This is a genomic window from uncultured Jatrophihabitans sp., from assembly GCF_964251945.1.
In the GTDB taxonomy this organism is placed as follows: domain Bacteria; phylum Actinomycetota; class Actinomycetes; order Mycobacteriales; family Jatrophihabitantaceae; genus Jatrophihabitans.
This window is the reverse complement of record NZ_CAXULP010000005.1, coordinates 98,037-153,592: the sequence shown is the minus strand read 5'-3', so window position 1 is coordinate 153,592 and position 55,556 is coordinate 98,037. Positions and strand designations below refer to the sequence as shown.

Here is a 55,556-nt window from a genome sequence, read left to right as displayed (position 1 = left end):
GTGGCTCGGCCAGCCGAACAGGGCGGCGGCGGTTGCCGTCGCGAGCGCGACCGACGGACCGGCGGCCACGCCGTCGTCGGCTCGGTCCTGCTGCACCGGATCGCCGCCGCGGTCGACCACGGCGACCGACACCGCCTTGCCGGCCGAGGCGGCCGCCGCGAGCACGCGCTGGCTCAACGAGCGGGCCCACTCGAGTTCGGGCTGGTCGGCCGCCGGCGGCGCCTCGGCCATGCCCAGGCTGTCTTCCGGCGCGACCGTCAGCTCGCCAAACCGTTGGGCCCAGCGGGCCGCGTCGTCGCCGTGCTGGCCGACGTAGGGGATGCCAAGGGCGTAGGCGATCAGCAGGTCCTCCGGGTTGGCCGGCTTGCCGTCCGCGCTCACGATCTTCGGGTCGACGCCGACCGGGAAGAACGGGCTGACGGTCGAGCCGGACGCCGCGATCCCGGCGACGACCACGCCGTCGACCACGACCGGCATGCCGCCGGCGCCGGGGAAGACGGCCTGGGGCGACACCGTCGCGAAACCGGCCGCGACCGGCGGCGCGATCGTGGTCATCCGGTGCAGGTGTTCGGTGCTCGGGATCTGTTGGGTGCCCGAGATCCACGCCTTCGACCGCGCCCGCCCCATGCCGCCCTGGCCGCCCGCGTCCAGCCGGGACGCGGTGATCAAAGCGCCGCTGGCGCCGACGACCGCGATGCCGCCGCGCAGACCGAGCTGTGCCCCCTTGTCGATCGCGCGGCGCACCAGCGCCTGCGCGTCAGCCAGCGGGAGGTCGCGCGGGTGCCGATCAGCCACGACCGAGCTGCTCTCGGAGTACGAAAGTCACTTTCGCATCGTAGGAGTGACGTGGGTCGCTGTCCAGGCCGCGGCCGCACTGCCGTCTTCTCCGCCCTGCAAGTTGTCCTCGCTTCGTCGGGCCCACACCCGGCGAAGCGAGGACAACTTGCGAAGGAGACGTTGGCCGCTGCGGCGGGGGGGGGGCGGGGCGAGGACAACTTGCAAAGGGAGGCGGTCAGCCGCTGCCGGCGCCGGCCAGCGCGTCGGCGAGCCGCCGCAGCGGGCCGACCGCCGCGGCCAGCGCTGCCCGGTCGTCGGCGGACAACCCGGCCAGGACGGCGCCCAGCTCGCTGCCCCACGACCGCTCGCGGCGGTCCCGGGCGGCCAGCGCGCCCGCTGTCGGCTCGAGCCGGACGACCCGCCGGTCGTCGGCATCGGCCCGGCGGCGTAGCGTCCCGCGCGCCTCCAGGGCCCGGACCGCGGTGCTGGCGTTGCTCGGCTGCAGGCCCAATTCGTCGGCGACCTCGCGCACGCTGAGTCCCGGCCGGCGGGCGAGCAGCCGCATCACCTCCAGCTCCGAGCCCGGCAGCGGATCGTCGGCCGCAGCGGCCGCGCCGACCGTGCGCGGCAGCAGCCAGGCGAGGTCGTGCAGCACCACGGCGAGCGAGCGGGTGGCGGAGCGTCCGGCCACGGCGGCCTCCAGCTGGTTGCGTTGGGGTCACTCCGCATGATAGTTATCCAAATATAGCTATGAAGTCATAACTAATTGGAGGTCGGTCGATGACTGTTGCCGCTGCTCGCATTCCCGGATTCACCGGGGACGTCCTGACGCCCGAGCACGAGCAGTACGACGCACGGCGTCGGGTGTGGAACGTGCTGCACGACCGGCGCCCGGCGCTGATCGCGCGCTGCGCCGGCCCGTCCGACGTCGCGGCCGCGCTCGAGCACGCCCGGCGTGCCGACCTGGTGGTCGCCGTCCGCGGCGGCGGGCACAGCCTGCCCGGCCACAGCGTCTGCGACGACGGCGTGGTGATCGACCTCGGACTGCTGAACGAGGTGCGCGTCGACCCGATCGCACGCCGCGCGACGGTGGGCGGCGGGGCGCTGCTCGGCGATGTCGACAGCGCCACCCAGCAGCACGGCCTGGTCGTCCCGGCCGGCGTCATCTCACACACCGGCGTCGGCGGCCTGACGCTCGGCGGCGGTGTCGGCCGGCTCATGCGGCGCTTCGGCCTGACCATCGACAGCCTGCTCGCCGCCCGGCTCGTGACGGTTGACGGCCGGCTCGTCCGCGCCGCGGCCGACGAGAACCCCGACCTGTTCTGGGCGTTGCGCGGCGGCGGCGGCAACTTCGGCATCGTGGTCGAGTTCGAGTTCGCGCTGCACGAGCTGTCCCGCCTGCCGCTGCTCGCCGCCTTCCACCCACTTGACCAGCTCGGCGAGGTGCTCGCGCTCGCGCAACGCACGATTGCCGACGCCCCCGACGAGCTGCTGTGGACGAGCTTCGTGCGGCGGGCGCCGGTGCGGCCGTGGATGCCCGCGGAGCTCGTCGGCCGCCCCGGCCTGATGTCGGTGATCGAGTGGTCGGGCGAGCAGACGGCCGGACTCGACCTGCTGGCCGGGCTGAGCCGGCAGCTGGCGCCACCGGCGGCGGCGCTGGACGTCGTCGACTTCCTGGACATCCAGCGCGCCGGCGACGTCGAGTTCGGGCCCGGTTTGCGCACGTACGTCAAGGCGACCTTCGCCGGCGAGCTGACCGACGGCCTCGCCGGCGTGCTGGCCGAGCGGGGCCGGCTGCTGCGTTCACCGCTGGCGCAGGTCGAGGTGCTGTCGATGGGCGGCGCCATCCGCCGGGTCGCGCCGGACGCGACGGCGTTCCCGCACCGAGACGCCGGCTGGCTGTTGAACGTCCCATCGAGCTGGCGCGACGCGGCCGACACCGACTACGAGATCGGCTGGGTGCGCGACACGTATGCCGCGATCGAGCCGCACGCCACGGGTGGGGCGTACTCGAACTTCATGGAGGGCGACGAGGCCGACAGCGGCCAGGTCGCTTACGGCGCGACCCTGCGACGGCTCCAGGCGGTCAAGGCCGTGTGGGATCCGGACAACGTCTTCCAGCTCAACCAGAACATCCGGCCGCTTGCCGGGCCGACCTGACGCTCAGCCGGTCACGGCGCCGCGTCGAACAGCGACTGCCAGAACCGGCGCACGCCCTCGGGCGGCTGGTGCACCTCGATCGGGTGCCCGAACAGCGGGCCGCCGCCGTACCAGTTCGCCACGGCGCCGCCCACCGAGGTCGTCAGCAGCGGGCAGCCCGCGGCGGCCATGTGCGCGTTCTCGGCCGTGAGGTCGTCGGTCGTCCAGGCGACGTGGCTGACTCGCCCCGGCGCGACGCCGAGCGCGGCGCGCAGCTCGGGCGGATCGATGCGGTGCACGACGTTCAGCTCCAGCAGCACCGGTCCCCATGCGGCGAAGGCGGCGGTGTGTTCGAGGGTCGCCGGCTCGCCAGGGACGTCGCCATTGAGGTCGCCGCTGACGTCGCCGCTGGACTCGCCGTGGAAGCGGAAGTCGCCGAGGTCGATGTGCTCGAGCACGGTGAACGGGCCGACGCCGAGCAGCTCGCTCGCCTGCGCCATCGCGGCGTCGAGGTTGTCGACCCAGTAGCCGATGTGGTGCAGCCCGCGGGTCACCGAGAGCCGGCCGAGGTGGTGTGCATTCGCCGAAGCTATGGGAGAGTGTTCTCGTTCTGCAAGAGTTACTTTTGTTGAGCGGAATCGGGGTTGGCGCATGCGGCTCGCCGGCAAGGTCGCGCTGGTGACCGGCACAGGCGGCGGCATCGGCCGCGCCACCGCGCAGGTCTTCGCCCGCGAAGGCGCCCGCGTCGTCGGCTGCGACCTGTATCCCGACGGCTCGGCCGAGACGGTCGAGCTGGTGCGCGCCGCCGGTGGCGAGATGACGGCGATGGCGCCCGTCGACCTCGCCTCGGCGGCCGGCGCGTCGGCATGGGTCGCGGACGCGGCAGCGGTCTACGGCGGCGTGGACGTGCTGGTGAACAACGCGTCGGCGATCCGGTTCGGGCCGATCACGCAGCTCTCGGTCGAGGATTGGTCGTTCACGATCCGCAACGAGCTCGACATCGTCTTCCTGGTGACCCGCGCCGTGTGGCCGCATCTGGTCGCCCGCGGCGGGGGTTCGATCGTCAACATCGCGTCCATCTCCGCCACCCGCGGCGCCGCCTTCATGCCGCAGAACGCGCACGGCGCGGCGAAGGGCGGCGTGCTCGCGCTGACCCTGCAGCTCGTCACCGAGGGCGGCCCGCATCGCATCCGGGTCAACGCCGTCAGCCCGGCGATGACCGCCACGCCGCACACGCGTCCGCTGCTCACCGATCCGGCGAGCCCGTTCGCCGGCCAGGTCGACCGCATCCCGCTCGGCCGCGTCGGCGAGCCGGAGGACGTCGCGCACGCGGTGCTGTACCTGGCATCCGACGAGGCCGCGCACGTCAGCGGCGCCAACATCCCGGTCGACGGCGGCGCCGCCGCCCTCGGCTGAGCCACCCCGAGCCACCCAGAGCATCAGGAGGACGCCGATGTCCGGTGCTTCCGCGCCTGTCTTCACCGGGCGCCTCGTGCGTCGCGGCGACCCCGACTACGACGACGCGCGAGTCGGCCGGGTCTTCAACGCCCGCCGGCCGGACCGTCACCCGATCGCCGTGCTGCTGGCCGAGACCGAGGCTGACGTCGTCGCCGGGGTGCGCCTGGCCCGCGCCGAAGGCTGGTCGGTGGCGGTGCGCGCCGGCGGCCACTCGTGGGCGGCGTGGAGCGTGCGCGACGGCAGCCTGCTGATCGACCTCGGCCATTTCGCCGCCGTCGATTACGACCCGGCGACCGGCGTCGCCGCGGCCGGGCCGGCGGCGCGCGGCGGACTCGACCTCGACCCGGTGCTCGCGGCGCACGGCCGCGCGTTCCCGGGCGGCCACTGCGCGTCGGTGGGCATCGGCGGCTTCCTGCTCCAGGGCGGCCAGGGCTGGAACAGCCGCTCGCAGGGGTGGGCCTGCGAGAGCGTCGTCGGCATCGACGTCGTCACCGCCGACGGCGACCTCGTGCACGCCGACGCCGAGCACCACGCCGACCTGCTGTGGGCGGCGCGCGGCGCCGGGCCCGGGTTCCCGGGCGTGATCACCCGCTTCCACCTGCGCACCTACCCGCGGCCGGCGGTGATGGCGCACGACACCTGGACGTTCCGGCTCGACGACGCCGGCGCGCTGCTCGGCTGGCTGCACGACATCCTCCCCGGGCTGGACACCCGGGTGGAGCCGGTGGTCGCGGCCACCCGGTTGCCCGACGTGCCGCTCGACACCGGCGTCGCCCGGCCAGACGGGACCGTGCTGCTGCTGCACACCACCGTGCTGGCCGAGTCGCGCGCGGAGATCGACGCGATGCTCGCGCCGTTCGACGACTGTCCCCTCGCCGATCGCCGGCTCGGACACGTGCGGGCCGAGACGGACATCGCGCAGGAGAACGAGGCGCAGACCGAGCAGAACCCCGAGGGCCATCGCTACGTCGTCGACTGCACCTGGACGAACGCCTCGGCAGCCGAACTCGCCGAGCCGCTCAGCGCGCTGTGGCGCGATCTGCCGACGATGCATTCGTTCTCGATCTGGTACGGCTGGGCGCCCAGCCGGCCGCTGCCGGACATGGCCTTCTCGGTCGAGGCGAACGTCTATCTCGCCACCTACGTCATCTACACCGACCCGGCCGACGACGAGCGGCACAGCGCGTTCGTGCACGGCCGGACAGATCAGCTCGCCGCGCTCGGCGGCGCGGGCGTGTACCTCGGCGACACCGACTTCGTGCGCCGCACCGACCGCTTCCTCAGCGACGAGAACTACGCCCGGCTGCAGGAGATAAACCGACGACGGGATCCGGGCGGCCTGTTCTGCTCCTACCTGGTCGGGGACGTGACGCGCCTGAACAGCCGGTGACGCCGGCAGGCTGATGCCTACCGGGTGATGCCTACCGGGTGATCAGGCCGCCGTCGACGCACAGCGTCTGTCCGGTGAGCGCGCCGCCGGCGGCCGAGACGCAGAAGGCGACGGTGTCGGCGACGTCGGCCGGCCCGAGCGCCATCGCCAGCATCCGGGTCAGCCCGATCAGCGCCGCCTTGCTCGTGACGTAGGGCAGCAGCTCGACGGCCGGCGGCTGCCACACCGTGTCCGAGCCGATCAGCACGATCCGGCCGCGGCCGGATTCGGCGAGCGCCGGCGCCAGCGCCTGGGCGAGCAGCAGCGGCGCCTCGACGTTCACCGCCTGCACGCGCCGCCAGAGCCGCAGGTCGACGTCGCCGAGCGCGGCCTGGCTCAGGTCCGCGGCCGCGTGCACCAGGACGTCGCAGCGCCCGCGATCGGCGAGCAGCCGGCGCGCCGCCGAACGCACGGCGTCGGCGTCGGCCAGGTCGAGCACGATGTCGTCGGCATGTCCCTCGCGCGCCCGCAGGTCGAAGGAGACGACGTCGTGCCCGGCCGCCTCGAGCGCCGCGCAGATCGCCGAGCCGATCGCGCCGGCGCCGCCGGTGACGATCGCGACCGGCCGCCCGCTCACGAGCGCGTCGCGCGCTTCGCGGCCTCGGCGCCGGCGAGCCGGCCGAAGACGAGCGCGTCGGTCAGGCCGCCGCCGTGGTCGATGAGGTGTCCCCACACCATGCTGACCCCGCCCGCGGCGTACAGCCCCGGCACCGCCGCCCCGTGGTCGCGCAGCACGCGGCCAGCCGAGTCGTGCCGCGGTCCGCCGGTCGTGCCGGCCACGCCCGGCTGAGTTTGGATGGCGTAGCGCGGTCCCGGCGCCAACGGGACGAGCGTGTCCGCGGAGCGGCCGAACCGCGGGTCGACCCCGGCCTGCGCGGCGGCGTCGTACTCGGCCAACGTCTGCGCGAACACGGCCGGGTCGACGCCGATGCGAGCGGCCAGCTGCTCGTCGTCGTCGGCCCGGACGATCCACCCGCGCTCGATCTCAGCGGCGTTGTCGGCGCTCCACACATAGTCGTTGGGCGTGCCGAGCAGCCCGTTCAGCGGGCCGGCCAACCGGGTCGGCTCGTCGAACACCGCCCAGCAGGGCAGGCGGGGACGGTTGGGGTTGCGCGGCAGATAGGTCGACAACGCGCGCAGCCGGTCGTGCACCTCGAACCCGGTCTCGTCGGCGAAGCGGTGGCCGTCGGCGTTGACGAACAGGTGCCCCGGAGCGAAGAAGTCGATGGCGAACGCGCTCGGGTGCTCCGGCGCCGTGTAGGCGAACCAGCCGAAGAAGCCGTACATGTGCCACAGCGCGGCGCCCGCGCGCTGCGCGAGCCGGATGCCCGCGCCGTCGTTGCGGCCGTGGCCGACCTGCCGGCCGGTCGGGAGCGGCAGGTAGGCGTCGGCCAGCGCGGGGTCGGCCTCGAAGCCGCCGCACGCCAGCACGACGCCGCCGCGCGCGTGGACCGTCTCGCCGGTGGCGGTCACCACCCCGGCGACGCGACCGTCGTCGAGCAGCAGGTCTACGACCGGCGTCTCGAACCGGATCGGGATGTTCCGCTCGGCGACCGCGCCTGCCAGCCCGTTCCACAATTCGGACCCGCGCCGGCCGGTGCCGCCGCTGACGACCCGGTATTCGATCTCCTTGCCCGCCGGGAAATTAGGCCAGGACGGGAACGGCGCCGGCAACCGGATCGGCGGCGGGTCGAACCGCTCGGTCGGCGCGCCCAGGGCGGCGAGCCAGTCGGCGTTCTCGTGCAGCCCTTCGGCGTAAGCGCTCAGCACCTCGCGGTCCGTCCGGCCGAAGCTGAGCGAGTCCAGATGCTCGAGGCAGGCCGGTCCGGGGACGTCGAACAGGAAGCCGCCGCTGTAGAGCGCGTTGCCGCCGCCGTGCGAACCGGCCTCGACGACGAGCACGTCGGCGCCGCCAGCCCGCGCCGCGAGCGCCGCCGCTGCGCCCGCCGGCCCGTAGCCGACCACCACCACGTCCACCGTCAGCTCTGGCACGTCCGCCGTCCTTTCGATGCTTGACTGCGGGGATGCGTCTGGACCACGTGGGTGTCAACGTCGCCGATCTCGACGCCGCCGAGCGGTGGTACTGCGCCGCGTTCGGCCTGCGCCCGGAGCTGCGGTTGCGGATCGAGCCGATCGAGCTGGACATCGCGATGCTGCGCCACGCCGAGCTCGGCCACCGCGTCGAGCTGCTGCATCGTGCCGGGCTCGCCGGCGGCCCGCGCGGCGCGAACCCGGCCGAGGCCGCGCTGCTGCCCGGGTACAGCCACATGGCGTTCGACGTGCGGCGCCTCGACGCCGAGCACGCCCGCCTCGTGGCGCAGGGGGCGCGCGAGGTCATGGCCCCGCAGCCGTCGCCCGAGCCCGGCGTGCGGATGTCCTACCTGGCCGATCCGGACGGCAACCTCGTCGAGCTGGTCGAGCGCGACCCGTTGCCGGCCTGACAACTCAGCCGACCGCGTCGAGCAGGAACTGGGTCGAGCGACGCACCAGCGACAGCGTCGCGTCGTCGTCCAGCTCGGGGAACATGTGCGTGCCGCCGGGCACGAGCTCGACGGTCGCGGCACCGCCGGCCGCGCGCAGCGCGTCGGCGAGGCGGGTGCTCTGCCGGGGCGGCACGCTGCGGTCGGCGTCGCCGTGCAGGAACAGGAACGGCGGCGGTTGCCGATCGGTCGGCACCTGTGCCACCGCGCTCGCTGCGCTGACCAGCTCGGGCTGGTCGGCCAGCGCGCCGCCCACCAGCATGCCCTCGCGCGAGGCGGCTGACCGATCTGGCTCGCCGCCGGCTTCCGCGACGTCGGCGGACAGCGCGTCGAGATCGCTCGGGGTGTACCAGCACACGGCGGCGAGCGCGGGCGGCACGTCGGTGCTCGGTTGCTCCAGCGCCGCGAGAGCGGCGAGCTGACCGCCGGCCGAGACCCCCCACACCGTCGACGCCGACGGCAGGCCGAATTCGTCGGCGTGGTCGGCGAGGAACCGCCTGGCGGCGCGGACGTCGTCGGCCTGCGCCGGGAACACCGCCTCGCCGCTGAGCCGGTAGTCGACGCTGGCCACCGCGAGGCCTTCTGCCGCGACGCGCTCGAAGAAGGACGGCGCGGTCCATTTCGCGGCTGCGCCCGGCCCGGCGCGGCGGCTGCCGACCCGCCAGCCGCCGCCGTGCAGGTAGACGCACAACGCCGTCGGCCGCGGCGGCAGGTAGAGGTCGAGCGCCAGCGGGCGGTAGCCGACCGGCGCGGCGTAAACGACGTCGCGCCGGACGTCGGTGTCGCGCCGGACGTCGACGTCGCGCCGGACGTCGATGTCGCTCACGCCGGCCGGATGATCACGCTGGGACGGCAGGTCACGCCGGCACGGCGGCCGGCTGCTTGTGCACGCGGCCGCCCTGGACGATCCACTCGATGTTCGCGGCGTCCTGCAGGATGCGCACGTCCTCGACCGGGTTGCCGCGCACCACAAGCAGGTCGGCGAGGTAACCCGGAGCGAGCAGCCCGAGCTCGTCGCTCATGCCCATGACCTGGCCGCCGAGCATCGTCGCGGCGCTCAACGTCTCCGCCGGCGAGTAACCGAGGATCTCGACGAACAGCTGCAGATCGCGCGCGTTGCGCCCGATCGGGTTGTTCGGGAAGCCGTAGTCGCCGCCGGGCAACGCGCGAATGCCGCGCTTGCGGATCTGCGGGTAGATCGCGGCCATGCCGGCCAGCGCGTCGACCGAGCCCATCGTCTTCGCGACCTCCGGCGTGATGCCGAACTCGGCGCCCTCGTGCACGTTGGCGTAGATGATGCCGGGCGCGGGGGACACGAAAACGTCGTCTTTCGCCGACTCGAGCAGGTCCAGCGCCTCTTCATCGGCATAGGTGCAGTGGTAGATCGACCGGAAACCGGCGCGCACGGCGATCTTCACCGACTCCGCCGACTGCGCGTGGCAATTCAGCCAGACGCCCGACTCGCGGGCCTGCTCGCCGGCGGCGTTCGCCTCCTCGGCCGTGTACTGCGTGATCTGCGAGCCGCCGGCGATGAAGACGTCGTCGTTGCTCAGCAGGAACTTGACGCTGTCGAAGCCCATCGCCGCCTGCTCGCGGACGAACGCCCGGCACGCGTCCGGCCCCTGCCAGTCCGATTCGAGGTGCCCGTCCGGGCGCACCGGATGGTTGTCGCGTTCCATGCTCGCCGCGCGCAGCCGCGGGCCGGGGATGGCACCGGCGCGGATCTTGTCGCGCAACACGACCTCGGTCGGCATCGGCAGCAGCGAGCCCGCGGAGTACGCGGAGGTGAAGCCGGCGTCGAGCAGGATCCGCGCGTTGCGCTCGGCGCGTGCCAGCTCGGCTGGCATGCCCTCGATGTGGTGGAAGAAGCTCACGTCCAGCGGCGGGTTGAACGACGGGTCGATATGGCCCACGGCCGACGGGAAGGTCAGGTGCGCGTGCGACTCGATCAGGCCCGGCATGACCGTGCAGCCGCTCGCATCGACGACTGTCACACCGTCGGGCGCCCCATCCCAAGAGCCCGCGCTGTGGTCCTGCCAGCCGGGCCGGACCGTGACGACGCGCTCGTCGTCGACGACGACCTCGCCGGGCGCCGGCGCGCTGCCGCTGCCGTCGAACACCAGGCCGTTCGTGTAGATCGTCCGAGCCATCTCCCGCACCTCCGCCGTCTCGGCCAGCTCGCGCTGGCCCGACCGTTCTCACTGTGCGAACAATGGTTTCGCAATTGCCGCGAAGTCTTCACGCCCCTGCCGCCGGTGTCAACGAAATCGGGGGCACTCGCCCCCCGGACCGAGCTGAGGGTGGCGACTCGGTTCGGTCTCGAACTGGACGGTGACGGTGGACACAAGGCGCGATGAGCCGTACGGTCGCGTCAACAGTTCGTAAAGTCGATTTCATAGAGCGAGAATGGATCGGACGGGGGCGCGCATGAGCCACTTGCTCGACGTCGCGGCGCTGCGCGTCGCCTACGGGGGCGTCGTCGCCGTCGACGACGTCTCGTTGCACGTCGACGCGGGCGAGGTCGTCGGGTTGATCGGCCCGAACGGCGCGGGCAAGTCCTCCTTCATCGACGGCCTCACCGGCTACCTGCCGGGACGCGGTGGCAACGTCTCCTTTGAGGGTTCGTCGCTGGACGGCAAGCGGACGCACACCGTCGCGCGCAGCGGTCTCGTGCGCACGTTTCAGTCGGTGGAGCTGTTCGACGACCTGACCGTGGAGGAGAACCTGCTCGTCGCCGCCGAGCGGCCGACGCTGCGAAGCGCCCTGCGCGACCTGATCGTGCCGTCGAAGGCGCAGGGGCGCGAAGACGTCGCCTGGGCGATGACGCTGTGCGAGCTCGACGACGTCGCGCATCGCTATCCGAAAGAGCTCTCCCACGGCCAGCGCAAGCTCGTCGGCGTCGCCCGCGCGCTCGCGCAGCGGCCGCGGCTCGTGCTGATGGACGAACCCGCGGCCGGTCTGGACACCGAGGAGAGCCTCGCCTTCGGCCGGCGGCTGCGCTCGCTGCCGGGCCACGGCGTCAGCGTCCTGCTGGTCGACCACGACATGGGCCTCGTGCTCGGCGTGTGCGACCGCATCGTCGTCATCGACTTCGGCAAGGTGATCGCGCAGGGCACCCCCGACGAGATCCGCGCCGACCCCTCGGTGATCGAGGCCTACCTCGGAAGCGGAGATGTCGCAGATGCCCACGGCTGACCCCCTGCTCGAGGTCGAGGGCCTCACCGCCGGCTACAACGGCACCGCGGTGGTGCGCGACGTCGCGCTGCACGTCGGCGCCGGCGAGGTGGTCGCGCTGCTCGGCTCCAACGGCGCCGGCAAGACCACGACGCTGTCGGCGATCGCCGGGCTGATCAAGCCCATGGGCGGCGCGATCCGCTTCCGCGGCGAGAAGCTCACCGGCGCGCCAGCGCATCGCGTCGCCCGTCGCGGGCTCGCGCTCGTGCCGGAGAACCGAGCGCTGTTCGCCGACCTCACCACCCGCGAGAACCTGCGTCTCGCGCGGGTGCGCGGCCGCTCGAACGAGGACGACGTGCTCGACCTGCTGCCTGAGCTGCGCAAGTGCCTCGGGCGCAAGGCCGGCATGCTGTCCGGTGGCGAGCAGCAGATGCTCGCCGTCGGGCGCGCCCTCGTCGCCCGCCCGGCCCTGCTGGTCGTCGATGAGATGAGCCTGGGCCTCGCGCCGGTCGTGGTCGCGCGGCTGGCGCCGGTGTTGCGGACGGTCGCCGCGTCGTTCGGCACCGGTGTGCTCGTCGTCGAGCAGCACGTCGCCGTCGCCCTCAATGTGGCCGAGCGTGCCTATGTGCTGGCGCAGGGGCGGCTCGTGCTCGAGGGACGCACCGCCGACCTGCGCAGCCGCCGCGACCTGCTGCTCGCCTGCTATCTCGGCGACCTCGACGCCGCGACCCAGCTCAACGCCGAAGTCGCCGCTGAGGTCGCCGAGGCGCAGGCAGCGCAACCAGCTTGACCGCAGCACAGCTTGACGTTTTGGTCGCACAGCTTGACGTATTGGCCGGGCCCCGTTCGGGGGCGCGGAGACCTGCAGAAATTCCACCCGTCGAAGGAGACGAGATGCCCGCACGATCCCGAGCCATCGCCACGTTGGGAGCGGTCGCAGCGTGCGGCCTGTTCCTCGCCGCCTGTTCCAGCAGCGGCAGCGGCACCAGCGGAAGCAGCGGCGGGTCCTCCGCCGGCGGAAGCTCCACCGCTGCCGGCGGATCATCGTCGGCTAGCACCGGCGACAACGTGCTCGGCACGCCCAAGGCGGCCGCCGGCAGCCCAATCGTGTTCGGCCTGCTCAACATCGAGTCCGGCCCGGTCACCTTCCCTGAGGTCCGCCAGGCCGAAGAGGCCGCGGTCAAATACGTGAACGCGTACAAGGGCGGCATCGGCGGCCACCCGATCAAGATCGTCTCTTGTGCCACCGACGGCCAACCGTCCACCTCGCAGCGATGCGCGAACCAGATCGCCGACCAGAACCCGGTCGCGATCCTCGGCGGCGCGGACACCGGCGCGCCGGGCGCGATCCCGGTCTGGGCCCGCAAGAACCTCGCCTACCTCGGTGGCGTGCCGTTCACCCCGGTCGAGCAGAACTACGCCAACGCGGCGATCTTCTCCAGCATCTCGACCGGCGACAACGCGGCGGCGTCGGTATACGCGGCGAAGACGCTCAAGGCCAAGAGCGCGGCGGTCATCTACACCTCCGACACGCAGGGCACGGCAAGCGGCAAGATCATCATCAACACGATGACGAACGCGGGCATCAGCAAGATCACCAAGATCGCGCTGCCGCCGACCTCGTCCGACGTCTCCTCCGCCGTCGCGACCGCGATGGGCGCGCACCCGGACGTCATCTACGTCGACGCGCCGGCCGCTTGCCCGGGCGTGCTCGCGTCGCTGAAGCAGCTCGGCAACACGGCGAAGATCTTCGGCGTCGACCCCTGCACGGCGCCGAAGGCGATCCAGGGCGCCAACGGCGGCGCTGACGGCCTGTACTTCGCCGGCCCGACGCTGGACGCCTTCGCCGGCACGCCCGAGACGGCCCTCTACCTCGCGGCGCTGAAGAAGTACGCCCCGTCCATCGCGCTCGACTCGCTGGCGGCCATCGGCTTCCAGACGGTGATCAATGTGCAGACTGCGCTCGGCTCGTTCACCACCGCCGACCTGACGACTGCCAAGATCTTGGCGGCCTTCAAGACGGGCAAGGCGACGCACAACTTCATGGGCCACGACTACACCTGCGACGGCAAGCAGCTCGCCGGCGCGACAGCGATCTGCAACGCCTACGAGCAGATCCGCCAGGTGAAGGGCAGCAAGATCGTCGCCGTCTCGCCCGACTTCGTCACCGCCGGTTCCTACTACAAGCCGTAAGACCGTTCGGGGGCCCGGCACACCCGGGCCCCCGAACGGCATGTCGGAGGTGGCTCGCTGATGAGCACGTACGTCCTGTTCCTGCTGCTCGGCCTCGGCGCGGGCTCCGTGTACGCGCTGCTCGGTCTCGGCATGGTGCTGAAGTACCGCAGCACCGGCGTCGTCGACTTCGCGCAGGGCGCGTCGGCGATGTGGGGGGCCTACACGTTCCTCAACCTCCGCAACCGGGGCGAGCTCGAGCTCCCGTTGATCTGGCTGCCGCACGAGATCAAGGTGTCGTCGTCCGGCCTGGGCGTGTGGCCCGCCTTGGTCATCACCCTGGTCTACGGCACCGTGCTCGGGCTGATCATCTTCATGCTCGTCTACCGCCCGCTGCTGCATGCCGCGCCGCTGACGAAGGTGTGCGCGTCGGTCGGCGTCGCGTTGTTCTTCGAGGCGGTCGCCGTGCTCAACTTCGGCACCACGCCGCTGTCGGCGCCGCCCATCCTGCCCAGCGAGCCGATCACGATCGGCAGCGTCATCGTGCCGTCCGACCGGCTCTACCTCGCCGGCATCGTCGTGCTGGTCGCGGTCGGGCTGACCGTCGTGTTCCGCTTCACCCGGTTCGGCCTCGCCACGCGGGCCGGCGCCGAGAACGAGACCGGCGCAGCCCTCATTGGCATTTCCGCCACCCGGATCGCCGCGCGGAACTGGATGATCGCGACGCTGCTCGCGACCTTGTCCGGCATTCTGATCACGCCCATCTCCTCGCTCGACCCGACGTCGTACACGCTGTTCGTGGTGCCGGCGCTTGGCGCCGTGCTGATCGGCCGATTCAACTCGTTCTGGATCACCGCGGCGGCCGGCCTGCTGCTCGGCATCGTGCAGTCCGAGCTCATCAAGCTGCAGACGGTCTTCACCTGGCTGCCGCAGCAGGGCCTGGCCGACGGCGTGCCGTTTGTGATCATCCTCGTCACAATGACGCTGAGCGCCCGGCGGCTCGGCGCCCGCGGCGCCACCGGCACCCTGCGCAACCCCTCGCTGGGCCGCCCCACCCGTCCGGTGGCCACGTCGCTGATCATGTTCGTGCTCGGCGTCGTCGTGCTGGTCGCGCTGCACGGCTCGCTGCGCGCGGCGTTCATGTCCTCGATCGTGACGATGTGCCTGGCGTTCTCCCTCGTCGTGCTCACCGGCTACGTGGGGCAGGTTTCGCTCGCCCAGATGTCGTTCGCCGGTATCGGCGCATTCGTGCTGAGCCACCTGACGCAGGACCTCGGCGTGCCGTTCCCGTTCTCGCTCATCCTCTCCGCCCTCGCCGTGGTGCCGATCGGCATCCTGATCGGGCTGCCGGCGTTGCGGGTGAGGGGGGTGAACCTCGCCGTGGTCACCCTTGCGGCGGCCGCCGCGATGGACGCGCTCGTCTTCAGCAACAGCTCGTTCAGCGGCGGACTCGGCGGCCGCAAGGCAGGATCGCCGTCGATCTTCGGCCTCGACCTCGGCATCGCGGAGGGCCGCGCCTACCCGCGGGTCGTCTTCGGCGTGCTGCTGCTCGTGATCGTCACCTTCGTCGGCTACTGCGTCGCGCGTCTGCGCACGTCGGCGACGGGCCGCATGCTGGTGGCGGTGCGCTCGAACGAGCGCGCCGCGGCGGCGGTGGGCATCCGCGTCGCGCCGGCCAAGCTGTACGTCTTCGCGCTGTCGTCGTTCATCGCGGGTATCGGGGGCGCCTTGCTCGCCTACGAGCAGGGCACGGTGTCCTCGGCGTCGTTCGGCGTGCAGACCTCGCTCACGCTGCTCGCCATCGCCTACGTCGCCGGCATCGGCCGGATCGCCGGGGCGGTCGTCGCCGGGCTGATGTTCGCCTCCGACGGGTTGTTCGTGTCCTTCCTCGACAAGACGCTGCATATCGGCAAGTACCAGATGATCGTGGCCGGCATCGCGCTCGCCATCACCGCCATCAAGAATCCGGACGGCGTGGCAAGCGAGGTCGCCGGCGAGAAGGGCCTGGCGCCGCGGATCGTGCGGCTGCGCGACCGCCTGCTGCCCGGTCGCAAGTCGGCACGGGCGACCTCGTCGGCGTCGGGCAGCGGCCCGGTGGAGCAGGCGCGCTTCGACAAGGCGGCCGGGCCCTCACCGGTTGGCTGACACCCGGCTCGAACCCGGCTCGGCAGAACCCTGCGCGCCGGTCAGAGCGAGTTCGTGTACGGCGTGCCCTCGTGCGCGTCGCTCCATGGCACGACGTGGTTGCGCAGCACGCCGACGCCCTCGATCTCCGCCTCGATCCGATCGCCGGACTGCAGGTAGAAGTCAAACGGGTTCGGCTGCACCGCTGCAACGCCGGAGATGGTGCCGGTCGTGACGATGTCGCCGGCGGCGTAGAGCTGCGGCGAGTGGTAGCTGATCAGGTGCTGCAGCGAGAGAACCATCTGGTTCATGTTGCCCACCTGGCGCTTCTCGCCGTTGACGCGCAGCTCCATCGCCAGCGAGTGCGGGTCGGCGATCTCGTCCTTGGTGACGATCCACGGGCCGATCGGGCAGAACGTGTCGATGCCCTTCGAGAAGGAAAAGACGCCGGACTCCATCTCGCGCCGCTGGATGTCGCGCGCGGTGATGTCGTTGAACACCATGTACCCGGCGATGTAGTCATCGGCCTCGTCTGGACCGAACCAGCCGCCCGACTTGCCGATGATCACCGCGAGCTCGAGCTCGTAGTCGAGCTCTTTGGTGAGCCCCTCGGGATACACGATCGGGTCGTCCGGGCCGATGATCGCGTCGACGTTCTGGAAGAACACGATGCCCTTGTGCACCGGGTGCGACCAATTCACCGCCGCGAGCTCCTCGTGATGCGCGGTGAAGTTGCCAGCGGTGTGGAAGAACTTGCGCGGCACGATCGGCGCGCGCAACCGGACGTCGGCCAGCGCCAGGCGCTCACCGGTCTCCGGCACGTCGCCGCCGCGCTCGAACCACTCGCGCGTCGACGTGCAGTCGAACTCTACGACGTCGTCGCCCTCGACCCGCCCGACGCGTCCCGCGTCGAAGGTCACCAGCTTCATCGCTGCCCGCTCTCGCTCTGCGAAAATAACTTTCGAAGTCGAGGCCGATGATTCTCGCTGTCCGCAGGCGGTGTCAAGCTGTCGGCGCCTGCTACTCGGGAACGCCCACCCGGAAGACCCGCAGCTGCAACGCCAGCGTCGCGTAGTACCCGACCAGGGTGGTCAGCTCGAACAGCGTCGCCTCGCCCAGCGCGGCAAGGGCCGCGGCGTACTCGGCGTCGTCGAGATCACCGCGGGAGGCGAGCGCGACCACGGCTTCGGCAACGGGCCGCTCGTCCGCCGCCAGCCCGTCGAGGCGGCCGGCGCGAAGGTCGGCCAGCTCGTCCGAGCCCAGGCCGACGGCGGCGCCGACCGCCTCGTGCGCGTAGACCTCGAACTCGCTGCCCCAGTGATGGGCGACGAGCAGGATCGCGATCTCGCGGGAGCGGTCGCTCAGCGCCGAGGCGTAGCGCACGGCGGCGCCGACCTCCTGCAGCGCGCCGCCGAGCCGCGGGCTGAGCAGCATGGCGTTGAACGGGCCTTCGAGCCTGCCGTCGGCGTCGGTGAGCGAGAACGCCTGGCGTCCCCGCGCACGAGGCCCGCGGGCGATGGAGTCGTAGAGCTCTCGCTGGTCGGGCGCCAGGCTCTCCGGCTCGAGCTTGTCGAGTCGGCTCATCCCGAGTGGCCGAGCAGGGCCGAGATCTCTCGACAGGCGTCGACGACTTTCGGCTTGAGCTCGCGCACGATCCGCCGGGTCGTCCAGTCGCGCGACTGGACGGCGACATTCGCGCCCGCGACGACTGCGCCGGTCGAGTCGTAGACCGGGGCGGCGACCGAGCGCAGGCCGGAGGCCAGCTCCTCGTCCTGCATCGCCCATCCCTCCTTGCGAATCGCCGCGAGGTCGGCACGCAGCTCGGCGAGCGACTCCTTGGCGTTCGGGCCGTGGTTGGGCGCGAACGACTTCGCCGTCACCCGGGTCTCCAGCTCCTTGCGGTCGAGATGAGCGAGCAGCAGCTTGCCGATCGAGGTGTGCACGGCCGCGAGCGTGGAACCGACCTGGATGTTGGCCGTCACGAGATCGGAGTTGCGCAGCCGCACCAGGTACAGCACCCGGTCGCCCGCCAAGACGCACAGATTCACCGTCTCGCCGGTGTCCGCCGCCAGGCGCTGCAGCACCGGCGAGGCGAGCTCGACGAGGTCCATGCTGCGCAGTGCGGCGGTGCCGAGCGTCAGCACCTTGCCACCGGGGCGGTAGTCGCCGTTGGGCAGGTGCTCGAGGTAGCCCTCGGCGGTGAGCGTCATGACGACGCGGTACACGGTCGGCAGCGGCAGGCCCGTGGCGGGCGCGATGTCGCTCACCCGCCAGGTCGGCCGCTGCTCGGTGAACAGCGACAGCACGCGCAGCCCCTTCGCCAGCGCCTCGACCCGATACTCAGGCCGCGCCGTCGCCGAGGGGTCGTCGTCGGCATTCAGCGCTCGTCGCTGTGCGGGCATGGACGGTGCCTCCTGAAGTGCTGCGTTCGACCGGATGAACTCTCGCGCAGCCTAGAGCCGAATCGACGCCGCCAGCGCTGGACACCGGCGACGCCCAACGTTAGCGTTGTGTGGAAGTTACTTTCATCTGTCGAGAAATAGTCGCCTGGAGGCGTTCTCATGCCGGTGCGAGACTGGCTGGAGCTCGAAGGCCGCGCCACCCTTGTCGTGGGGGCCGGCGGCCTTGGCGGCGCGAGCGCCGTCTCGATGGCGCTGCAGGGCGCGCGGGTGCTGCTGGTCGACGTCGACGAGAGCCACCTGGAGGCGGTGCGCCGACAGGCGAAGGACGCCGGCACGGACCTCGACACGCTCGTCGCCGACCTCGGCAATCCGCAGGCCTGCCGGGACGCCGTCGACGCCGCGCAGGTCCGCCTGGGCGGGCTTGCGGTGTTTTTGCATGCCATCGGCCGCAACGAACGCCGCCCGGTGCTCGAGCTCGACGACGCGGCCTGGGACGACACGCTGAGGTTGAATCTCTCGACCGCCTACTGGCTCGGCCAGGCCGTGGGCCGGTTGATGTGCGCGAACGGGTACGGGCGGATGGTGTTCCTGTCGTCGGTGTCTGGTCTGCTCGCCCACGCCGACCACGCGCCGTACGCCGCGACCAAGGGCGGCCTGAACCAGCTGATGCGCGTCATGGCACGCGAGTGGGCGTCTCGGAACGTCACGGTGAACGCGGTCGCGCCGGGTTACATCGAGACCGACCTGACCCGTGACTACCTGGCCAAGGACGGCGTGCGCGAGGGACTCACCGCGCTCGTGCCCGCCGAGCGGCTCGGCAAGCCGCACGAGGTGGCCGACGCCGTCACGTTCCTCGCCTCAGACCGCGCCGGCTTCGTGACCGGCCAAGTGCTCTACGTCGACGGCGGCCGCGTCCTCGTCTGACCGCCGTCGTCGGCAGCCCGCCCGTCCGCCCGATCGAAGGAGACCACATGTCCCCCGCGCCCGCTCCCGTCATCGCGCAGCGCTTCCCCGGCCGGTCGGTGCTCGTCACCGGCGCCGGCACCGGCTTCGGCGCCGAGATCGCCGTGCGCGCCGCGCAGGAGGGCGCTCGCGTCGGCGTCCACTACCGCAGCTCGAAGGACGGCGCCGAGAAGACCGCGGCGCGAATCCGCGAGCTGGGCGGCGAGGCCGAGCTGTTCCAGGCCGACATCACGAGCTGGGACGACGTCAAGGCGATGGCCGACGCCGCGTTCGCCGCGTTCGACGGCCTTGACGTGCTGATCAACAATGTCGGCGACGTGGCCCGCGAGCAGATGTCGTGGCGCGACATCACCGAGGACTCGATCGACCACGTCCTCGACGTCGACATCAAGGGCACGATGTTCTGCATCCACGAGTTCGGCGCGCGGATGCTCGACCAGGGCCACGGCAGCATCGTGAACATCGGCTCGACGGTGATCGTGCGTGGCAGCGCTCGCGCGCCGCAGTACGCCGCTGCTAAGTACGGCATCCTCGGCGCCACCAAGTCCTACGCCCAAGCGTTCGCGCCGACGGTCCGGGTGAACGTCTTCGCGCCCGGCTTCATCGAGACCGAGGCGACGCTCTCGCGCCAGGACTGGCAGACCGGCCGCGGGGACACGCTGCGCAAACTCACGCCGATGGGCCGGATCCCGGGCCCGGCCGAACTCGCCGGCACGGCGCTGTTCCTCGCCAGTGACGACGCCGCGCACATGACCGGCGGCTACCTGGTCGCCGACGGCGGCTACAACATGGTCGGCGCCTGAGGTGACGACGCCTCCGCAGACGGCGCAGACGGCGCAGACGGCGCAGACGGCGCAGACGGCGCAGACGGCGGGCGCGGCGATCGTCGCACGCATCCCGAACGTCGGGCTGCATGTCGTCGACGTCGACGAGTCGCTGGCCTTTTACCGCGACCTGCTCGGCATGCACGTCGTCGTCGACTCCGGCTGGCTCGACGACCCCGAGCTGCTGGCGCTCACCGCGACGCCCGGCGGCAGCATCCGCATCGTCAATCTCGCGGCCGAGGGCCCAGGCGGCGCGACGATCACCGTGGTCGGCGTGGCCGGCGTGCCGCGGCGTCCCGCGCCCGGCGGCGAGTTCCACGACCCCGGCACCGTGCACCTGGCGATCGAGACGGCTGACCTGGATGCCGCGCTCAGCACGCTCGCCGACGCCGGCGTCCCGCTTGTCGCCGCGCCCGGCGAGGTGTCCGGCGGCGGACCCGGCCATGCCCGCGTGGCATTCCTGCGCGACCCCAACGGCTACTTCGTCGAACTGGTGCAGAAGCTCGGCAGCTGACCGCTGAGCCTTGCCTTCCCACACCGAGTGGTCGATTTGGAGAGATCGACTTCGACCACTCGGTGTGGGAGGGCGCCGCACGCCTCGCCGCTGACCGCTCGCCGCTCGATCAGCCGGCTGGGGTCTTCGTGCCGGGCGCCAGCCAGGTCACGGTGAACCCGTTGCCAGACTTTGTCGGCGCGCTCGTCGAGGCCTCGCGAGTGCCGTGGCTGTCCACGATGTCCACCGCCTCGCTCGCGACCAGCTTGGGATTGCTGCCATTCAACTTCAGCGCGTGGAAGGTGACGCTGCCCCAGTCCGGCGCGGTCGAGATCGCGCCGTTGACGTCGGTGTCCTCTTGGATCCACTCGGCGCTGTGGCCGGGCCCGGCAAAGGACACCGTCTTCGAGGCGCTGTGCCCGGTCGTGGCGTCGCCCAGCCGCATGGTCCACCGGCCGGTCTTCGCCTTGCGCACAGACGCGGTGATCGCGTCGCCGGGCCGGATGGTCAGGCCGGCGAACACCGTCTCGGGCGCGACATCGCTCGGGGTGATGACTTCCCACCAGGCTCTATAGGTCCGCCGTCCGCCGCTGACATCGGCCTCGGTGCCGGTCTGGATGAGGTAGCGATCGCCGCTGGTCGCGCCGTCGATGCCCACCCAGGTCGAGGAGTAGCCGCCGTGCGTGGTGGTGAGCGTCGGCACTGTCCACGACCCCGACGCGCTCGTCAGACCGGTGCCGCCGCGGATATAGCCCGCCCAGTTGAGCGACTGCTGCTTGCCGCCGGCGTGCCGCCGGTGCCGGCCCATGATGTGCGAGCTGACCTCGCGTGGATGGCGCGCCGCGGTCGCGGCGGCGGGGCGCAGTGCGGTCGCGGCGCTCGTCGCGGCGGCGCTTGCGGTAGGGGCAGCGAGGGTGGGCGCGGCGGCGGCGAGGGCCGCGGATGTCGAGGCGGCCAAGGCGAGCGCGACAGCGCGTAGCCGAGTGCAGGTGTGCACGGGATTCTCCGTCCAGGAGGGAAAATGGGACGGACGGAGACTAGAAACGCGAGGGCCGATTCAAGCCGCCTGACGCGCGCCCTGTGGACGGACCCGAGCGGGCGGGACGACACACCGAGCGGAGTCGAGACGACACACCGAGCGGAGTCGAGATGACGTCGCGCGGACGTCTCACTCCGCGACGCGCCGCGGAGCGACAGGGCGCTCAGGCCGACGCGTGCGCCTCGCGTTGCTCGACCCGCGTCGTGTTGCGCCCGGCGTCCTTCGCCACGCGGAGAGCGGCGTCGGCGGCCTCGAGGGTGGCGGCCGCAGACCGGTCCGGCACATGCGTGGCGACGCCGGCCGAGAACGTCACCGCCGGCTGCAACGTCGCCCAGTGCTCGCGCAGGCGGCTGAGCAGCGTCTGCGCCTGCCCGTGGCTGGCGCCGGTCAGCAGCAGCGCGAACTGCGAGTCGCCGAACCGCGCGCAGTAGTCCTGGCCGCGCAGCGTCGCGCGCAGCACCGACCCGAATTCGCTCAACACCCGGTCGCCGAACGAGTGCCCGAGGGTGTCGTTGATGATCTTGAAATGGTCGAGGTCGCAGGCGACCAGCGTGTCGCCGACGCCCAGCCGGGTCAGCCGGACCTCGAGGTCGCGCCGGTCCGGCACGCCGGTCAGAGGATCGACGACGGCCGAGGACGCCGCCGGCTCCTGGCGCCGGGTTCGCGGGCGGGCCAACAGTTCCGCGACGAGCGTCCAGACCGCCATCGCCAGCACCAACCGAACGACCACCTGGCTGGTGAACCCGCCGTAACCCGCCACCAGCGTGCCCCCGGCGGCCGGTAGCAGCCACAGGCTGGTCCATGGCCGCTGGGTGCTCCCGATGTAGGCGAAGCAGAGCGTCACTATGCCGGTCAGCGGCGCGGTCAGCCCCGGTTGGGCCGCCGAGGCGGCCGACAGCGCGCCGCACACCAGGAAGGGGAAGACGAGCGTCGCGCGTCGCGGCAACCTCGGCCACTCAAGCCGCGCGCTGGTGAGCAACGCCGCCGCCACCAGCGCGCCGATCGTGACCAGCGCGATCCAGCCGCGGCGGTTCGCGTCGAGCAGCGGCGCCGAGGCGAGCAGGATCACGCCGGTCCCGGCCAGCAGCGCGTTTCCGGCGGCCGCCGCCGCGACCGCCTCCGGCGCGTTCGTCGAGCGCTGGCGCGGCAGCACGAGTCGACTGACCACCGCGCGGGCTCGTCCGGCGCCCGCGCGGGCTGCGTCGGTCACTGGCAGGTCACGAATGCTCACGACGCCGCCGCGCGATGTTGCCTCTTGTCCCCGTACATCGCCTCGTCGGCGCGGTGCAGCAACTCGGGCAAGGTCTCGGCCCAGCGGGCCGTCGCCCAGCCGAGGGACGCGCGGACGGACAGGGTGTGGCCGCCGACCTCGAACGGCATGGTGAACTGGCGCCGGATCCGTTGAGCGAGCACCTGCACGCCCGCGTCCCCGGCGCCGTCGGTCAGCACCACGAATTCGTCGCCGCTGAGCCGAGCCAGCATGTCGGTGTTGCGCAGCACGCCGGCGACGCGCTTCGCGACGCTCACGAGCAGCGCGTCGCCGACAGCATGCCCGTACTCGTCGTTGACCGCTTTGAAGCGGTCCAGGTCGAGGAAGAAGACGGTCGGCGCCGGCAGGCCGCGCTCGTGTCGCGCGAGCGCCTGCTGCGCCGCCGACTCGAACATCGCGTGATTCGCGGCGCCGGTCAGGAAGTCCCTCGTCGCCGCGGCGCCGAGCTGGTCGATCTCGCGCTGCAGCGTCAGCAGCAACACCGCCTGACCGGCGATGTCCCGCAGCCGGTCGAGCTGGTCGGCGCTCAGGACGCGCTCGACGGTGTCGAAGACGCAGACCGTCCCGATCACGTGCCCGCTCGGCAACGTCAGGGGCGCGGCGGCGTAGACGCGCACCCGGTCGAGCCGGCCGTCGACGCCCGGGCTGCCGCTCCAGCGCGGGTCCTCGGCGGCGTCCGGGGTGTAGGCGACGTCGGCAGAGCGGATCGCGACAGCGCACATCGAGTCGCTCCGGTGGACCGACACGGGCTCACATCCATGCGCGGCGGCCGACCACGCGCGGTCCTCGTCGATCAGGTTGATCAGCGAACGGGCGGTGCCGCAGATATGCGCCGCAAGTCGAGCGAGCGAGTCGAGCTCGGCACGGCGCGGCCGGTCCAGCACCGCGAGTGCGCGAAGCGCCGCCACTCGGGCCGCGTCGTCGGCCACGCCGTACTCGCGCAGGAAAGCCACAGGCGAAGACATCGGCTCGGAAGTTGGGAATCTGAGGGCGCGCCCGCACTCGGCGCCCCAAGTCGCGCTCAGGTTCGCCGCCGCCCGGCCGATGAGCCGGTGGGAGGTGGGCTGCGAGTGGCCAACATATGGAAAGTCGGCGTGCGGACGCCGAGGTTGCGTCCGATGCGCCCGATCGCCGAGCAGAACGTCTCGCTCGCCGACCTTGCCGACCTTGCCGACCTCGCCGTGCCGGAGACCGTCGGCTCGATCGAGCTGCTCGACCGCGAGTTCTTCGCCGACGACGAGCTTCGCCTGCTGCGGCAGGCCCAGCAGCTCGCCCGGGTCGGCTCGTGGCGCTACGACCTGACCCGCGAGTTGTTCAGCGTCTCGGCGACGACCGCGCGCTTCTTCGGCTTCGCCGTGCCCGAGGGCACGCTCGGTTACTCGACGGTCGAGCCGCTCGCGTTCGAGCGCCAGATCAGCGACGAGGACCTGCAAATGCTGCGCTCGGCCTTCGACGACCTCGTGGCCCGCGGCGGGTCGCGGAACGTCCGGTTCGCCGTCAACTCGGCAGACGGCGAGTCGCGCTGGTTCGACCTGCGCATGCTCGTCGAACAGGGCGCCGACGGCCGCGCGGTGCAGCTGATCGGCACCTGCGCCGACGTCAGCGAGATGCACGAGGCAGAGGTCGAGCTGCGCCGGGCGCACGCCGAGCTCGAGCAGGGGGCGGCTCACCAGCAGGCGGTCATCGCGGCGACTCCGGACGCCATCCACATCTACGACGTCCGCACCGGCGAGCTGAGCCGGGCCAACACGACCGGCCGGCCGCTTGTCGGCTTCACCGAGCCGTCCGTGCGCGTGCTCAGCGGCGTCGACGTCGACGTGCTCGTGCCCGCTGACGACCGCCGCGAGCTGGCGCAGCTGTTTCTCGACGCCTGCCGGCTCCCCGACCTCGCGTTCAGCCAGTCCCGGCACCGCGTGCTGCACGACGGGGAGCCGAGTCGGTGGTTGTCCCGGCGGGTGTCGCCGTTCCTTCGCGACGCCGACGGCCAGGTCGTCAAGCTGCTGGTCCTCAGCCGCGACCTCACCGAGAAGGTCGAGCTCGAGCAGCGGATCGCCCACGCGGCGTTGCACGACGATCTGACCGGGCTGCCGAACCGACGCGTCATGCACGACCGGATCGAGCACGCGCTCCACCGTGCCGCGCGCGGCGGGCACGTCGTGGTCCTGATGTGCGATCTCGACGGCTTCAAGCGGTTCAACGACCTGCACGGCCATCAGCTCGGCGATCAGTTGCTCGCCGCCGTCGCCGAGCGGCTGAACGCCAGCGTCCGGGCCGCCGACACCTTGGCCAGGATGGGCGGCGACGAGTTTGCCGTCGTGCTCGACATCCGCCAGGACGAGCAGCCGGCCGCGCTGGCCGACCAAGTCGCCGAGCGGCTGCTCGACGCGCTCGCCTACCCGATCGAGGTGGGCACGCTCCAGCACTCGGTGTCGCTGAGCATCGGCATCGCCGTGGCCGGCGTCGGCGCCACGCCGGAGGGCTTGCTGCGCGATGCCGACGCGGCGATGTACCACGTGAAGAAGGCGGGCGGCAACGCCCATGCGTTCTTCGAGCCGAGTTTGCGTCGAGACTCCGCCGCCGACGATCGGATCGAGCGCGCCATTCGCCAAGCGCTCGCCCACGACACCCTCGAGGTGCATTACCAGCCGATCGTCGATCCGCGCACCGAGATCGTGCACGGCGTCGAGGCGCTGCTGCGGATTCGGGACGAGGACGGCCGACTCATCAACACCGCCCACGTGATCGAGGTCGCGGAGCGCAGCGGGCTGATCGGGCCCATCGACGAACGAGTGCTGTATATCGCGTGCGCGCAGGTCGCCCAATGGCGCCGGGAGCCCGCCCTCGCCCACCTTGAGCTGAAGGTCAACCGCAGCGCTCGCGACATCGCCAGGCCTGGCTTTGACGGGCGGGTGAGCGCGGCGCTGGAGCGCGGCGAGCTGGACCCGTCGGCGCTGACGCTGGAGCTCACCGAGACGGTGCTGCTCGAGGTCGCGCCCGCGAACCTGGCCGAGCTCAACCAGTTGAAGGCCGTCGGCGTCGGCCTGGCGATCGACGATTTCGGCACCGGCTACGCCTCGCTGCGCTACCTCGCCGAGCTGCCGGTCGACTGCCTCAAGATCGATCGCTCGTTCATCAGCGAGCTGCCGGACGACCCGAAATCGGTCACCCTCGTTCGGACCACGATCAGCCTTGCCGAGCAGCTTGGGCTCAGTTGCGTCGTCGAGGGCGTTGAGACCACCCGCCAGCTGGCGGCGTTGCCGGACTATTCGCGACTGTTGGTCCAGGGTTATCTTTACGCGGCGCCGCAGCCGCCGACCAACCCGCCGCCACCCCGAATCAGCCTCGCCGAACGTCCGACGTCGTCAGCGGTGTGACGCCATGGCCGTGATCGACAATTTCCAGCCGCGCCACGAATCGGTGGCCAAGTGGACGCTGCTCGTGCTGACCGTGGTCGCCGCAGGCGTGACCGCGGGCTTCGCGCTTGCCCTGCCGACCGCCACCATGCGCGCGCAGACCGGGACGACCGTGGCGGCGTGCTTGGCGATCGTCGTTTTGGCCGGGTGCCTGTTCGCGGCCCGGACGCCGCCGCGAGCCGCGTGGGCCGCCTATCCGTTCGCCGCGGTCGCCTTGATCGCGATGCTCGACATCTCCACCGCGGACGCGAGCGTCACGGGCCAGATCTTCTTCTTCTTGCCCGTGCTCTACGCCGCCGCGCAGCTGCGCCGGGCGGCCGCGGCCATGGTGTGCGCAGCCGCGGTGCTCGCCGAGCTGGTGGTGACGCTGACGCTGCTGCCGCTTCACGTCGCCGTGGCCGATGCCGGGTTCGTCGCCGCGATGCTGTGTTCCACCGCAGCCCTGCTCGTGCACAACGCCGAGCGGAACGACGCGCTGATCGAACAGCTCCGCATACAGGCCGCCATCGATCCGCTGACCGGCCTGCACACCCGCAGGGTGCTCGACCACGCCGCGGAGAACGCGTTCGCCGAGGTCGACCACGCTGGCGGCACGGCCCTGCTCCTGATCGACCTCGACCGGTTCAAGCAGGTGAACGACGTGCACGGCCACCCGGCCGGCGACCGGGTGCTGCAAGAGCTCGCCGGGATCCTCCGCGCGGCCGGGCGGCGAACAGACATCGTCAGCCGAATGGGTGGCGACGAGTTCGCTGTGCTGCTTGCGGCGTGCACCGTGCCGGCGGCCTTCGACCGCGCGAGTCAGATCCTTCGCGCGGTGCGCGAGCACGTGTTCGACGTCGGGCCGTGGACGGCGCAGCCGAACCCGGACGCGCCCGCGCAGCTGCGGTTGTCCGTCTCGATCGGCCTCGCGCATCTCCCCACGCACGCGCAAGATCTGCTCAGCCTCTACCGCGTGGCCGACATGTCGCTGTACGAGGCCAAACGCAACGGTCGCGACCAGCTCGGCGGCCGCCCGACGCCCGAACGCGTCACCGGGTGAACGGCATGCGGCCCGCAGCGGCGCCCGCTCCGGGCCGCATGCCGCGTCCCTTGTCGAGGCCCACTTCAGGGTCGCGCTGACTCGGCGAACTCACAGCCAGTCGGAGGAATGCATCGGAGGGTCCCTCCGTTTGGCCGGTATGCGGGTCAACCACGCCGACCGGTCAAGCGCGTCGTGACGACGTTCGAGGCGGCGGTGGAGACGGGTCTCGCGGCGTCGAAGGTCCGCGAACGGGCGCCGCTGTGGCGCCGGCCGGGGGTGCGCCGGGCCGCGGTCGTCCTGATGGTCGCCGCCTTCGCCGTCGAAGCCGTGGTCGCCGCCCCTTACCTCGCGCGTGGGGCGGCGGCGCTGGGCCTCGCAGAACTGCCCTGGCTGGCCGTCGCGATCGGCGCCGAACTGCTGTCGATGCGCGCTTTCGCTCGCATGCGTCGCCGGTTGCTGGCCGCCGGCGGCCTCCGACTGCCGATGCACCGGGTCGAGGCGTTGACGTACGCGGCCACCGCCGTCGGCGCGACGTTTCCCGGCGGCTCTGCGGTGTCGTCGGGCTATCTCTATCGGCGGCTGCGCGCATGGGGCGCGACGGCGCCGACGGCCGGCTTCACGGTGCTCGCGTCGGCCGCGCTGAGCACCTGCGCGTTCGCGATCCTCGGGGTGTTCAGCGCGGTCGCCGCCGGCCAGGGGCTGATCGGCAGCGCCGCCGTGCTGGGCGTGCTGGCAATCGTGACCGTGGTGGCGACCCTCGTCGCTCGCCGCTCCTGCGCCGGGCGCCAACTGCTCGAACTGGCAGCGCCGGCGCTGCGGGTCGTCAACAGGGCCCGGCGCCGCGCGCCAGACGCGGGCCTGGCCGCGGTTCAGCGGCTGGCTGGCGAGCTGAGCGCCATCCGGCTGCGCCGACGCGACTGGGGGATCAGCCTCTACCTCGCGTCCCTCAACTGGCTCGCGGACCTCGTCTGCCTCGTCGCGTGCTGCCAGGCGGTCGGCGTGCGGCACTCCTCGGTGGCGTTGTTGATGCTTGCCTACGTCGCCGGCATGAGCTTGTCGAGCGTGAGCTTCTCGCCGGGCGGCCTGGGCATCGTCGACGCCGCGATGATCTTCGCGCTCACCCAGGGCGGTGAGCGGGTGGTGTTCGCAACCGCGGGGGTGCTGCTCTACCGGCTCGTCAGCTTCGGCCTCGTGGTGTCGCTAGGTTGGCTCATCTGGTTGACCGGCCGGCTCGCCGTTCGGGCCCGGCGCGGCCAGCTGAAGCCTGAATCGACGTCGTCGGCGTCGTTGGGATCAGCCGGTGGACTGGAGCCGGCCGGCGCGGATCGGCGCCAAGCGCTCACGCGAGCGCATCGGGGACGACGCGCAGAAAGTCTCGGCGAGTTCGGCGAGTCTGGCGAGATCGGCGGCACGCTGTTGCTTGGCGATGAAGGAGAAGTCGGTGACGTCGTGGGCGACCGGACTGGCGTGCACCGGGTGGACGGTGTGCTCCGTCGCCGGGGGGGTCGCCGGGGGGGTCGCCGGGGACGCCGACTTGGGGGTCGCCGGGGGTGTCGGCCGCGCGGCGGGCGGGGTGCGCAGCGCGGGCGGCAGGAGGTGAGCCGTAAGTTGGGCGACGAGGGCGACGTCCGCCTCGTCGGCGCAGACGACCGCGCCGGAGTCGAGATCTCGGTAGCCCGCGTCGGTGGAGCCGAAAGCGACGTAGGCGCGGTGATTGCCGGCCAGGCGCGAGCGCTGGACGACGATGCTGACAGCGCGGTTTCTGCTGTCGGAGAACTGCGGCACGTGGTCACCTCGTAGAGTGCGACCCCCGCAGGTCACGCCGTCTGGCGCGGTTCAAGCCTAGCATGATGTGTGATCCGCGTGAGGTCCCTGTGGGGGTGATCTGCGCGGCATGGTTCGTGGTCCCGGCCGCCGATGCGGCCGGGACCACGAGCGAGGCGGGCTGTCCGCCCGTCCTTCCGAGATGGGCGCTCGTGCGGCGGCGGACCTGGCCATAGCGGGCGATGAAGGCGTCGAACTCAGCCCGCACCGATCAGGCATTGATTGAATGCCGGTCCTCACCCTTGCTGGTGACAGAGATCTTGCGAGGCTTGGCCTTCTCTGCGACCGGAATCTCCAGAGTGAGCACGCCAGTGTCGTAGCTGGCGGCGATGCGCTCGGTGTCAAGGTTGTCGCCGAGGATCAGCTGTCGACTGAACACCCCACGCGGACGCTCGGCGGCGATCAACTCCGCATCGCTGGCCCGCGGCAGTCGTTCTGCCTTGACGGTGACCACGTTGCGTTCGACGTCGAGGTCGATCGAGTCCGGGTTGACGCCGGGAAGGTCGAACTCGACGTGGAGGGTGTCGCCGTCGCGCCAGGCGTCCATCGGCATCACTGATGGGCGGGCAAGGGTGCCATTGGTGCCGAAGGCTTGTTGGCTGAGTCGGTCCAGTTCACGGAACGGGTCGGTGCGCATAAGCATCGTTTCCACCTCCATAGTGTTGTCTCCTGATGCTCTCTGGGGCCATGGACCGCCGGGCGATCTATGGTGTGCGCTATAGATTTGTTGTAGCACTCGTGGCATGCTGATGCAAGAGTCAAGTCGGAAAGAAATTTGCGGAGGAAGGGTGTGCTTGATGCGGCTGCCCGGACCCGACGGCGATCGGGGCGTGTATGGCATCTCGGTCGCGGCGGAACTGGTCGGCATCGGGGTGCAGAACCTGCGCCTGTACGAGGCCCGCGGGCTGCTGCAACCCGAGCGAACCGAGGGCGGGACGCGGCGTTACAGCCCCAACGACCTCGAACGTTTGCGCCACATCAGCGACCTGCTCGAAGCCGGACTGAACTTGGCGGGCATCGCCATGGTGCTCGACCTCGAAACCCAGAACACCCAGCTACGGGCAGACCGAGACCAGCAGCAACGGCCGAACACCGCATCGAACCCCCCGGCCAGCTCCCGGGGGCTGGCCCCGATGCCAGGGCCACCGATGCCAGGGCCACCGATGCCAGGGCCGCCGACATGACCGCTGTGCGGCCGCGCCGGCGCAGCGTCGGGAGAAGCTGCTGATTCGCGCGCGCTGCGCCAGCCGGTGCCGCGGCCTCAGTGCTCGGCGTTCACCAAGTCCTTGCTCCGGATGGTGGCCAGCGCAACGACGCCGGCACCGAAGGCGATGAAGGCGGCGACCAGCAGGATCAGGTTAAGTCCTGCCGCGAACGAGCCGGTGGCGATCTGCTCGATGGAGTGGCGGGCCGCCGCCGGCGCCTTCGCGAGCACTTTGCCGATGGCGCCCGACCGGACGGCGGTGGCCAGCTCCGAGCCACGGCCCTTCAGCTGCGGATCGCCGGACACCCGGCTCAGCACCTCGCTGGTGACCCGGTTCGAGAACAGCGTGCCGAGCAGGGCGATGCCGGTGGCGATGCCGACCTGGCGGAACGTCGAGTTGATGCCGGACGCCATGCCCGCCCGCTGCGGCTCGACCACGCCGACGGCCGTCGAGGCGAGCGGCGGGTTGACCAGCCCCACACCGGCGCCGATGACGACCAGGCCGGGAATGAGATGCGTCCAGACCGTGCCCACGTCCAACCCGCGCATCAGCAGCAGACCGACGCCGACGACGAGCAGCCCGGGGCCGATGAGGAACCGGATCGGGACGTGCGACGTGAGCCGCCCGGCGACGGCCGAGGTGATCAGGATGCCGCCGGACATCACGAGCAGCCGCAGGCCGGTGTTAAGGGCGTCGAAGCCGAGGACGTTCTGAAGGTAGAGCACGAAGTAGACGAGCAGCGCGAACGCCGAGGCGGACATTCCGAACGCGGCGACCGCGCCCCCGGTGAACGTCGGCTTGCGGAACAGCGAGAAGTCGAACATCGGCTCGGACTTGCCGATCTCGATGACGACGAAGGCGACCAACAGCACGCCGGCGGCGATCAACGCGGCCAGCACGCGAGTGTCGCTGAAGGAGCGCTCGCTGGACTCGATGAGCCCGTACACCAGCGCGGCGAGCGCGACGCTGAAGACCGCGAAGCCGAGCCAGTCCGGCCGCCGCGCTTTCGGCGCGCGCGATTCGGCGACGCGCAGCAGCACGATGATCACTGCCGCGATGCCGACCGGCAGATTGACGAAGAAGATCCACCGCCAGGACAGCCCGGTGGTGAGGGCGCCGCCCAGCAGCGGGCCGATCGCCGTCGCCAAGCCGGTGACCCCGCCCCAGATGCCGAACGCGACCCCGCGGTCCTTGCCGCGGAACGCGTCGGCGAGCAGGGCCAGCGAGACCGCGAACATGATCGCGCCGCCGACCCCCTGCAGGCCGCGCGACAGCTGCAGCATCAGCGTCGTCTGGGCGGCGCCGCAGAGCAGCGAGGCGACAGTAAAGACCGTCAGGCCGATGACGTAGAGCTTCCGGCGGCCGAAGTTGTCGGCGAGGCTGCCCGCGGTCAACAGCAGGGCGGCGAGCGTCAGGGCATAGGCGTCGACCACCCACTGCAGGTCGGAGAAGCTGGACTTCAGCGCGCTCTGGATGTCCGGCAGCGCGACGTTCACGATCGTGACGTCGAGCAGCAGCATGAACGTGCCCAGGCAGACGCCGACCAGCGTCCACCACTTGTGCTGGGCCGGGCCGCTCTGCTTGCGCGCTGCCGCTGGTTCTGCGGCGGCTTCTTCGGGGGCTGGGGCGGCCGCGTGCTCCCGATCGATCAGCTCGGTGACCGCGATGGCGCCGGGGGACTCTTCGTGGCGACCGTCGCCGTGCTCGGGCACGCCGGCTTCGGCGCGCGCGAGAGGCGCCGCTGCCGAGTCCTGGGCGTGGTGGGCGGGTTGGCTCTGCTCGGTCACGACGGCTCTTCCTGCTCGAATTGTTGGCGTGTCAACCTAGGCTGTGGATGGCGTACCCCGTCGTGCGCGCGGGTTAGCTCTCGGGTGTGCCCAGCCACCTGGGTCACCTCGGTCACCTGGGCTCGCTGCGCCACGTGGGCGAACCTGCGCGGCGTTCAGGCGTCGACACGGCGCACGACGCTTTCTCGCGGCGCGAAACCGGCCGGCTCGCCGGCCGAACGCCAGGTGGTCGTGGCGGCGCCGGGCACCAGCCAGTCTGCGTTCCAGATGCCGAGCGCCTGGTCGAGGTCGGCGAGCGACTCTCGCAACTCGTCGGTGAGCGGCGTGCGCAGATGCTCGGCCCACAGCGCCACGCGCAGGTCGCGCACGAGCGAGGTGCTCGTCTGCACCGCCGTGCTGAGCTCGCGATCGACGCCGCCCATCGATCGGCTGAACATGTTCGCCGAGCCGACGCAGGCGAACGCGTCGTCGACGAGCACGAGCTTGGCGTGCACGGTCGCGTGCTCGATCCGGGCCACCACGAAGTTCGGCCGCTCGCGCGGCGAGAGCCGGTCGAAGATCTTGTCGCGGAGGTCGCGGTTGAGCCGGCGGTTGATCGGCCATGGGTGGTAGCCGGCGTCGTCCGGGTCGCGGATGCCGGAGCCGACCAGGATCACCCGCACGCCGCGTCGCAGCGCTGCAAGGAGAGCCGGATACAGCTCGAACTGCGGGCGGCCGCCGAGCTCCTCGCCGAGGTACTGGTCCTCGAGGTAGATGTAGCGCTGCGCGGCGGCGAACGCGGTGGTCAGCGTGTGGAAGACGTCCTGGACGCCGCGCGGCCGATCCTCGGTCTGGTAGTCCCACTCGAGCGTGCGGCCGGGCAGCAGCGACTCGAACTTGTGCGCCGGCATCGAGCGCAGCACCCGCACCGAGACGCCCGGCTGCTCGACCGGCGGTTGCCTGGAGACCAGGCGCCCGGCGGGCGTGCTATCGGCCGGCCTCGCGATGTCGCCGGGGTTGAGCGGCTCAACCACCGGCAGCCGGCGCAGCCACTTTTTGCGCGGCAGCGTCGACGCCTCCTTCCACCGGCTGTTCAGCTCCTGCCACACCTCGACCGCCGCTCGGCCGCGCAGCCGCACCGCGGCGTCGTGCCAGCCCCAGCGGTTGCCCTTGAGCCGCAGGGTGTCGTGCGACGCGTTGTCGAGCCGCTCCATCTCGAGATCGATGCCGCCGACGTAGGCGGTCAACACACCGCCGCGGACCACGACCACCACCTTCTGATGATTCGAGCCGAGCAGCGCGCCGGAGAAATCGAGCAGCACGCAGCCGGCCAGCGGCGGCGTGGCCGCGCCCTCCAGCGTCCATGCCCGCAGCCGCCGGGCCCGCTGCGCGTTCGTGCGGAAGCCGCCGAGCGCGTCCGACGGGATAGAGGACGCCCACACCCGGCCGGCGATCAGCACCCGGATCGTGGCGCCCGCCGCGGCGGCCTCGGCCAAGCGGCCGCCGAGCGGGGCAAAGTCGGGGTCGCCGGGCGCGCGGCCGCACAGGTCGAGATCGGGATCGACGGTCAGCCCGGCCACCAGCACGGCGTCGCCCTCGCCGAGGCCGTGCAGCTGCTCGTCCAACTCGGCGAAGTACCGCGCGCCATCGACAAGCGGATGCCACTCGGTGTCCTCGACGAAGGTGGGGCAGTCGGCGGTTGCCGCGGGGAAGTAGTCGACTGCCACAAACACAGTCAACCGCGCCGGTCCGACAACGTCGGCACGCGGGGGATCGCCGGCCGCTCGCCGCGCGGGGCCGCCGCCGGCGCCCGGGCGCGCGCGGCGGTCCGTCGGGTGCGGGCGGGTGCGGGCGAGTGCGGGTGGCGGGGTACGAAGCAGGCATGCCCGCTGCAGCCCTGGACGTCCGCTGGATCAGCCTGTGCGCCGACGTGCCCGCCCCGTTCTTCGACCGCGACCTGGAGTTCTGGTCGCAGGTGAGCGGCTGGCCCGCCGGCGACCCCGCCGGCGACCGGGCGCCATCCACGCCGGTGCAGCCGATCGAGGGCACAACGTACCTGCGGTTGCAGCGAACCGACGACGACGCCGGCGGCTGGCACCTCGACCTCTCGGTGCCGGATCTCGAGGTGGCGACCGCCGGGGCCGCTGAACGCGGGGCCGCTGTGGTGCGCGCGACGAGCGGGCTGGTGACGATGACGACGCCGGCCGGACAGCCATTCTGCCTGACGGCGAGTGCCGGCTCGCCGACCCGGCCGGCGGCCACGCGGTGGCCCGGCGGGCAGCGGTCGCTGGTCGACCAGGTCTGCCTCGACCTGCCGGCGGCGGACTACGACCGGGACGCGGACTTCTGGGCCGAGGTCGCCGGCTGGCCGCGCACCGACGCCAAACTGCCGGAATTCGAGCGGCTCCGAGTGCCCGACCAGCTGCCGGTCAAGGTGCTGCTGCAACGACTCGGCCCGGACGACGCTCATGTGCGCGCGCACGCCGACCTCGCCTGCGACGATCGCGCGACAGAGGTCGAGCGGCATGTCGGCCTCGGCGCGAGCGTGGCGGGCGACTTCGCGCACTGGACGTCGATGCGCGACCCGGCTGGCTTGAGCTACTGCATCACCGATCGGCAGCCCCAGTAGGCTGCCGACCCACAATGCCGACCACCCCGACCGACACGTTGCAGCCGCGGGTCGACTCCGAGATCGGTCCGCTTCGCCACGTCATCACCCACCGGCCCGGACGCGAGCTCGACCGGCTGACGCCGAGCAACATCCACGACTTGCTGTTCGACGACGTGCCGTGGGCCTCCCGCGCTCGCGACGAGCACGACCACTTCGTCGAGGTGTTGCGCAGCCGCGGCGCCGTCGTCTACCGCTTCGCCGAGCTGCTGGCCGGCGCGCTGGACACGCCGGACGGGCGGCAGTTCGTGATCGAGCGGACGTGCACCCCCGAGCGGTTCGGCGAGCAGCTGGCTCGCGCGGTGCGGGTGTTCCTCGACGATGTCGACGCGCAGACGCTGGCCGGGCTGCTGATCGGCGGGGTGTTGAAGTCCGACCTCGGCCCGATGCCGTCCACCGGACTGCGGTGGCAGGCGCTGGCGGACGACGACCTCGTGCTGCCGCCGCTGCCGAACACCCTGTTCCAGCGGGACAACGCCGCTTGGATCGCAAACGGGGTGACCGTCAACCCGATGGCGAAACTCGCCCGGGTGCGCGAGTCCATCCACACCCGCGCGGTCTACCGGTATCACCCGCTGTTCCGCGGCGCGTCTTTCAGCTGGTACTGGGGCGACGACGACCGCGACCACCGGCCGGCAACCCTTGAGGGCGGCGACCTGCTCGTGCTGGCGCCAGGCGTCGTGTTGATCGGGATGGGCGAGCGGACCACGCCGAGCGCGGTCGAGCTGCTTGCGCGTCGGCTGTTCGGGGCCGGCAGCGCAGAGGTCGTGCTCGCCGTCGACATCCCGCGGACCCGGGCGATGATGCACCTCGACACGGTGCTGACCATGGTCGACTGGGCCACCTTCGTCGCCTACCCGAACCTCGACCTCGAGACGATGCGGGCCTGGCGGATCACGCCGGGCGCGGACGAAGCCGAGCCCGTGCACGTCGAGCCGGCCGGGACGCTGCCGATCGCGTTGGCCTCGGCGCTGCAGGTCGATCGCGTCACAATCCTGCGCGCCGGGGATGACGCGCGCGCCGCCGAGCGCGAGCAGTGGAGCGACGGCAACAACTACTTCGCGCTGGAACCGGGCGTCGTGGTGGGCTACGACCGCAACGTCGTCACCAACGCGTTGCTCGAGGCGCACGGCATCGAGGTGCTTGCGGTCTCCGGTGGCGAACTCGGCCGCGGCCGCGGCGGCGCCAGATGCATGACCTGTCCCGTCGTGCGCGACCCGATCTGACCGGCGCCCAGCGCGCCGGCCCAGCCTTGGCCGCGGCGCGGCGTGACGCGCCGGGAAGTCGGCCGCTGCGGGGCCAAGACGCAGTTTGGGTACAGGTGTGGCATGAGCGAAGACCCGCGAGTCGACGAGCGCGCCCGCCTGCTTCCGGAAGAGGCCGCCGTCGGGAGTGACGATCCGCAAGCGCAGGCCGAGGTGATTCTCGCCGACTCCGACGAGCGCACCGAACACCCCGAGACCGGCGCCGAGGAGTCGACCCAGGTGGCCGACCGCTGACCGTCCGGTCAGGGGCGCTGCGCCGAGCCGCTCGATCGGAGCGGATCGAAGATCTTGGTTTCGAGTGCCTCCGCTTCAAGCGGGTGGGCGAGTAGGAAACCTTGGATCTCATCGACGTGCTGCGTGCGCAGGTAGTCCATTTGCGCTGGTGTCTCCACTCCTTCGGCGAGGGTCTTGAGGCCCAGGGCCTTGCCGAGTTGGACAAGAGCACGCACGAGCGACTCCGCTTCGATCGAGTCGAACATCGAGTCGGTGAAGCTGCGGTCGATCTTGAGACAGTCGACGGGGAACTTCTGGAGATAGGCGAGGCTGGAGTATCCCGTCCCGAAGTCATCGACGGCGACGTGCACGCCGAGACACTTCAGTTCGCGGAGGCGGGCTGCAGTGGCGTCGACGTTGCGCATCAGGGCAGTCTCGGTCACTTCGAGAGTGAGCGCGCTCGGGTCGAGTCCGCTTGCCTCGAGGGCCTCGCGGACATGGGCGACGACGACCTGGCGGTCCAGCTGACGTGCGGAGACGTTCACCGAGACTGACAGATTGCTGCCGCGTGCTCGCCATTGCGCCATCTGCTGACATGCCTCGTGCAGCACCCAGCGTCCGACGTCGATGATCTGGCCGCTCGATTCGAGCAGCGGAATGAATTCGTCGGGCTGAATTCGTCCCCTGGTCGGATGATCCCAACGAAGCAGCGCCTCCGCGCCGACAACGGAGAGGTCGTCGAGGTTGTAGATCGGCTGGTAGGCGAGCTGGAATTGGCCGCCCTCCAACGCCGAGCGCAGATCGAATTCGAGTTCGTCGTGACGCTGAACTTCAGTGTCCATCTCCGGCCGAAACACCTCGTAGCAATTCTTGCCGGCGGCCTTGGCTTGGTACAGCGCCACGTCGGCCTCGTGCAACAGCTGCTCCGGAGTGTCCCGATGCCCGAGCGCTATCCCGACGCTGGCGGTGATCAGCACGGGATGCGCAGCGCCATCGAGGTCGAACGGCTGACGGAAGACGTCCAGCAGGCGCTCGGCGACCGTCTCCGGCGCACCGGTCACCGAGACGTCGTCGAGCAGGATCACGAACTCGTCGCCGCCCATCCGGCCTATCGTGTCCGCCTCGCGCAGGCCGGTGGTCATTCGGGCTGCGGCCGCCTCCAGCAGTTTGTCGCCGACGCCGTGGCCCAAGGTGTCGTTGATTTTCTTGAAGCCGTCGAGATCCACATACAGCACCGCGCCCACGATGTCGGAGCGCAGATTGCGCGCCAGCAGATGCTCGATCCGGTCCATGATCAACGCACGGTTGGGCAATCCCGTCAGCGCGTCATGCAGAGCCTGATGACGCAGCTCGTCGGTCTTGGCGCTCACCAGCGCCAACGCTCGCCGCCGTCCGGTGGCCAAGACGAACATCAGCACGGCCAAGACGACGCTGAGCAGGATCCCGCCGATCAGGACGACCAGCGCGGTGCGGCTGGCGGAAACCCCGACTGCGGGGTTGGCCCCGTAGGTGCGCACCGTCCACCCGTTGTGCAGGTCGGTGGTGCTGCTTCGCGCGCTAGGGGGGACCGTGCCGCTGCGGAAGTCGGCGTGGGAGGCGCCTGACGCGTAGGTGAACCGCACCGCGAGGTTCGGATGGGCCGCCAGCGCCCGCGCCAAGACCACCTTCGGCACGACCTCGGTGCCGACCCACGATAGGAACGCCGCACGGCGGCCGGCCACTGTCGAGGGCGTGACTCCGCCTCGATACACCGGGGTGCGCACCGCGAGAAACGTCGAGGCCCCAAACCCGAAGGGTATGTAGTCTGGACGCCCGGTGTCCACGCTCGCCAGGCTCAAAGCGGTCGAATTTCCGGCGCAGACGTCAAATCCGGGCGCGCTCGCCACTAGACCCGGGCGGGCAAAGACGACCCTGGTGAAGCAATAGAAGGGCCTAACGCCAGCCGGAATGACGCGAAATGACCCGTTCGGCGCTGTCGCGGCGGCGTACGCAGCCAACTTGGCCCGGGGAACGACGACGACCTGTCCCAACCCGAGCAATTCTGGATACCGTCGGAAGGCCTGTACCGCGGTTTGCCAGCCGGCCAAATCGGCTTCGGTGGGCTCAGGGTTGTCGGCAATGAATGCGGACGCGGCGTAGATGAGGTCTTCTTCATGCTGGATCGCCAACTGCAACGTCGAGGCAACCTGCGCCGATGCGGTCCTGAACGTCACTCGCGCGTCGTCGGTTTGCCGGTCGGCGATCGCTCTCGCGGCCAACACCGCACCAGCGCTGCCAATCATCATCACGGAGACAGCAACGGCGATGCAGAGCCGCAACGCTGAGTGGGGTTGCCGGACCGACGTCCCACCAGCAGTGGCCCGGGTCGCAGAATGAAACATGAGGCCTCCGTCAGGTCGCGCACGGTGGCTCAGCTTCCCCCGAGGGCCAGGCCCATCGACGTGATCCTACCTCAGCTGGCTATTTCCTAACACATATATAACATAACCAGGCGTCCGGGCGAGATCAGACCGGACGGTTCTTCGGCGTTGAGCGGGCGACGAGTGCCGGGTCGCGGGAGACCACGTCGCCAAGCGCCTTATCGATCAGCGCGAGCGCGTCGGGCGGAATCGTCACGCCCGCCGCCTGCACGTTCTCCGCCACCTGCTCCGGCCGGGACGCCCCGATCAGGGCCGCGGCCACGTTGTCGTTCTGCAACACCCAGGCCACCGCCAGCTGCGCCATCGACAGGCCGAGATCGGCCGCAATCGGCGCCAGCTGCTGCACCCGGCCGAGCACGTCGTCGTTCAGCCAGCGGCTGATCATGTTCGCGCCGCCCTTGTCGTCGGTCGCGCGCGAGCCGGGCGGCAACTCGGCGCCCGGCTTGTACTTGCCGGAGAGGACGCCCTGCGCGATGGGCGACCACACGATCTGGCTGATGCCGAGCTCTGCGCAGGTCGGCACGACCTCGTCCTCGATGATCCGCCAGAGCATCGAGTACTGCGGCTGGCTGGAGACCAATGAGACCCCGAGGTCGACGGCCAGCGCGTGGCCGGCGCGGATCTGTTTCGGGGTCCACTCGCTGACGCCGATGTAGAGCGCCTTGCCGGCTCGCACGACGTCGGCGAACGCCTGCATCGTCTCCTCGAGCGGGGTGAACGAGTCGTAGCGGTGCGCCTGGTAGAGGTCGACGTGATTCATCTGCAGCCGCCGCAGCGAGCCGTCGATGCCCTCGAGGATGTGCTTGCGCGACAGGCCGGTGTCGTTTTTGCCTTTGGGGTCGGGCCCGACCGGCCAGTAGACCTTTGTGAAGATCTCCAGCGACTCGCGCCGCTCGCCCTTCAGCGCGGCGCCGAGAACCTCTTCGGCCTTGCCGTTGGCGTAGACGTCGGCGGTGTCGAACGTCGTGATGCCATTGTCGAGAGCGGCGCGCACGCATTGGGTCGCGACGTCGTTCTCGACCTGCGAGCCGTGCGTCAGCCAGTTGCCGTAGGTGATCTCCGAGATCTGCAGGCCGCTGTTGCCGAGGTGGCGAAATTCCATGGCTCCACTCTGCCACCGATGATTCGTAACGTGCTTGACACGTTGCACAGGCAGGTTGTGCGTCATGTCGATGACCATGCCTGTTCTCGAGGACCCGACGCGGCACTACGGCAGCAAGGTGGCCGCCGTCGAGCCCGGGGGCACCGACTACATCCCGATCGTCGAGCGGCACGGTTCGCCGCTGCAGCTGCTGTGGACTTGGACCTCGCCGAACATGGAGTTCGCGACGGTCGGCGTCGGGATTCTCGGCCCGCTGTACTTCGGGCTGTCGTTCTGGGAGTCGTTCCTCGCGATCATCCTCGGCACCGCGGTCGGCGCCGGCGCGCAGGGCGTGCTGTCCACCTGGGGCCCCAGGCACGGCGTGCCGCAGATGGTGCTCAGCCGCAGCGGCTTCGGCTTCCTGGGCAACATCTTGCCGGCCGGGCTCAACACCGTGGTCGCGGGCGTCGGCTGGTTCGCGGTCAACAGCATCAGCGGCGCGCTGGCGCTGCACGCGCTGGTCAGCGGCTTGCCCAAGGCGCTGTGCCTGGTGCTCGTCGTGCTGGCCGAGCTGTTGGTCGCGTTCTTCGGCCACAACCTGGTGCAGGCCTTCGAGCGCTACGCGTTCCCGGTGCTGACGGTCATCTTCGTCATCGTCAGCATCTGGGTGTTGACGAAGGCGCACCCGGGTGGCGGCCACAAGACGATCCCCGGCGGGTTCCTGATCATGCTGGGCGCGACCTTCGGCTACGCGGCCGGCTGGAACCCTTACGCCGCCGACTACACCCGCTACCTCCCGCCGAACGTCAAACCGGGGTCGGTCGCGCTGTGGTCCGGTTTGGGCGTGTTCGGCTCCTGCGTGCTGCTGGAGACGGCCGGCGCGGCGGTCGTGACTGCCGGCAAGACGGCCTTCGACCCCTCGTCGTTCACCGACCTGGTGCCCACCTGGCTCGGCAAGCTGACGCTCGTGGCGGTCGTGCTCGGCGCGATCTCGGCGAACGCGCTGAACATGTACTCCGGGTCGATCTCGTTCATGGCCATCGGCGTGAAGCTGCCGACTCAGGGCGCACGGGCCGCGGTGGCCCTCGTGCTCAGCCTGATCGGCCTCGCGGTCGCCTTTCCCGGCATCAAGAACGCCGGCGCCAACTATGAGGCCTTCCTGCTGATCATCTCGTACTGGATCGGGCCCTGGCTCGGCGTCGTGCTGCTCGATCGGCTGCTGCGCCGGGGCACCGGCATCCAGGCGCTGATTGGCGACCGGCGCTATCAGAACTGGGCCGGCCCGATCGCCATGCTCGTCGGCGGCGTGGTCTCGATCTGGCTTTTCTCGAACCAGACGAAGTACGTCGGCGTGCTCGTGAAGCACGTCCCGGCCCTGGGCGACCTGACCTTCGAGGTCGGCTTCCTTTTCGCCGCGGTCCTGTACGGAGTGTTGTTCACCGTGTTGCGCCCGCAGCTCGGGCCGCCGCACGAGGAGATCGCCGTACCGCCGGAGCTCTTGGCGCGGTGAGCGCGGACGACGAAGCCGCCTGGCTGGCGATCGCCGTCGAGGAGGCGCGCGCCGGCTTGGCGGAAGGCGGCGTGCCGATCGGCGGGGCGTTGATCGGTCCGGACGGCGCGGTGCTGGGCCGCGGCCGCAACCGCCGGGTGCAGGACGGCGACCCGTCCATGCACGGCGAGACCGCGGCCTTCAAAGCGGCGGGCCGGCAGCCGTCCTACCGGGGCACGACGATGGTCACCACGCTGTCGCCGTGCTGGTACTGCAGCGGGCTGATCCGGCAGTTCGGCATCTCGCGCGTGGTGATCGGCGAGGCCCGGACGTTCGTCGGCGGCCACGACTGGCTGGCCGAGAACGGCGTCGAGGTCGTGCTGCTCGACGATCCCGGCTGCCTGCAGATGATGACCGACTTCATTGCCGCATACCCAGAGGTATGGAACGAGGACATCGGAGTCGAGTAGATGGCACACGTACCGGTTGTCGACATGCGTCCCTGGCTGGACGGGACGGATCGCGCCGGCGTCGCGGCGCAAGTGGACGCGGCGCTGATCGACGTCGGGTTCTTCCTGGTCACCGGGCACGGGGTCGACCTCGACGCCCGCGCCCGGCTGCGTGCCGCTGCGCGGGAGTTCTTCGCGCTGCCGGCGGCTGCCAAGACGCCCTATGCGGTGACCGTCGCCGGCCGCGGCTGGCTGCCGCCGGGTGTCGAGGCCAACGGCTACGCCGAGGGCGCCGAGACGCCGCCCGACCTCAAGGAGTCCTTCTCGGTCGGCGCCGACGACGCGACGAGCCCGCTCGACGGCTACTGGTTCCAGCGCAACGTCTATCCGAGCGAGGTGCCGGCGCTCGAGCCGGCGGTGACGGCCTACCTGGCGACGATGAAGGCGCTCGCCGACGAGCTGCTCAGGCTGTGCGCCGCCGCGCTGGCGCTGCCGGCGGACTTCTTCACCGCGCACACCGCACGCGCCACGCACACGTTGAACCTCAACTGGTACCCGCCGATGGGCGTCGTCGGCGCGCCCGCCGACGGGCAGTACCGGATCGGCCCGCACACCGACTTCGGCACGGTGACGGTGCTGGATCGCGAGCCCGGCCGCGGCGGGCTGCAGGTGTGGACGGCGGCCGACGGCTGGCAGGACGCGCCGTACGTCGAGAACTCGTTCACGATCAACGCCGGCGACCTGCTCGCCCGGTGGAGCGGCGACCGGTGGAAGTCCAACCGGCACCGGGTGCTGCCGCCGCAGGCCGACTCGCCGGACGAGGACCTCCTCTCGCTCGTCTACTTCTACGAGGCGGACGCCGACACGGTCGTCGAGGCGCTGACGCCGCCGATCGGCCGGCCGAACAGCCATCCGCCGGTGCGCGCCGCCGACTTCCTGCGCGAGCGGCTGGACGCCATCACCGTCGGCTGAGGCGATTCAGCGGGCTGCGGCGAGATTGGTCTCGAGCGCCAGCAGCTCGGCCGAGCGCAGCCGCTGCTCGATCGACGGCGACTGCAGCGCCACGATCAGCTCGTCCGCGCCGGTGCGTTCGGCGAAGCCGGCGACGAACTCGCGCACGTCGTCCGGCCGGCCGACGGCCGAGTAGGTGACCATCTGCTGGATCTGCAGACCCTCCGGCGCGGCGAGCACCGCGTCGGCCTGCTCGTCGGTGAGCCGAACCCCGGGCCGTGCGAAGGCGCGGACCCGAGCGCGCTTGGCCTGCTGGAACTGCTGCGCGGCGTCCTCGGCGGTGTCGGCGGCGATGACGTTGAGGGCGGCGAGCAGGTAGGGCCGATCGAGTTGCTCGGACGGCCGGAAGTTCGCGCGGTAGGTCTCGATCGCCGCGTTCAGCGCGGCCGGCGCGAAGTGCGACGCGAACGCGAACGGCAGGCCGAACACCGCCGCGAGCTGAGCGCCGAACAAGGACGAGCCAAGGATGTGCAGCGGCACCCGGGTGCCCCGCCCGGGATAGGCGTAGACGCCTGGCACCCGGGTCTCGTCGCCGAGATAGGCCTGCAGTTCGAGCACGTCGTCGGGGAAGCGGTCCGCGGCCGTGTCGTCGCGGCGCAGCGCGTACATGGTGTTGCGATCTGAGCCGGGCGCCCGCCCGAGCGCGAGGTCGATGCGCCCGGGGTGCAGCTCGGCCAGCGTGCCGAACTGCTCGGCGATCACGAGCGGGGAGTGGTTAGGCAGCATCACGCCGCCCGCGCCGAGCCGGATCGTCGAGGTGTGGGCGGCGATGTGCGCGATCAGCACGCTCGTCGCGGACGAGGCGATGCGGGCCATGTTGTGGTGCTCGGCGTACCAGATGCGTCGGTAGCCGGCGTCCTCGGCGAGCCGGGCGAGCGCGACGCTGCCGGCGAAGCTGTCCGCGACCGGCTCACCGGCGCGCACCGGCGCGAGGTCGACGAGGGACAGCGGGACGGACATGCGGCTCCTCGAAGACGGTGTGCAGGAACAACCCCGGGGCGCCGCCCGGACATTCCGCAACCGCGACCCACATCTCTTCTGCTTCCCACACGCATCGGTTGAAGTCGATCACTGAAATCGACCACGCCGGGTGGGAAGGCGGGTCCGACAGGCGGGTCGACAGCGGCGGCGGGCGGGCCTCGGTCTCGGCCGCGGCGCGCTGGCGCGACAATAGCTCTCGTGACCCGTTCCGCGGTCGGGCTGCGCTCTGAGCGCGGACCCCTCCTTCTCGCGCTGCTGCTGTCGCTGGCCCTGGTCGCGCTGGACTCCACCATCATCGCCACGGCCGTGCCGTCGATCGTGTCGAGCATCGGCGGGTTCGCGCAGTTCCCGTGGCTGTTCTCGATCTACCTGCTGGCGCAGGCGGTGACCGTGCCCGTCTACGGCAAGCTCGCCGACCTGTTCGGCCGCAAGCCGGTGATCCTCTTCGGCATCGCCGCGTTCCTGGCCGGCTCCGTGGCGGCCGGCCTCGCCTGGAGCATGACGGCGCTGATCGTGTTCCGAGCCGTCCAGGGCTTCGGCGCGGGTGCGATCCAGCCGATGACGATGACGATCGTCGGCGACATCTACAGCGTCGAGGAGCGCGCCAAGGTGCAGGGCTACCTCGCCAGCGTGTGGGGCATCGCCGCCGTCGTCGGGCCGACCCTCGGCGGCATCTTCTCCGAGTACGTGTCCTGGCGATGGATTTTCTTCGTCAACATCCCGGTCTGCCTGCTCGCCGGCTGGATGATCGCCACGAAGTTCAAGGAGAAGGTGAGTCGGGGCAAGCCGCGCATCGACTATCGCGGCGCTGCGCTGATGGTCGCCGGGTTGAGTCTGGTCATCCTCGGGCTGCTCGAAGGCGGTCAGGCCTGGTCGTGGTCGTCGCCCACCAGCGTCGCCGTGCTCGGCGTGGGCGCGGCGCTGCTGGTGGTGTTCGTGCTGGCCGAACGCCGCGTCGCCGAGCCGATGGTGCCGCTGTGGGTGTTCCGTCGCCGGCTGCTCGCGACGACCAGTCTCGTCGCGTTCGGCGTCGGCGCGGTGGTGCTCGGGCTCACCAGCTACGTGCCGACGTTCGTGCAGGACGTGCTGGGGCACGGTCCGCTCGTCGCCGGGTTCGCGCTGGCGACCCTCACGGTCGGCTGGCCGCTGACCGCGTCGTTCGCCGGCCGGCTCTACACCCGCGTCGGCGTCCGGGCGTGCGGGTTGATCGGCGGCGCGCTGGTCATCGCCGGCGCCGCCATGCTGCTGCTGCTCGGCCGGTCGTCCTCGGTCGTAGAGGTGGGCGCCTTCTGCTTCGTGATCGGCGCCGGCCTGGGCATCGTGGCCGCGCCGACGCTGATCGCCGCGCAGTCGACTGTCGAGTGGCACGAACGTGGCGTCGTCACCGGGATGAACATGTTCGCCCGCTCGCTCGGCAGCGCGCTCGGGGTCGCGGCGTTCGGCGCCGTCGCCAACAGCCTGCTGGGCTCGTCGGCGGGTTCGGCGCACCACGACCCGGCGCGGCTGAACCACGCCGTGCACTACGTCTTCCTCGCCGTGCTGGCGATGGCCGTGCTGATGACGATCGCGGTCCGGCTGATGCCGCGCGTCCGGCTCGGCGGACCGCCGGCGACTGCGACGCCGGGGGCTGCCCCGCCGGAGGCTGCTGCGACGCCGGAGGCTGCTGCGACGCCGGAGGCTGCCGCGACATCGGGGGCGCAGGCGGGGGAGCGCGCGCTGGCGGTCCCGGCGCGGCCGGCAGGCGTCCCCGCCGCTTCGCCCGGCGACAGGTGACCGCCGCCGAGGTCCCGCCAAAGCCGGCCGAGGGCCGCAGCCTGCAGCTGATCACGACCGTCCTCGCCATTGCGTGCGGGTTGACCGTCGCGAACGTGTACTACGCGCAGCCGCTGTTGTCGTTGCTGTCGAAGTCCTTCCACGTGAGTGAGGGCTCGGCCACGGTCGTTGTCACGCTCACCCAGATCGGCTACGCGCTCGGGCTGTTGCTGCTGCTGCCGGTCGGCGATTTGGTCGAGAACCGGATGCTCGTCGTGCGCACGCTGGTCGTCACCGCGCTCGCACTGGTCGCGGCCGGGGCGTCGCCAGTTTTCGGGGTTTTCGCCGCGGTGTCGGTCGTCGTCGGCGTGACATCGGTGGTGGCGCAGATTCTGGTGCCGCTGGCTGCGCACCTCGCGCCGCAGGGCCACGAGGGCCGCTACGTCGGACGCGTCATGAGCGGACTGCTGCTCGGCATCCTGCTGGCGCGGACGCTGTCGAGCCTGGTCGCCGAGGCGCTTGGATGGCGGGCCGTCTTCTTCATCTCGGCCGGGCTGATGGCGGTGCTCGGACTGGTGCTGCGGAGCATGTTGCCCGCGCGACGCCCGGACCATACCCAGGGGTATCGCAGCCTGCTCGCGACCGTCGTCGAGCTGGCGCGCACCGAACCAGTGCTGCGCCGGCTCGCGCTGTGCCAGGCGACGATGTTCGGGGCGTTCAGCGCCTACTGGACCGCCATCGCCTATGAGTTGGTCGACCGGCACGGCTTCAGCCAGGACGAGATCGGCCTGTTCGCCCTCGTCGGCGCCGCCGGCGCGGCAGCCGCGCCGGTCGGCGGAATGCTGGCCGACCGCGGCTACGGCAGGATCGCCCGCGCGGGCGCGTTCGTGCTCGCCGCCGGCGCGATGGCCCTCGCCGGGCTAGGCGCGTCCAGCGTCGTGCTGCTCGCCGTCGGCGGCGTCGCGCTCGACTTCGCCGTCCAGTGCCATCAGGTGATGAGCCAGCAGGTCATCTACGCGCTGCGGCCGGCCGCGCGGGCCCGGATCAACACCGTCTACATGACGACCGTCTTCGTCGGCGGCGCGATCTCCTCCGCAGCGGCGGGCGCGCTGCATGACGCCTACGGGTGGTCCGGGGTGATGGTGTACGCGGCGGCGCTGCCCGTCGGCGGACTGCTGCTGTGGGCGACCGGCCGGACGACTGCGCCAGCCGGGTCCGATCACCGCGCTGGCGAGCCCGCCCGGTGATCGCCGGCGGCTATTTGTCGATGATCGGCGGCAACGCGAGGATCAGGATTGTCGACCAGATGACGTGCGTCAGCATCGAGGCGAGGATGCCGCCGGACGCGCGGCGCTGCAGGGCGAACAGCGTGCCCATCAACAGCGCGGCGAACACCAGCATCGGGTTCTGGGTGGCGATCGTGACCAGCGTGTAGATGACCGTCGAGATGAGCACGGGGTGGCGTCGGCCGATCGCGGCGAACAGCGCGCCGCGGAAGAACACCTCTTCGGCGATGCCGTTCGCGAGGGCCAGCACGGTGACGATCGCGAGGTTGCCCTGCGTCGCGTGCGCCAGCACGTGCGAGGTGAAGACCCGAAGCGGCTCGATCTCGCGCACGATCAGCGCGCCGACGACGAAGACCGCGCCGGCAGCCAAGCCCAAAGCGATCGGCGTGACGATCGGGCGCCGCAACGCGCCGCGGAACGGGATGTAGCCGAGGTGCAGCGGCCCGGACAGCAAGCCGCCGATAACCCAGACGACCGCGACTGCGGCGGTGATCGGGTAGAACGCGGCGTCGCCGGGGTCGGTGGCGAGCGAGAAGCCGAGCAGGGTGGTGCCCACCGCGATCGTGACGGCCGAGACGATCCGGCGCCGCCGGAACGCGCTGTCGGGCTGGTGGTGGTCGCGCGGAACCTGCTCGATCAACGCGTGCTCGACCAGTCGCTGCACCCGGCCGACCACGCCGCCGCGAACCCGGCCGTCGACTGTCGAGTTCGTCACTCGGCAGCCGCCTTTCGGTCGGCCAGCGCCTGCCGGACGGCGTCGTCGTAACCCAAGGTCGAGCCCGGGACGATCTTCTCGATGGACCGGTCGTGCACGACGACTTCGTTGATCATCGAGTCGACCAGGTTCCGCGCGGTGGCGAGGTCGACGTCGGTGACCAACGCCAGCCAGGCCGAGGACAGCCGTGGCGACAGCAGCGGGACGTTGACCGTCGGCAGCCGGCGTTTGCCCTGCACCTTCGCCGCGCGCCGCAGCATGGCGAGGTAGCTGAGCACCTCGGGGCCGCCGACCTCGAACGTCTTGCCGATCGCGTCCGGATGGTCGAGCACGCCGACCAGGTAGCGGACGACGTCGACCAACGCGATCGGCTGGGTGCGGGTCTTCACCCAGCGGGGTGTCAGCATCGCCGGCAGATGGTCGACGAGCTGCCGGGTGATCTCCCAGGAGATGCCGCCGTGCCCGATGACGACTGCCGCGCGCAGCGTGGTGACTGGCACGCCGGCCTCGCCGAGCAGCGTCTCGACTTCGCGGCGGGAGCGCAGATGTGGCGAGAGGTTCTCGTCGTCTGCGCCCAGTCCGCCCAGGTAGATGATCTGCCGGACCTCCGCCGCGGCGGCTGCCGCGCCGAAGTTGCGCGCCGCCTGCGCGTCTTTGTCCTCGAAATCGGCGGAGTCGAGCGAGTGGACGAAGTAGTAGGCGGCGTGCGTGCCGGCGAGCGCGGCGTCCAACGAGGCGCGGTCCTCGACGTCGCCGGCCACCGGGGTGCCCGCGCCGTCGTATCGCTCCGGGTGGCGGGTCATCGCCCGCACGTCGTGGCCGTCCTGCGCCAGCGCCGTGCACACGTGCGAGCCGACGAAGCCGGACGCGCCCGTGACCAACACCGTTGCCGCCATGTGCTGAAGCCTTCCCCAACGCAGCGCCGGGCTATGCCACGGCCCCCCGCGCGTCACGTCGCAGCACCTGCAGCAGCTCCTCATACGGGCCGACGAGGTAGGCCTGGTCGCCGCCGGCGAAGCGGGTGTCCCGTCTAGGCGGGTATTCCAGCCGCGCGCCGCCGGCCCGGCTGATCGCGATGACCCGGATCCGCGCGGACAGCTCGGACATCGTCTTCCCGTTCAGCCCGCCCTCCGGCGCGACGGTCAGCACGCCCATCAGCATCGGCAGGTCGTCGATGTAGAACGTGGTGCGGATGTCCAGGCCGAGGGCGGCGCCGACGAACCAGGGGGCGGCCAGCGCGGCGGTCGAGCGGACGAAGTGGAAGTCGAAGCTCGTCTCGATCGTCTCGGCGAGGTCGCGGTCGAACACCCGCAGCACCACCGGCACCTCGGTTCGCCGCTCGCCGAGCATGTCGTCCACCCCGAGCCCGGTCTCGATGTTGGCCAGGTCGCTGCTCGTCAGGACGGCCACTGCCCGCGCGCGCTGCAGGTTCACCGCGTCCAGGCTGGCCGGAACCGTCGAGTCGCCGAACACGATCGGCACGCCGAGCGCGCGGGCGCGGGCCAGGAAGCGGTTGTCCTCGTCGCGCTCGAGCACGACGACTGGTTGGTGCGCGGCGATGAGGTGCTCGAGCACCCGCAGACCGACCGAGCCGAGGCCGACCACGATGACGTGGTTGGTCATCCGGGTCGCGAGCTGGCGGCCGAGTGATTGCGCGATCCGCCGGCTGACGAGCAGGTTGGTCAACATGGCGTAGACGACGGTCACCAACGTCGCGCCGAGGATCATCAGGGCGATCGCCCAGATCCGCAGCCAGGTCGACTGGTTGCCGAAGTAGAAGTCGCCGAAACCCACTGTCGTCAGCGTCTCGGTCGTGAAGTAGGCGGCGTCGAGCGTGCTCATGTGCCCGCCTTGGACGGTGCGGTAGCCGATTCGCAGCAGCACGATCGACCACACCGCGACGACCAGCAGCGCGGTCAGCGTCATCCGCAGCTGGCGTTCCGAGGATGCGACGAAGCTGCTGATGTAGCGGCGCAGCAGGCTCGGCCGGTGTCGCCGACGGACGCGGACTGGCGGCTCGTCGGTCTCGAGCAGACCACGGGCGGCGAGGTCGTCGGACGTGCTGATCACGAAGACCCGGTCGCCGACCTGCACCGCCAGATCACGTCCGGGGCACACGACCAGCTCGCTGCCGTCGGCCGGCACCACCGCCACCGGGGCCAGGTCGTCGAACAGCGTGCGCAAGGTCCCGGCGCGCCGGGCCTGGATCTCGCGCAGCACGAAGGGCTCGCCGCCGATGGACAGCGGCCGGCTGCGCAGGTCGATGCACGCCTCGGCCAGCGTGGGGGCGGCGATGCTCGCGACGTCGAGCACGCTGGCCGGCCCGGTCACCCGGCCGACGGCGCGGCCGACGGCCTCGTTGCCCAGCTGGACGACGATCCGCAGGTCTGCGCGCAACCGTTGGGCCAGCAACGCGATCTCGAGGTTGACGAGGTCGGAGTCGTCGATGCAGATGAGCGCGGCGGCGCCGGCCAGCCCGGCGGCCTCGAGCTCGGTCGCGCGACGTCCGCTGGCCGCCAGGTGCACAGCGCCGAGCCGGTCGGCGAGGCGCACCAGCCGCGGCTCGGCGTCGTCGTCGACGACCACGACCCGCTCGCCGGCGATGCGCAGCTGCTCCACGATGCGCATGCCGACGTCCTGCAGGCCGCAGACCACGACGTGCCCGCGCCACTCTGTCATCGGCGGCAGGGTCCTCGGCGGCGCGCCCTCGTCCGTCACCGCGGCATCCTCGCAAGGGGCGCGTTTCGCCCTCGTTTCCGCCGTCCGCCATGCTCCTTCAGTGACGTCCGCGCAGCATGCCGACGAACCCGCCCTCCTGCCCGCGCCGCCGCCTGAGCTACCGGCGCCCTACCGCACCGACGCACGGCTCGCCATGCAGCAGGAGGCGCGCCGGTTCACCGCCGAGCAAGTCAAGCCGATCGCCGACGAGTACGACCCGGACAAGCGCGAGATGCCGCGCAGCCTGCTCGACGAGCTGGGCGCGCGAGGCTACTTCGGCATCATGATCGACCGCGCGCACGGCGGGCTCGGCGGCGGCGTTTTCGAGTACACGATGATCGCCGAAGAGCTGGCCCGCGGCTGGCTGAGCGTCGCCAGCATCATCGCCCGCGGGCAGGGCCTCGGCACGGAGTTTCCCGACGACGCCAAGCGTGCGGAGCTCCTGCGCCGCAGCGCCCGCGGCCGCTGGATCGGGGCCGCGGGGTTCAGCGAGCCCGACGCCGGCTCCGACCTCGCCGCCGTCAGCACCCGCGCGGAGCTCGACGGCGACAGCTACGTCATCACCGGCCACAAGCGCTGGATCGGCAACGCCAAGGCCGCCGACTTCATCCAGCTGCTCTGCCGCACCAGCGACCCGGAGCCGGGAGAGAAGCGCTCGGCCGGGCTGGCCACGATCATCCTGGAGAAAGAACGCGACGCGTTCCCGCCGGGGCTCACCGGCACGCCGATCGACAAGATCGGCTACCACGGGTTCCTGACCTGGGATCTCGTCTTCGACGGCGTGCGGGCGCCGGCGGCTAACCTCGTCACCGATTCCGGCGCGTTCCGCGACACCCAGAAATGGTTGAACATCGCCCGGGTGCACACGGCGGCGCGAGCGGTTGGGCTGGCCCGCGCCGCGGTCGAGGACTCGGTGCTCTACCTGCAGGAACGCGAGCAGTTCGGCCACCCGATCGGCGACTTCCAGGCGCTGCGGTTCACCCTCGCGTCGATGGCCGCGCGCGTCGAGCAGGCCCGCGCGTTCTACCGGCAGGTGGCGCACCTGCTCGACTGCGGCCAACCGTGCGAGCGCGAGTCGGCGATGGCCAAGCTCGTCGCCACCGAGATGGCCGTCGATGTCACCGGCGACGCCATGCAGCTGCACGGCGGCAACGGCTACACCACCGAGCGGCAGGTCGAGCGCTACTGGCGCGACGCCCGACTGACCACGATCTTCGAGGGCACCAGCCAGATCCAGCAGAAGATCATCGCGGATTCGCTGCTGCCGCGCAGCCCGCTGAGTTGACCTCGAGCTGACGGCGCTGACTTGAGCTGACGGCGCCGGTTCGGGCAGGGTGGGCGAATGGCTCTCCTGTCCACCGGCAAGCTCGGTCTCGTCCTGGCCGCCACCGGCGCCGCGCACTTCGCCGCGCCCGAGGCGTTCGAGAACATCACCCGTCAGGTGTTTCCGGACGACACCCGCACGTGGGTCTATCGCAACGGCTTCACCGAGACCGCGCTGGGTGTCGCGACGATGCTGCCGCTGACCCGCAAGTTCGGCCTGGCCGGCCTGCTCGGCTATGCCGGGTGGTTGGGCTACCGGGCGGTCGGCTCGTCCTGACGCAGGCGGTCGGTGCGGCTCGGCGAATGCACTCCGCGCCCTGGCCCGCTGGGCTGCGTACCTCCTGGCACGGACGGCAGGCCGGCGCGCCGCCACGACGCGAAGCCGCCGACGACGTCGGTCGCCGGCACGCCGATCGAGTTGAGCGCGTCCGCGGCGAGCGAGGACGTGTAGCCCTCCGCGCAGATGACGATCCAGCGCTGCCCCGGAACGGCCTCGTCCACCCGCGCCGCGCAGGCCGGGTCCAACCGCCACTCCAGGTGGTTGCGCTCGACGATCAGCGCGCCTGGCACTTCGCCTTCCTCACGCCGCTGCCATTCCGGCCGGATGTCGACCAGTCGTGCGCCTGCGCTGACCGCCTGCCCGACGTCGCCCGGCTCGAGCCGCGCGAGCCGCGACCGCGCGTCGGCCAGGAGTTCCTCGACTGAGCCGTAGGTCACGACGCGGCCAGCGGCCGCGCTGTCTGCTGACGCGCCGGGGGCGCGAACTCGGGCTCCGGGTCCTCGGTGGCCAGCGAGGTGATCGTCTCCAGCTTGCCGTCGGCGAGGTCGTAGTAGGTCATGGTCGTCAGCGGCGGCGAATACGCGTGCACGCTGACCGCAGGGGCGTCGGAGACGTTGCGCACGTCGTGAACGTAATGCGCGCCGAAGCCGACGCTGTTGCCCGCCGTCCGCTCGTGTTCGCGCAGCAGCCCGCCGCCGGCGACCGCCTCGGTGAGCGTCCCGGACAGCACGGTGAACGAGCCCGCCGAGCCGCCATGGTCGTGCAACTGCGTGCCCTGGGTCGGCAACCAGCTGATCAACCAGATGTCGACGCGACGGTCGCGGTAGATGCGCTGATGCCAGCGCTCGTCTTCGTCGTACTCGACGAACGGGTACTGGCCGCCAGCGACTTCGTCGGCGTAGAAGCGAGTGAATTCGATGAGTTGCAGGGGGCCGAAGAACAGGCTCTGTGCGCGGCGCAACGGGGCTCCAGGTGCTCGGGACGGCGGGGGCGGAGGTGTCAGTGGCTTTGACACGCCGCGGGTCGCCCGAGGTGGATCACGGCGCAAGCATGCCGCACAAAGCAGGCGTTGTCTAGTTGCCGACTAGACAACGCGCTGGACGTCGCGGGTCAGGCCCCGGCCATCCGGGTGCGACGCCAGCCCTCGCGGGCTTCGATGCGGCCGAGCTCCTCGGCCAGCCAAGCCGGCGTGGGCGGGCGCTTCGACGGCTCGGGCGACATCGCCCAGGTCAACAGGTCGGACAGTTCGAGCGGGACGCCGGGCGCGACGATCGGTCGAACCGGGTTGCTGAGCATGCGGACGATCACTGCAGCGGCGGACTCGCCGGCGTACGCGCGAAACGCGGCCCGACCGGCGATGAGTTCGTACAGCGTCGAGGCCAGGCCGTAGACGTCGCTGGCTGGCGAGGGCGCTTCGCCTTCGAGCAGCTCCGGCGCCGTGTGGGGGGTGGTGATGTGCAGCGGCGCGTACCCGGTGCCGCTGCCCACCGTGACTGCCTCGTCGAAGCCGGCGATCACCGGCTCGCCCCACTCGGTCAGCAGGATGTTGGCCGGCCGGATGTCGCAGTGCAGCGCGCCGAACTGGTGCACGACCTCCACCGCGCCGGCCACCTTGATGCCGAGCGCGATCGCGTCTGGCAACGGGAAGCTGTTGTCGCGGTGCAGCAGATCCTCTGCCGAGTACGCGCAGCGCTCGAGCAACAGCGCGGGCCGGCCGTCATGCAGCGTCAGCGCTTGGTACATCGTGACGACGTTGGGGTGGGTGCCGGTGGCGGCGAGGATCGCGGCCTCGTAGCGCAGCTGGTCGTGCACCCAGTGGGCCGCGCTGTCGTCGGGGACTTTGAGGACGACGGACCGGTTCGCCTGCGGCTCGTGGGCCTCGTAGAGGCAGAAGCGTGTGCCCGCGCGCAGCAGGCGGGCGTCGGCGAACCGCGCGTCGAGGCCGGACCCCGACCACAAGCGCGCTGCCAACGCCATTTCGGCCTCCCGCCTCGAGCTCGCCGGCTGCGAACCCGCGCGCCGACCCCCGCCGACGTGCCGCCAGCCTACCTCACATGAGCTTTACCTAAGTGCATCTCGCTCTGGGAGTGTCGGCGGCCGCGTTCGGCCGATCATGGCACGACAGTGATCGGCCACACCGCGTCCTTGACAAGCCTGCCGGCCAGCGAGCCGACGAATCGCCGGCCCGACTGCGTCGACGCGCCGACCACGACGGCGTCCACCCGCAGCTCCGCGGCGACGGCGATCAGCTCGGTGTACGGGTTGCCACGGCGCAGCACGAACTCCGCGTCGATGGCGTTGCGCTTCATGCCGTGGTCCACCAGTTGCCGCAACTCTCGCGCGATGTCGTCCTGCGTCTGCAGCATCGCGCCGGCCGTCGCGGGGAACTGCGCGGCTGCTCCGCCCGTCGACTGGACGTAGACCGTGATGAGATGCGAGCCCTGCCGCCTGGCCAGCCCGGCCGCGTAGGCGGCCGCGCGCAGCGAAGTCTCTGTGCCGTCGACGCCCACGAGGATACGGGTGGGGCCGTCCGTGCCCAACTCGAAGCCCTTGTTGTCCACGCCGGGGATTCTGCCCTGGGTATCGTCCGGGGCAGCGGGGCGCGCAACGCGCCGCATCGAGCGGACGGCCCGCGGCGAGACGATCGAGACGATCGAGACGAGGTGGCATGACGAGCTTCGCCGCCGCCGCGCGCACCGATCGCGGCCGCGTCCGGGCCAGCAACGAGGACAGCGTGGTCGTCACCGACCGGCTCGCCGCCGTCGCCGACGGCCTCGGCGGCCATGCTGCCGGCGAGGTCGCGAGCGGCATCGCCGTCGAGCGGATGCGGGTGCTCGGCGAGCAGCCGCGGGTGGCGCCCGAGGACGTGCTGAGCGCCGTGGTCGAGGCAAACCGGCTGATCGTCGAGTCGGCGGCCCGCAACCTCGGTCAGGCGGGCATGGGCACGACGTTATGCGGCGTCGCGCTGGGCCAGGTCGGGGAGACCGACCAGTGCGTGGTCTTCAATGTGGGCGATTCGCGGGTCTACAACGTCCGCGACGGCGCGCTCGTCCAGCTGAGCGTCGACCACTCCGAGGTCGAGGAGTTGCGCGCGGCCGGGCAGCTCAGCGCCGAGGCGGCCGCCCGGTATCCGCGGCGCAACGTGATCACCCGCTGCCTGGGCAGCGATCCGAGCCCGACGCCGGATCTCTGGGTGTTCCCGCCGACCGACGGCGAGCGCTTCCTGGTCTGCTCCGACGGGCTGACCGGCGAGGTCGACGACGCCGCGATCGCGCAGTTGCTGCGCCAGCACGCCGAGCCCGAGCCTGCGGCGCACGCCCTGGTCGACGCCGCGCTCGCGGCCGGCGGCCGGGACAACATCGCCGTCGTCGTCGTCAACGTGTCGAGCTGATCGAGGCGGCGGCGGCCGCGTCGATCACGTCTTCCGGTCTGCGGGCCGCCGGACGAGGGCAATCGCGGCCGCAGGACCGGAAAACGCGATCGATTCGACGCCACGCCCCGGCCAGGGTGACCCGCCGCTACCTTGAGGCAATGCCTGGCGCCGACGACACCGGCCGGGTGGTCGCTCCCGCCGGGCTCACCGATCCGACGGATCTGCAGATCGTGACCGCGCTCGTCGCCGACGGCCGCAGCACGCTTAAGACGCTGGCCGGCGTCACCGGGCTGTCCGTGTCGGCGGTGCAGGCGCGGGTGCGCCGGCTCGAGGCGGCCGGCGTCGTCCGCGGCTACACCGCGCTGCTCGACCCCGAGGCCATCGGTCTGCCGCTCGCCGCGCTGATCGCGATCACCCCGCTCGATCCGGGCCAGCCCGACGACGCCCCGGAAGCGCTGGCCGACCTGCCAGAGATCGAGGCCTGCCATTCGGTGGCCGGCGACGACGCGTACGTGCTGTTCGTCCGGGTCGCCTCGCCCACCGAACTCGAAGAGCTCAT

The 55,556-nt window shown here is 71.3% G+C and carries 53 protein-coding genes (2 of these 53 cut by a window edge); 27 read left to right on the top strand and 26 right to left on the bottom strand.

What is annotated here, in order from left to right; translation table 11 throughout:
- Positions 1-795: the 5' portion of a heme-binding protein gene (locus ACFFBG_RS12235; RefSeq protein ID WP_375479026.1), read on the bottom strand. 180 nt of this gene lie to the left of the window's left edge; only the first 795 of its 975 coding nucleotides appear in the window; it begins with the start codon at positions 793-795; its stop codon lies beyond the left edge, outside the window.
- Between the two features lie 217 nt (positions 796-1,012).
- The gene (locus ACFFBG_RS12230) at positions 1,013-1,468 is read right to left on the bottom strand and encodes a MarR family transcriptional regulator (RefSeq protein WP_375479024.1); all 456 of its coding nucleotides are present in this window, start codon (positions 1,466-1,468) and stop codon (positions 1,013-1,015) included.
- 89 nt (positions 1,469-1,557) lie between these two features.
- Between ACFFBG_RS12230 and ACFFBG_RS12225 the strand changes: the two genes are divergently transcribed.
- Complete coding sequence (locus tag ACFFBG_RS12225) at positions 1,558-2,937, top strand: FAD-binding oxidoreductase (RefSeq protein WP_375479022.1); 1,380 nt, start codon at positions 1,558-1,560, stop codon at positions 2,935-2,937.
- Between the two features lie 11 nt (positions 2,938-2,948).
- Here the strand turns inward: ACFFBG_RS12225 and ACFFBG_RS12220 are convergent, their stop codons facing one another.
- Entirely contained in the window at positions 2,949-3,470 is a 522-nt protein-coding gene (locus tag ACFFBG_RS12220) for a VOC family protein (RefSeq protein WP_375479020.1), read from the bottom strand.
- Between the two features lie 97 nt (positions 3,471-3,567).
- On the opposite strand from ACFFBG_RS12220, the gene ACFFBG_RS12215 reads away from it, so the two are divergent.
- Together ACFFBG_RS12215 and ACFFBG_RS12210 are read left to right on the top strand one after the other, a co-directional pair.
- Positions 3,568-4,332, top strand: coding sequence for an SDR family NAD(P)-dependent oxidoreductase (locus tag ACFFBG_RS12215; protein ID WP_375479018.1), 765 nt, complete (start codon positions 3,568-3,570; stop codon positions 4,330-4,332).
- 37 nt (positions 4,333-4,369) lie between these two features.
- A complete protein-coding gene (locus tag ACFFBG_RS12210) occupies positions 4,370-5,764 on the top strand; it encodes an FAD-binding oxidoreductase (RefSeq protein ID WP_375479016.1) in 1,395 nt (464 codons plus the stop codon).
- Positions 5,765-5,795: 31 nt separating this feature from the next.
- Here the strand turns inward: ACFFBG_RS12210 and ACFFBG_RS12205 are convergent, their stop codons facing one another.
- Positions 5,796-6,380 carry an SDR family NAD(P)-dependent oxidoreductase gene (locus tag ACFFBG_RS12205; protein WP_375479014.1) on the bottom strand — a complete coding sequence of 195 codons (585 nt, stop codon included), beginning with the start codon at positions 6,378-6,380 and terminating at the stop codon, positions 5,796-5,798.
- Positions 6,377-7,795 carry an FAD-dependent oxidoreductase gene (locus ACFFBG_RS12200; RefSeq protein WP_375479012.1) on the bottom strand — a complete coding sequence of 473 codons (1,419 nt, stop codon included), beginning with the start codon at positions 7,793-7,795 and terminating at the stop codon, positions 6,377-6,379. The genes ACFFBG_RS12205 and ACFFBG_RS12200 overlap by 4 nt, the downstream gene beginning before the upstream one ends.
- Before the next feature lie 32 nt (positions 7,796-7,827).
- On the opposite strand from ACFFBG_RS12200, the gene ACFFBG_RS12195 reads away from it, so the two are divergent.
- A complete protein-coding gene (locus ACFFBG_RS12195; protein ID WP_375479011.1) occupies positions 7,828-8,244 on the top strand; it encodes a VOC family protein in 417 nt (138 codons plus the stop codon).
- Between the two features lie 4 nt (positions 8,245-8,248).
- Here ACFFBG_RS12195 and ACFFBG_RS12190 read toward each other — a convergent pair whose 3' ends face one another.
- Both ACFFBG_RS12190 and ACFFBG_RS12185 read right to left on the bottom strand, forming a co-directional pair.
- The gene (locus ACFFBG_RS12190; RefSeq protein ID WP_375479009.1) at positions 8,249-9,109 is read right to left on the bottom strand and encodes an alpha/beta hydrolase fold domain-containing protein; all 861 of its coding nucleotides are present in this window, start codon (positions 9,107-9,109) and stop codon (positions 8,249-8,251) included.
- A 31-nt stretch (positions 9,110-9,140) separates the two neighbouring features.
- Positions 9,141-10,433 (bottom strand): amidohydrolase family protein, encoded by a 1,293-nt coding sequence (locus tag ACFFBG_RS12185; RefSeq protein WP_375479007.1) that lies wholly within the window; start codon positions 10,431-10,433, stop codon positions 9,141-9,143.
- 277 nt (positions 10,434-10,710) lie between these two features.
- Between ACFFBG_RS12185 and ACFFBG_RS12180 the strand changes: the two genes are divergently transcribed.
- From ACFFBG_RS12180 to ACFFBG_RS12165, 4 genes are all read left to right on the top strand, one after another.
- The gene (locus ACFFBG_RS12180) at positions 10,711-11,478 is read left to right on the top strand and encodes an ABC transporter ATP-binding protein (RefSeq protein WP_375479005.1); all 768 of its coding nucleotides are present in this window, start codon (positions 10,711-10,713) and stop codon (positions 11,476-11,478) included.
- Positions 11,465-12,247, top strand: a complete 783-nt coding sequence (locus ACFFBG_RS12175) for an ABC transporter ATP-binding protein (protein ID WP_375479003.1) — start codon at positions 11,465-11,467, stop codon at positions 12,245-12,247. Before ACFFBG_RS12180 ends, ACFFBG_RS12175 begins: the two co-directional genes overlap by 14 nt.
- A 104-nt stretch (positions 12,248-12,351) precedes the next feature.
- Entirely contained in the window at positions 12,352-13,650 is a 1,299-nt protein-coding gene (locus ACFFBG_RS12170) for an ABC transporter substrate-binding protein (RefSeq protein WP_375479001.1), read from the top strand.
- 60 nt (positions 13,651-13,710) lie between these two features.
- Positions 13,711-15,774: an ABC transporter permease gene (locus ACFFBG_RS12165; RefSeq protein WP_375478999.1), complete on the top strand. Its 2,064-nt coding sequence runs from the start codon at positions 13,711-13,713 to the stop codon at positions 15,772-15,774.
- A 41-nt stretch (positions 15,775-15,815) separates the two neighbouring features.
- On the opposite strand, the gene ACFFBG_RS12160 is transcribed toward ACFFBG_RS12165, so the two are convergent.
- The 3 genes from ACFFBG_RS12160 to ACFFBG_RS12150 all read right to left on the bottom strand — a co-directional run bounded on the left by ACFFBG_RS12160 (position 15,816) and on the right by ACFFBG_RS12150 (position 18,155).
- On the bottom strand, positions 15,816-16,682 hold the full coding sequence (locus tag ACFFBG_RS12160; protein WP_375478997.1) for a fumarylacetoacetate hydrolase family protein: 867 nt from the start codon (positions 16,680-16,682) through the stop codon (positions 15,816-15,818).
- Positions 16,683-16,773: 91 nt separating this feature from the next.
- Positions 16,774-17,337, bottom strand: coding sequence for a carboxymuconolactone decarboxylase family protein (locus ACFFBG_RS12155; RefSeq protein WP_375478995.1), 564 nt, complete (start codon positions 17,335-17,337; stop codon positions 16,774-16,776).
- Positions 17,334-18,155 (bottom strand): IclR family transcriptional regulator, encoded by an 822-nt coding sequence (locus ACFFBG_RS12150; protein WP_375478994.1) that lies wholly within the window; start codon positions 18,153-18,155, stop codon positions 17,334-17,336. The genes ACFFBG_RS12155 and ACFFBG_RS12150 overlap by 4 nt, the downstream gene beginning before the upstream one ends.
- Before the next feature lie 159 nt (positions 18,156-18,314).
- Between ACFFBG_RS12150 and ACFFBG_RS12145 the strand changes: the two genes are divergently transcribed.
- From ACFFBG_RS12145 to ACFFBG_RS12135, 3 genes are read left to right on the top strand one after another with little or no spacing between them, the layout of a single operon-like run.
- Entirely contained in the window at positions 18,315-19,079 is a 765-nt protein-coding gene (locus ACFFBG_RS12145) for an SDR family NAD(P)-dependent oxidoreductase (protein ID WP_375478992.1), read from the top strand.
- Between the two features lie 47 nt (positions 19,080-19,126).
- Positions 19,127-19,921 carry an SDR family NAD(P)-dependent oxidoreductase gene (locus ACFFBG_RS12140; protein WP_375478990.1) on the top strand — a complete coding sequence of 265 codons (795 nt, stop codon included), beginning with the start codon at positions 19,127-19,129 and terminating at the stop codon, positions 19,919-19,921.
- Between the two features lies 1 nt (position 19,922).
- On the top strand, positions 19,923-20,456 hold the full coding sequence (locus tag ACFFBG_RS12135; RefSeq protein ID WP_375478988.1) for a VOC family protein: 534 nt from the start codon (positions 19,923-19,925) through the stop codon (positions 20,454-20,456).
- Positions 20,457-20,565: 109 nt separating this feature from the next.
- Here ACFFBG_RS12135 and ACFFBG_RS12130 read toward each other — a convergent pair whose 3' ends face one another.
- The 3 genes from ACFFBG_RS12130 to ACFFBG_RS12120 all read right to left on the bottom strand — a co-directional run bounded on the left by ACFFBG_RS12130 (position 20,566) and on the right by ACFFBG_RS12120 (position 23,709).
- The gene (locus tag ACFFBG_RS12130; RefSeq protein WP_375478986.1) at positions 20,566-21,432 is read right to left on the bottom strand and encodes a G1 family glutamic endopeptidase; all 867 of its coding nucleotides are present in this window, start codon (positions 21,430-21,432) and stop codon (positions 20,566-20,568) included.
- 205 nt (positions 21,433-21,637) lie between these two features.
- Positions 21,638-22,684, bottom strand: a complete 1,047-nt coding sequence (locus tag ACFFBG_RS12125; protein WP_375478984.1) for a diguanylate cyclase — start codon at positions 22,682-22,684, stop codon at positions 21,638-21,640.
- 17 nt (positions 22,685-22,701) lie between these two features.
- Positions 22,702-23,709 (bottom strand): diguanylate cyclase domain-containing protein, encoded by a 1,008-nt coding sequence (locus ACFFBG_RS12120; protein ID WP_375478982.1) that lies wholly within the window; start codon positions 23,707-23,709, stop codon positions 22,702-22,704.
- A gap of 153 nt (positions 23,710-23,862) precedes the next feature.
- On the opposite strand from ACFFBG_RS12120, the gene ACFFBG_RS12115 reads away from it, so the two are divergent.
- The 3 genes from ACFFBG_RS12115 to ACFFBG_RS12105 all read left to right on the top strand — a co-directional run bounded on the left by ACFFBG_RS12115 (position 23,863) and on the right by ACFFBG_RS12105 (position 28,978).
- Positions 23,863-26,118: a putative bifunctional diguanylate cyclase/phosphodiesterase gene (locus tag ACFFBG_RS12115; protein WP_375478980.1), complete on the top strand. Its 2,256-nt coding sequence runs from the start codon at positions 23,863-23,865 to the stop codon at positions 26,116-26,118.
- A 4-nt stretch (positions 26,119-26,122) separates the two neighbouring features.
- Entirely contained in the window at positions 26,123-27,196 is a 1,074-nt protein-coding gene (locus ACFFBG_RS12110; RefSeq protein WP_375478978.1) for a GGDEF domain-containing protein, read from the top strand.
- A gap of 174 nt (positions 27,197-27,370) precedes the next feature.
- Positions 27,371-28,978, top strand: coding sequence for a YbhN family protein (locus tag ACFFBG_RS12105; protein ID WP_375478976.1), 1,608 nt, complete (start codon positions 27,371-27,373; stop codon positions 28,976-28,978).
- A gap of 235 nt (positions 28,979-29,213) precedes the next feature.
- Here the strand turns inward: ACFFBG_RS12105 and ACFFBG_RS12100 are convergent, their stop codons facing one another.
- Entirely contained in the window at positions 29,214-29,645 is a 432-nt protein-coding gene (locus tag ACFFBG_RS12100) for an Hsp20/alpha crystallin family protein (protein ID WP_375479237.1), read from the bottom strand.
- A 154-nt stretch (positions 29,646-29,799) separates the two neighbouring features.
- On the opposite strand from ACFFBG_RS12100, the gene ACFFBG_RS12095 reads away from it, so the two are divergent.
- Positions 29,800-30,186 carry a MerR family transcriptional regulator gene (locus tag ACFFBG_RS12095; protein ID WP_375478974.1) on the top strand — a complete coding sequence of 129 codons (387 nt, stop codon included), beginning with the start codon at positions 29,800-29,802 and terminating at the stop codon, positions 30,184-30,186.
- Positions 30,187-30,263: 77 nt separating this feature from the next.
- On the opposite strand, the gene ACFFBG_RS12090 is transcribed toward ACFFBG_RS12095, so the two are convergent.
- Both ACFFBG_RS12090 and ACFFBG_RS12085 read right to left on the bottom strand, forming a co-directional pair.
- Positions 30,264-31,994: an MFS transporter gene (locus ACFFBG_RS12090; protein ID WP_375478972.1), complete on the bottom strand. Its 1,731-nt coding sequence runs from the start codon at positions 31,992-31,994 to the stop codon at positions 30,264-30,266.
- Between the two features lie 155 nt (positions 31,995-32,149).
- On the bottom strand, positions 32,150-33,700 hold the full coding sequence (locus ACFFBG_RS12085) for a phospholipase D-like domain-containing protein (RefSeq protein WP_375478970.1): 1,551 nt from the start codon (positions 33,698-33,700) through the stop codon (positions 32,150-32,152).
- A 155-nt stretch (positions 33,701-33,855) separates the two neighbouring features.
- Between ACFFBG_RS12085 and ACFFBG_RS12080 the strand changes: the two genes are divergently transcribed.
- From ACFFBG_RS12080 to ACFFBG_RS12070, 3 genes are all read left to right on the top strand, one after another.
- Positions 33,856-34,602: a VOC family protein gene (locus ACFFBG_RS12080; protein ID WP_375478968.1), complete on the top strand. Its 747-nt coding sequence runs from the start codon at positions 33,856-33,858 to the stop codon at positions 34,600-34,602.
- A gap of 14 nt (positions 34,603-34,616) precedes the next feature.
- Positions 34,617-35,867, top strand: coding sequence for an arginine deiminase (locus tag ACFFBG_RS12075; RefSeq protein WP_375478966.1), 1,251 nt, complete (start codon positions 34,617-34,619; stop codon positions 35,865-35,867).
- 102 nt (positions 35,868-35,969) lie between these two features.
- Positions 35,970-36,140, top strand: a complete 171-nt coding sequence (locus tag ACFFBG_RS12070) for a hypothetical protein (protein ID WP_375478964.1) — start codon at positions 35,970-35,972, stop codon at positions 36,138-36,140.
- 8 nt (positions 36,141-36,148) lie between these two features.
- Here ACFFBG_RS12070 and ACFFBG_RS12065 read toward each other — a convergent pair whose 3' ends face one another.
- Complete coding sequence (locus ACFFBG_RS12065) at positions 36,149-38,404, bottom strand: putative bifunctional diguanylate cyclase/phosphodiesterase (RefSeq protein WP_375478962.1); 2,256 nt, start codon at positions 38,402-38,404, stop codon at positions 36,149-36,151.
- Between the two features lie 220 nt (positions 38,405-38,624).
- The gene (locus tag ACFFBG_RS12060) at positions 38,625-39,641 is read right to left on the bottom strand and encodes an aldo/keto reductase family protein (RefSeq protein ID WP_375478960.1); all 1,017 of its coding nucleotides are present in this window, start codon (positions 39,639-39,641) and stop codon (positions 38,625-38,627) included.
- 70 nt (positions 39,642-39,711) lie between these two features.
- On the opposite strand from ACFFBG_RS12060, the gene ACFFBG_RS12055 reads away from it, so the two are divergent.
- Genes ACFFBG_RS12055 through ACFFBG_RS12045 form a run of 3 tightly spaced genes read left to right on the top strand, consistent with a single transcriptional unit; the run spans position 39,712 to position 42,530 of the window.
- Positions 39,712-41,130: a purine-cytosine permease family protein gene (locus ACFFBG_RS12055; protein ID WP_375478958.1), complete on the top strand. Its 1,419-nt coding sequence runs from the start codon at positions 39,712-39,714 to the stop codon at positions 41,128-41,130.
- Complete coding sequence (locus ACFFBG_RS12050; protein ID WP_375478956.1) at positions 41,127-41,579, top strand: nucleoside deaminase; 453 nt, start codon at positions 41,127-41,129, stop codon at positions 41,577-41,579. Before ACFFBG_RS12055 ends, ACFFBG_RS12050 begins: the two co-directional genes overlap by 4 nt.
- Positions 41,580-42,530, top strand: a complete 951-nt coding sequence (locus ACFFBG_RS12045; RefSeq protein WP_375478954.1) for an isopenicillin N synthase family dioxygenase — start codon at positions 41,580-41,582, stop codon at positions 42,528-42,530.
- Positions 42,531-42,536: 6 nt separating this feature from the next.
- Here the strand turns inward: ACFFBG_RS12045 and ACFFBG_RS12040 are convergent, their stop codons facing one another.
- On the bottom strand, positions 42,537-43,529 hold the full coding sequence (locus ACFFBG_RS12040) for an LLM class flavin-dependent oxidoreductase (RefSeq protein ID WP_375478952.1): 993 nt from the start codon (positions 43,527-43,529) through the stop codon (positions 42,537-42,539).
- 219 nt (positions 43,530-43,748) lie between these two features.
- Between ACFFBG_RS12040 and ACFFBG_RS12035 the strand changes: the two genes are divergently transcribed.
- Together ACFFBG_RS12035 and ACFFBG_RS12030 are read left to right on the top strand one after the other, a co-directional pair.
- Complete coding sequence (locus ACFFBG_RS12035) at positions 43,749-45,323, top strand: MDR family MFS transporter (protein ID WP_375478950.1); 1,575 nt, start codon at positions 43,749-43,751, stop codon at positions 45,321-45,323.
- Positions 45,320-46,549: an MFS transporter gene (locus ACFFBG_RS12030; RefSeq protein ID WP_375478948.1), complete on the top strand. Its 1,230-nt coding sequence runs from the start codon at positions 45,320-45,322 to the stop codon at positions 46,547-46,549. The genes ACFFBG_RS12035 and ACFFBG_RS12030 overlap by 4 nt, the downstream gene beginning before the upstream one ends.
- A gap of 10 nt (positions 46,550-46,559) precedes the next feature.
- On the opposite strand, the gene ACFFBG_RS12025 is transcribed toward ACFFBG_RS12030, so the two are convergent.
- Genes ACFFBG_RS12025 through ACFFBG_RS12015 form a run of 3 tightly spaced genes read right to left on the bottom strand, consistent with a single transcriptional unit; the run spans position 46,560 to position 49,982 of the window.
- Complete coding sequence (locus ACFFBG_RS12025; RefSeq protein WP_375479235.1) at positions 46,560-47,264, bottom strand: lysostaphin resistance A-like protein; 705 nt, start codon at positions 47,262-47,264, stop codon at positions 46,560-46,562.
- Between the two features lie 35 nt (positions 47,265-47,299).
- On the bottom strand, positions 47,300-48,199 hold the full coding sequence (locus ACFFBG_RS12020) for an NAD(P)H-binding protein (RefSeq protein ID WP_375478946.1): 900 nt from the start codon (positions 48,197-48,199) through the stop codon (positions 47,300-47,302).
- 31 nt (positions 48,200-48,230) lie between these two features.
- Entirely contained in the window at positions 48,231-49,982 is a 1,752-nt protein-coding gene (locus ACFFBG_RS12015; protein WP_375478944.1) for an NAD-binding protein, read from the bottom strand.
- 100 nt (positions 49,983-50,082) lie between these two features.
- Here ACFFBG_RS12015 and ACFFBG_RS12010 point away from each other — a divergent pair, with 100 nt between their 5' ends.
- Both ACFFBG_RS12010 and ACFFBG_RS12005 read left to right on the top strand, forming a co-directional pair.
- Positions 50,083-51,306, top strand: coding sequence for an acyl-CoA dehydrogenase family protein (locus tag ACFFBG_RS12010; protein WP_375478942.1), 1,224 nt, complete (start codon positions 50,083-50,085; stop codon positions 51,304-51,306).
- Between the two features lie 57 nt (positions 51,307-51,363).
- Entirely contained in the window at positions 51,364-51,621 is a 258-nt protein-coding gene (locus tag ACFFBG_RS12005) for a hypothetical protein (RefSeq protein ID WP_375478940.1), read from the top strand.
- Here ACFFBG_RS12005 and ACFFBG_RS12000 read toward each other — a convergent pair.
- The 4 genes from ACFFBG_RS12000 to ACFFBG_RS11985 form a co-directional block, all read right to left on the bottom strand.
- Positions 51,597-52,061, bottom strand: coding sequence for a rhodanese-like domain-containing protein (locus tag ACFFBG_RS12000; protein WP_375478938.1), 465 nt, complete (start codon positions 52,059-52,061; stop codon positions 51,597-51,599). The genes ACFFBG_RS12005 and ACFFBG_RS12000 overlap by 25 nt on opposite strands.
- Positions 52,058-52,585 (bottom strand): cysteine dioxygenase family protein, encoded by a 528-nt coding sequence (locus ACFFBG_RS11995; protein WP_375478936.1) that lies wholly within the window; start codon positions 52,583-52,585, stop codon positions 52,058-52,060. Before ACFFBG_RS11995 ends, ACFFBG_RS12000 begins: the two co-directional genes overlap by 4 nt.
- A 149-nt stretch (positions 52,586-52,734) precedes the next feature.
- Positions 52,735-53,601, bottom strand: a complete 867-nt coding sequence (locus ACFFBG_RS11990) for a serine/threonine-protein kinase (RefSeq protein ID WP_375478934.1) — start codon at positions 53,599-53,601, stop codon at positions 52,735-52,737.
- A 134-nt stretch (positions 53,602-53,735) separates the two neighbouring features.
- On the bottom strand, positions 53,736-54,185 hold the full coding sequence (locus ACFFBG_RS11985) for a universal stress protein (RefSeq protein ID WP_375478932.1): 450 nt from the start codon (positions 54,183-54,185) through the stop codon (positions 53,736-53,738).
- Positions 54,186-54,292: 107 nt separating this feature from the next.
- Between ACFFBG_RS11985 and ACFFBG_RS11980 the strand changes: the two genes are divergently transcribed.
- Positions 54,293-55,015, top strand: a complete 723-nt coding sequence (locus ACFFBG_RS11980) for a PP2C family protein-serine/threonine phosphatase (RefSeq protein WP_375478930.1) — start codon at positions 54,293-54,295, stop codon at positions 55,013-55,015.
- Positions 55,016-55,155: 140 nt separating this feature from the next.
- Positions 55,156-55,556, top strand: the 5' portion of a protein-coding gene (locus ACFFBG_RS11975; RefSeq protein WP_375478928.1) for an Lrp/AsnC family transcriptional regulator. 100 nt of this gene lie beyond the right edge of the window; the window shows 401 of its 501 coding nt (coding positions 1-401); the start codon lies at positions 55,156-55,158; its stop codon lies beyond the right edge, outside the window.

What these genes read in the sequence shown, in the direction of transcription:
- ACFFBG_RS12225 (WP_375479022.1), top strand. Translation starts at nt 1,558, where the DNA reads ATGACTGTTGCCGCTGCTCGCATTCCCGGATTCACCGGGGACGTCCTG.
- ACFFBG_RS12215 (WP_375479018.1), top strand. Translation starts at nt 3,568, where the DNA reads ATGCGGCTCGCCGGCAAGGTCGCGCTGGTGACCGGCACAGGCGGCGGC.
- ACFFBG_RS12210 (WP_375479016.1), top strand. Translation starts at nt 4,370, where the DNA reads ATGTCCGGTGCTTCCGCGCCTGTCTTCACCGGGCGCCTCGTGCGTCGC.
- ACFFBG_RS12195 (WP_375479011.1), top strand. Translation starts at nt 7,828, where the DNA reads ATGCGTCTGGACCACGTGGGTGTCAACGTCGCCGATCTCGACGCCGCC.
- ACFFBG_RS12185 (WP_375479007.1), bottom strand. Translation starts at nt 10,433, where the DNA reads ATGGCTCGGACGATCTACACGAACGGCCTGGTGTTCGACGGCAGCGGC.
- ACFFBG_RS12180 (WP_375479005.1), top strand. Translation starts at nt 10,711, where the DNA reads ATGAGCCACTTGCTCGACGTCGCGGCGCTGCGCGTCGCCTACGGGGGC.
- ACFFBG_RS12175 (WP_375479003.1), top strand. Translation starts at nt 11,465, where the DNA reads ATGCCCACGGCTGACCCCCTGCTCGAGGTCGAGGGCCTCACCGCCGGC.
- ACFFBG_RS12170 (WP_375479001.1), top strand. Translation starts at nt 12,352, where the DNA reads ATGCCCGCACGATCCCGAGCCATCGCCACGTTGGGAGCGGTCGCAGCG.
- ACFFBG_RS12165 (WP_375478999.1), top strand. Translation starts at nt 13,711, where the DNA reads ATGAGCACGTACGTCCTGTTCCTGCTGCTCGGCCTCGGCGCGGGCTCC.
- ACFFBG_RS12160 (WP_375478997.1), bottom strand. Translation starts at nt 16,682, where the DNA reads ATGAAGCTGGTGACCTTCGACGCGGGACGCGTCGGGCGGGTCGAGGGC.
- ACFFBG_RS12155 (WP_375478995.1), bottom strand. Translation starts at nt 17,337, where the DNA reads ATGAGCCGACTCGACAAGCTCGAGCCGGAGAGCCTGGCGCCCGACCAG.
- ACFFBG_RS12150 (WP_375478994.1), bottom strand. Translation starts at nt 18,155, where the DNA reads ATGCCCGCACAGCGACGAGCGCTGAATGCCGACGACGACCCCTCGGCG.
- ACFFBG_RS12145 (WP_375478992.1), top strand. Translation starts at nt 18,315, where the DNA reads ATGCCGGTGCGAGACTGGCTGGAGCTCGAAGGCCGCGCCACCCTTGTC.
- ACFFBG_RS12140 (WP_375478990.1), top strand. Translation starts at nt 19,127, where the DNA reads ATGTCCCCCGCGCCCGCTCCCGTCATCGCGCAGCGCTTCCCCGGCCGG.
- ACFFBG_RS12120 (WP_375478982.1), bottom strand. Translation starts at nt 23,709, where the DNA reads ATGTCTTCGCCTGTGGCTTTCCTGCGCGAGTACGGCGTGGCCGACGAC.
- ACFFBG_RS12115 (WP_375478980.1), top strand. Translation starts at nt 23,863, where the DNA reads ATGCGCCCGATCGCCGAGCAGAACGTCTCGCTCGCCGACCTTGCCGAC.
- ACFFBG_RS12110 (WP_375478978.1), top strand. Translation starts at nt 26,123, where the DNA reads ATGGCCGTGATCGACAATTTCCAGCCGCGCCACGAATCGGTGGCCAAG.
- ACFFBG_RS12100 (WP_375479237.1), bottom strand. Translation starts at nt 29,645, where the DNA reads ATGCTTATGCGCACCGACCCGTTCCGTGAACTGGACCGACTCAGCCAA.
- ACFFBG_RS12095 (WP_375478974.1), top strand. Translation starts at nt 29,800, where the DNA reads ATGCGGCTGCCCGGACCCGACGGCGATCGGGGCGTGTATGGCATCTCG.
- ACFFBG_RS12080 (WP_375478968.1), top strand. Translation starts at nt 33,856, where the DNA reads ATGCCCGCTGCAGCCCTGGACGTCCGCTGGATCAGCCTGTGCGCCGAC.
- ACFFBG_RS12075 (WP_375478966.1), top strand. Translation starts at nt 34,617, where the DNA reads ATGCCGACCACCCCGACCGACACGTTGCAGCCGCGGGTCGACTCCGAG.
- ACFFBG_RS12070 (WP_375478964.1), top strand. Translation starts at nt 35,970, where the DNA reads ATGAGCGAAGACCCGCGAGTCGACGAGCGCGCCCGCCTGCTTCCGGAA.
- ACFFBG_RS12065 (WP_375478962.1), bottom strand. Translation starts at nt 38,404, where the DNA reads ATGATGATTGGCAGCGCTGGTGCGGTGTTGGCCGCGAGAGCGATCGCC.
- ACFFBG_RS12060 (WP_375478960.1), bottom strand. Translation starts at nt 39,641, where the DNA reads ATGGAATTTCGCCACCTCGGCAACAGCGGCCTGCAGATCTCGGAGATC.
- ACFFBG_RS12055 (WP_375478958.1), top strand. Translation starts at nt 39,712, where the DNA reads ATGACCATGCCTGTTCTCGAGGACCCGACGCGGCACTACGGCAGCAAG.
- ACFFBG_RS12045 (WP_375478954.1), top strand. Translation starts at nt 41,580, where the DNA reads ATGGCACACGTACCGGTTGTCGACATGCGTCCCTGGCTGGACGGGACG.
- ACFFBG_RS12040 (WP_375478952.1), bottom strand. Translation starts at nt 43,529, where the DNA reads ATGTCCGTCCCGCTGTCCCTCGTCGACCTCGCGCCGGTGCGCGCCGGT.
- ACFFBG_RS12020 (WP_375478946.1), bottom strand. Translation starts at nt 48,199, where the DNA reads ATGGCGGCAACGGTGTTGGTCACGGGCGCGTCCGGCTTCGTCGGCTCG.
- ACFFBG_RS12015 (WP_375478944.1), bottom strand. Translation starts at nt 49,982, where the DNA reads ATGACAGAGTGGCGCGGGCACGTCGTGGTCTGCGGCCTGCAGGACGTC.
- ACFFBG_RS12005 (WP_375478940.1), top strand. Translation starts at nt 51,364, where the DNA reads ATGGCTCTCCTGTCCACCGGCAAGCTCGGTCTCGTCCTGGCCGCCACC.
- ACFFBG_RS11990 (WP_375478934.1), bottom strand. Translation starts at nt 53,601, where the DNA reads ATGGCGTTGGCAGCGCGCTTGTGGTCGGGGTCCGGCCTCGACGCGCGG.
- ACFFBG_RS11980 (WP_375478930.1), top strand. Translation starts at nt 54,293, where the DNA reads ATGACGAGCTTCGCCGCCGCCGCGCGCACCGATCGCGGCCGCGTCCGG.